The organism is Nonomuraea sp. CX421 (assembly GCF_059358955.1).
In genome coordinates, this window is sequence record NZ_JCADBK010000036.1 from 1 (window position 1) to 56,742 (window position 56,742).

The 56,742-nt window shown below is 71.0% G+C and carries 48 protein-coding genes and 2 rRNA genes (1 of these 50 only partly in view); 26 read left to right on the plus strand and 24 right to left on the minus strand.

Going from position 1 to position 56,742, the window contains the following annotated elements; all coding sequences use genetic code 11:
- Positions 1-79 (plus strand): 23S ribosomal RNA (locus tag AC5L3X_RS36735); the annotation flags it as partial.
- Positions 80-155: 76 nt separating this feature from the next.
- Positions 156-272, plus strand: a 5S ribosomal RNA gene (gene rrf / locus AC5L3X_RS36740).
- A gap of 343 nt (positions 273-615) precedes the next feature.
- Here rrf and AC5L3X_RS36745 read toward each other — a convergent pair.
- From AC5L3X_RS36745 to AC5L3X_RS36760, 4 genes are all read right to left on the minus strand, one after another.
- Positions 616-2,091: a phosphodiester glycosidase family protein gene (locus AC5L3X_RS36745; RefSeq protein WP_189127083.1), complete on the minus strand. Its 1,476-nt coding sequence runs from the start codon at positions 2,089-2,091 to the stop codon at positions 616-618.
- Positions 2,092-2,291: 200 nt separating this feature from the next.
- On the minus strand, positions 2,292-3,908 hold the full coding sequence (locus tag AC5L3X_RS36750; RefSeq protein WP_494863229.1) for a PucR family transcriptional regulator: 1,617 nt from the start codon (positions 3,906-3,908) through the stop codon (positions 2,292-2,294).
- Between the two features lie 64 nt (positions 3,909-3,972).
- The gene (locus AC5L3X_RS36755) at positions 3,973-5,592 is read right to left on the minus strand and encodes an AMP-binding protein (protein ID WP_494863231.1); all 1,620 of its coding nucleotides are present in this window, start codon (positions 5,590-5,592) and stop codon (positions 3,973-3,975) included.
- Between the two features lie 13 nt (positions 5,593-5,605).
- Positions 5,606-6,304 carry a TetR/AcrR family transcriptional regulator gene (locus tag AC5L3X_RS36760; protein ID WP_494863233.1) on the minus strand — a complete coding sequence of 233 codons (699 nt, stop codon included), beginning with the start codon at positions 6,302-6,304 and terminating at the stop codon, positions 5,606-5,608.
- A 55-nt stretch (positions 6,305-6,359) separates the two neighbouring features.
- Here AC5L3X_RS36760 and AC5L3X_RS36765 point away from each other — a divergent pair, with 55 nt between their 5' ends.
- Entirely contained in the window at positions 6,360-7,805 is a 1,446-nt protein-coding gene (locus AC5L3X_RS36765; RefSeq protein WP_494863235.1) for an MFS transporter, read from the plus strand.
- Here the strand turns inward: AC5L3X_RS36765 and AC5L3X_RS36770 are convergent.
- The gene (locus tag AC5L3X_RS36770; RefSeq protein ID WP_494863237.1) at positions 7,802-8,524 is read right to left on the minus strand and encodes an alternative oxidase; all 723 of its coding nucleotides are present in this window, start codon (positions 8,522-8,524) and stop codon (positions 7,802-7,804) included. The two genes, AC5L3X_RS36765 and AC5L3X_RS36770, sit on opposite strands and share 4 nt — an antisense overlap.
- Positions 8,525-8,838: 314 nt before the next feature.
- Between AC5L3X_RS36770 and AC5L3X_RS36775 the strand changes: the two genes are divergently transcribed.
- The 4 genes from AC5L3X_RS36775 to AC5L3X_RS36790 all read left to right on the plus strand — a co-directional run bounded on the left by AC5L3X_RS36775 (position 8,839) and on the right by AC5L3X_RS36790 (position 14,228).
- Positions 8,839-10,116: an aspartate aminotransferase family protein gene (locus AC5L3X_RS36775; RefSeq protein WP_189127089.1), complete on the plus strand. Its 1,278-nt coding sequence runs from the start codon at positions 8,839-8,841 to the stop codon at positions 10,114-10,116.
- Positions 10,113-11,618 (plus strand): CoA-acylating methylmalonate-semialdehyde dehydrogenase, encoded by a 1,506-nt coding sequence (locus tag AC5L3X_RS36780; RefSeq protein ID WP_494863239.1) that lies wholly within the window; start codon positions 10,113-10,115, stop codon positions 11,616-11,618. The genes AC5L3X_RS36775 and AC5L3X_RS36780 overlap by 4 nt, the downstream gene beginning before the upstream one ends.
- Before the next feature lie 92 nt (positions 11,619-11,710).
- The gene (locus AC5L3X_RS36785) at positions 11,711-12,832 is read left to right on the plus strand and encodes an extracellular solute-binding protein (protein ID WP_189127091.1); all 1,122 of its coding nucleotides are present in this window, start codon (positions 11,711-11,713) and stop codon (positions 12,830-12,832) included.
- Positions 12,833-13,013: 181 nt separating this feature from the next.
- On the plus strand, positions 13,014-14,228 hold the full coding sequence (locus AC5L3X_RS36790; protein WP_494863241.1) for a saccharopine dehydrogenase family protein: 1,215 nt from the start codon (positions 13,014-13,016) through the stop codon (positions 14,226-14,228).
- Here AC5L3X_RS36790 and AC5L3X_RS36795 read toward each other — a convergent pair.
- Together AC5L3X_RS36795 and gabT are read right to left on the minus strand one after the other, a co-directional pair.
- On the minus strand, positions 14,225-14,458 hold the full coding sequence (locus AC5L3X_RS36795; RefSeq protein WP_225263868.1) for a hypothetical protein: 234 nt from the start codon (positions 14,456-14,458) through the stop codon (positions 14,225-14,227). The two genes, AC5L3X_RS36790 and AC5L3X_RS36795, sit on opposite strands and share 4 nt — an antisense overlap.
- A 174-nt stretch (positions 14,459-14,632) precedes the next feature.
- A complete protein-coding gene (gene gabT / locus AC5L3X_RS36800; RefSeq protein ID WP_494863243.1) occupies positions 14,633-15,961 on the minus strand; it encodes a 4-aminobutyrate--2-oxoglutarate transaminase in 1,329 nt (442 codons plus the stop codon).
- Between the two features lie 94 nt (positions 15,962-16,055).
- On the opposite strand from gabT, the gene AC5L3X_RS36805 reads away from it, so the two are divergent.
- Positions 16,056-17,624 (plus strand): PucR family transcriptional regulator, encoded by a 1,569-nt coding sequence (locus tag AC5L3X_RS36805; RefSeq protein WP_494863245.1) that lies wholly within the window; start codon positions 16,056-16,058, stop codon positions 17,622-17,624.
- Here AC5L3X_RS36805 and AC5L3X_RS36810 read toward each other — a convergent pair.
- Positions 17,584-18,207, minus strand: a complete 624-nt coding sequence (locus AC5L3X_RS36810; protein WP_494863247.1) for a TetR/AcrR family transcriptional regulator — start codon at positions 18,205-18,207, stop codon at positions 17,584-17,586. The genes AC5L3X_RS36805 and AC5L3X_RS36810 overlap by 41 nt on opposite strands.
- 230 nt (positions 18,208-18,437) lie before the next feature.
- On the opposite strand from AC5L3X_RS36810, the gene AC5L3X_RS36815 reads away from it, so the two are divergent.
- Complete coding sequence (locus tag AC5L3X_RS36815) at positions 18,438-19,865, plus strand: aldehyde dehydrogenase family protein (RefSeq protein ID WP_494863249.1); 1,428 nt, start codon at positions 18,438-18,440, stop codon at positions 19,863-19,865.
- Positions 19,866-19,880: 15 nt separating this feature from the next.
- On the opposite strand, the gene AC5L3X_RS36820 is transcribed toward AC5L3X_RS36815, so the two are convergent.
- The gene (locus AC5L3X_RS36820) at positions 19,881-20,936 is read right to left on the minus strand and encodes a trypsin-like serine peptidase (RefSeq protein ID WP_494863251.1); all 1,056 of its coding nucleotides are present in this window, start codon (positions 20,934-20,936) and stop codon (positions 19,881-19,883) included.
- Positions 20,937-21,010: 74 nt separating this feature from the next.
- A complete protein-coding gene (locus AC5L3X_RS36825) occupies positions 21,011-22,006 on the minus strand; it encodes a trypsin-like serine peptidase (protein ID WP_494863253.1) in 996 nt (331 codons plus the stop codon).
- A gap of 197 nt (positions 22,007-22,203) precedes the next feature.
- Between AC5L3X_RS36825 and dxr the strand changes: the two genes are divergently transcribed.
- From dxr to AC5L3X_RS36845, 4 genes are all read left to right on the plus strand, one after another.
- A complete protein-coding gene (gene dxr, locus AC5L3X_RS36830) occupies positions 22,204-23,403 on the plus strand; it encodes a 1-deoxy-D-xylulose-5-phosphate reductoisomerase (RefSeq protein WP_494863255.1) in 1,200 nt (399 codons plus the stop codon).
- A gap of 42 nt (positions 23,404-23,445) precedes the next feature.
- Positions 23,446-24,612: a flavodoxin-dependent (E)-4-hydroxy-3-methylbut-2-enyl-diphosphate synthase gene (gene ispG / locus AC5L3X_RS36835; protein ID WP_189127100.1), complete on the plus strand. Its 1,167-nt coding sequence runs from the start codon at positions 23,446-23,448 to the stop codon at positions 24,610-24,612.
- Between the two features lie 127 nt (positions 24,613-24,739).
- Positions 24,740-26,317 (plus strand): alpha/beta hydrolase, encoded by a 1,578-nt coding sequence (locus tag AC5L3X_RS36840; protein ID WP_494863257.1) that lies wholly within the window; start codon positions 24,740-24,742, stop codon positions 26,315-26,317.
- A gap of 36 nt (positions 26,318-26,353) precedes the next feature.
- A complete protein-coding gene (locus tag AC5L3X_RS36845; protein WP_189127197.1) occupies positions 26,354-27,196 on the plus strand; it encodes a GNAT family N-acetyltransferase in 843 nt (280 codons plus the stop codon).
- A gap of 23 nt (positions 27,197-27,219) precedes the next feature.
- On the opposite strand, the gene AC5L3X_RS36850 is transcribed toward AC5L3X_RS36845, so the two are convergent.
- Both AC5L3X_RS36850 and AC5L3X_RS36855 read right to left on the minus strand, forming a co-directional pair.
- Entirely contained in the window at positions 27,220-27,597 is a 378-nt protein-coding gene (locus AC5L3X_RS36850; protein ID WP_189127102.1) for a DUF3037 domain-containing protein, read from the minus strand.
- Complete coding sequence (locus tag AC5L3X_RS36855; protein ID WP_494863258.1) at positions 27,594-28,403, minus strand: HipA family kinase; 810 nt, start codon at positions 28,401-28,403, stop codon at positions 27,594-27,596. Before AC5L3X_RS36855 ends, AC5L3X_RS36850 begins: the two co-directional genes overlap by 4 nt.
- Before the next feature lie 203 nt (positions 28,404-28,606).
- On the opposite strand from AC5L3X_RS36855, the gene AC5L3X_RS36860 reads away from it, so the two are divergent.
- The 4 genes from AC5L3X_RS36860 (at position 28,607) to AC5L3X_RS36875 (ending at position 32,464) form a co-directional block, all read left to right on the plus strand.
- Positions 28,607-29,416 carry an LLM class F420-dependent oxidoreductase gene (locus AC5L3X_RS36860; protein ID WP_494863260.1) on the plus strand — a complete coding sequence of 270 codons (810 nt, stop codon included), beginning with the start codon at positions 28,607-28,609 and terminating at the stop codon, positions 29,414-29,416.
- A gap of 11 nt (positions 29,417-29,427) precedes the next feature.
- The gene (locus AC5L3X_RS36865; protein WP_189127105.1) at positions 29,428-29,847 is read left to right on the plus strand and encodes a hypothetical protein; all 420 of its coding nucleotides are present in this window, start codon (positions 29,428-29,430) and stop codon (positions 29,845-29,847) included.
- A 108-nt stretch (positions 29,848-29,955) separates the two neighbouring features.
- A complete protein-coding gene (locus AC5L3X_RS36870) occupies positions 29,956-31,983 on the plus strand; it encodes a serine/threonine-protein kinase (protein WP_494863262.1) in 2,028 nt (675 codons plus the stop codon).
- 76 nt (positions 31,984-32,059) lie between these two features.
- Positions 32,060-32,464 carry an SgcJ/EcaC family oxidoreductase gene (locus AC5L3X_RS36875; RefSeq protein WP_494863264.1) on the plus strand — a complete coding sequence of 135 codons (405 nt, stop codon included), beginning with the start codon at positions 32,060-32,062 and terminating at the stop codon, positions 32,462-32,464.
- A 97-nt stretch (positions 32,465-32,561) separates the two neighbouring features.
- Here AC5L3X_RS36875 and AC5L3X_RS36880 read toward each other — a convergent pair whose 3' ends face one another.
- Positions 32,562-33,083 carry a TetR/AcrR family transcriptional regulator gene (locus AC5L3X_RS36880; RefSeq protein WP_189127107.1) on the minus strand — a complete coding sequence of 174 codons (522 nt, stop codon included), beginning with the start codon at positions 33,081-33,083 and terminating at the stop codon, positions 32,562-32,564.
- Positions 33,084-33,180: 97 nt separating this feature from the next.
- Here AC5L3X_RS36880 and AC5L3X_RS36885 point away from each other — a divergent pair, with 97 nt between their 5' ends.
- Both AC5L3X_RS36885 and AC5L3X_RS36890 read left to right on the plus strand, forming a co-directional pair.
- Positions 33,181-35,394, plus strand: a complete 2,214-nt coding sequence (locus AC5L3X_RS36885) for an MMPL family transporter (protein WP_494863266.1) — start codon at positions 33,181-33,183, stop codon at positions 35,392-35,394.
- A gap of 174 nt (positions 35,395-35,568) precedes the next feature.
- Complete coding sequence (locus AC5L3X_RS36890; RefSeq protein WP_494863268.1) at positions 35,569-37,386, plus strand: hypothetical protein; 1,818 nt, start codon at positions 35,569-35,571, stop codon at positions 37,384-37,386.
- Positions 37,387-37,488: 102 nt separating this feature from the next.
- On the opposite strand, the gene AC5L3X_RS36895 is transcribed toward AC5L3X_RS36890, so the two are convergent.
- Positions 37,489-38,484, minus strand: coding sequence for a CU044_5270 family protein (locus AC5L3X_RS36895; RefSeq protein WP_494863270.1), 996 nt, complete (start codon positions 38,482-38,484; stop codon positions 37,489-37,491).
- Positions 38,477-39,046, minus strand: a complete 570-nt coding sequence (locus tag AC5L3X_RS36900; protein ID WP_494863271.1) for an RNA polymerase sigma factor — start codon at positions 39,044-39,046, stop codon at positions 38,477-38,479. Before AC5L3X_RS36900 ends, AC5L3X_RS36895 begins: the two co-directional genes overlap by 8 nt.
- A gap of 250 nt (positions 39,047-39,296) precedes the next feature.
- On the opposite strand from AC5L3X_RS36900, the gene AC5L3X_RS36905 reads away from it, so the two are divergent.
- Complete coding sequence (locus AC5L3X_RS36905) at positions 39,297-40,049, plus strand: ImmA/IrrE family metallo-endopeptidase (protein ID WP_494863272.1); 753 nt, start codon at positions 39,297-39,299, stop codon at positions 40,047-40,049.
- 314 nt (positions 40,050-40,363) lie between these two features.
- On the opposite strand, the gene AC5L3X_RS36910 is transcribed toward AC5L3X_RS36905, so the two are convergent.
- A complete protein-coding gene (locus tag AC5L3X_RS36910) occupies positions 40,364-40,993 on the minus strand; it encodes a DUF4328 domain-containing protein (RefSeq protein WP_494863273.1) in 630 nt (209 codons plus the stop codon).
- Positions 40,994-41,269: 276 nt separating this feature from the next.
- Here AC5L3X_RS36910 and AC5L3X_RS36915 point away from each other — a divergent pair, with 276 nt between their 5' ends.
- The 3 genes from AC5L3X_RS36915 to AC5L3X_RS36925 are packed head-to-tail and all read left to right on the plus strand — an operon-like array spanning position 41,270 to position 44,054.
- Positions 41,270-42,313, plus strand: a complete 1,044-nt coding sequence (locus tag AC5L3X_RS36915; protein WP_494863274.1) for an AraC family transcriptional regulator — start codon at positions 41,270-41,272, stop codon at positions 42,311-42,313.
- A gap of 32 nt (positions 42,314-42,345) precedes the next feature.
- A complete protein-coding gene (locus tag AC5L3X_RS36920; RefSeq protein WP_494863276.1) occupies positions 42,346-43,563 on the plus strand; it encodes a styrene monooxygenase/indole monooxygenase family protein in 1,218 nt (405 codons plus the stop codon).
- Positions 43,560-44,054 carry a flavin reductase family protein gene (locus AC5L3X_RS36925; RefSeq protein WP_494863277.1) on the plus strand — a complete coding sequence of 165 codons (495 nt, stop codon included), beginning with the start codon at positions 43,560-43,562 and terminating at the stop codon, positions 44,052-44,054. The genes AC5L3X_RS36920 and AC5L3X_RS36925 overlap by 4 nt, the downstream gene beginning before the upstream one ends.
- Positions 44,055-44,065: 11 nt before the next feature.
- Here the strand turns inward: AC5L3X_RS36925 and AC5L3X_RS36930 are convergent, their stop codons facing one another.
- From AC5L3X_RS36930 to AC5L3X_RS36945, 4 genes are all read right to left on the minus strand, one after another.
- Positions 44,066-44,713 carry an ArsR/SmtB family transcription factor gene (locus tag AC5L3X_RS36930; protein WP_494863279.1) on the minus strand — a complete coding sequence of 216 codons (648 nt, stop codon included), beginning with the start codon at positions 44,711-44,713 and terminating at the stop codon, positions 44,066-44,068.
- Positions 44,713-45,228, minus strand: coding sequence for a cupin domain-containing protein (locus AC5L3X_RS36935; RefSeq protein WP_189127115.1), 516 nt, complete (start codon positions 45,226-45,228; stop codon positions 44,713-44,715). Before AC5L3X_RS36935 ends, AC5L3X_RS36930 begins: the two co-directional genes overlap by 1 nt.
- Positions 45,229-45,324: 96 nt before the next feature.
- A complete protein-coding gene (locus AC5L3X_RS36940; protein ID WP_494863281.1) occupies positions 45,325-46,668 on the minus strand; it encodes a family 16 glycosylhydrolase in 1,344 nt (447 codons plus the stop codon).
- 293 nt (positions 46,669-46,961) lie between these two features.
- Entirely contained in the window at positions 46,962-47,567 is a 606-nt protein-coding gene (locus AC5L3X_RS36945) for a VOC family protein (protein WP_189127117.1), read from the minus strand.
- Between the two features lie 147 nt (positions 47,568-47,714).
- On the opposite strand from AC5L3X_RS36945, the gene AC5L3X_RS36950 reads away from it, so the two are divergent.
- Positions 47,715-48,680, plus strand: a complete 966-nt coding sequence (locus AC5L3X_RS36950) for an alpha/beta hydrolase (RefSeq protein WP_494863283.1) — start codon at positions 47,715-47,717, stop codon at positions 48,678-48,680.
- Positions 48,681-48,695: 15 nt separating this feature from the next.
- Here AC5L3X_RS36950 and AC5L3X_RS36955 read toward each other — a convergent pair whose 3' ends face one another.
- Entirely contained in the window at positions 48,696-50,861 is a 2,166-nt protein-coding gene (locus tag AC5L3X_RS36955) for a CHAP domain-containing protein (protein ID WP_494863285.1), read from the minus strand.
- A gap of 298 nt (positions 50,862-51,159) precedes the next feature.
- On the opposite strand from AC5L3X_RS36955, the gene AC5L3X_RS36960 reads away from it, so the two are divergent.
- The gene (locus AC5L3X_RS36960) at positions 51,160-51,846 is read left to right on the plus strand and encodes a PaaI family thioesterase (protein WP_494863287.1); all 687 of its coding nucleotides are present in this window, start codon (positions 51,160-51,162) and stop codon (positions 51,844-51,846) included.
- 21 nt (positions 51,847-51,867) lie between these two features.
- On the opposite strand, the gene AC5L3X_RS36965 is transcribed toward AC5L3X_RS36960, so the two are convergent.
- Positions 51,868-52,617, minus strand: coding sequence for a glucose 1-dehydrogenase (locus AC5L3X_RS36965; protein ID WP_494863289.1), 750 nt, complete (start codon positions 52,615-52,617; stop codon positions 51,868-51,870).
- A gap of 130 nt (positions 52,618-52,747) precedes the next feature.
- Entirely contained in the window at positions 52,748-54,583 is a 1,836-nt protein-coding gene (locus AC5L3X_RS36970) for a serine/threonine-protein kinase (RefSeq protein WP_494863291.1), read from the minus strand.
- 233 nt (positions 54,584-54,816) lie between these two features.
- Between AC5L3X_RS36970 and AC5L3X_RS36975 the strand changes: the two genes are divergently transcribed.
- A complete protein-coding gene (locus AC5L3X_RS36975) occupies positions 54,817-55,554 on the plus strand; it encodes an SDR family NAD(P)-dependent oxidoreductase (protein WP_494863293.1) in 738 nt (245 codons plus the stop codon).
- Positions 55,555-55,565: 11 nt separating this feature from the next.
- Here the strand turns inward: AC5L3X_RS36975 and AC5L3X_RS36980 are convergent, their stop codons facing one another.
- Positions 55,566-56,742 carry the 3' portion of a serine hydrolase domain-containing protein gene (locus AC5L3X_RS36980; RefSeq protein WP_494863295.1) on the minus strand. It continues 59 nt past the right edge of the window, so 1,177 of the gene's 1,236 nt are visible here — the last part of the coding sequence; its start codon lies off the right edge, out of view; the stop codon is at positions 55,566-55,568.

Here is a 56,742-nt window from a genome sequence, read left to right on the forward strand (position 1 = left end):
GACCGGGTTGATAGGCCGGAGGTGGAAGCATGGTAACGTGTGGAGCTGACCGGTACTAATAGGCCGAGGACTTGACCACAAAGCTTTCTTGCTCGCGTCCACTAGGCAATTCTGAGACTGCAAACAGCGTTTGTTGTTTGTGTGTTTCATGGGGTTACGGCGGTTATGGCGGGAAGGAAACACCCGGTTACATTCCGAACCCGGAAGTTAAGCTTCCCAGCGCCGATGGTACTGCACTCGGGAGGGTGTGGGAGAGTAGGTCACCGCCGGACAATTGTTTGAGAAGGGCTCCACCGTTGGGTGGGGCCCTTCTCGCGTTTATGGGGGTTTTTCGCGTTCATCGGAGGTGCAGTCATGCGCTCCGATGAACGCGACATCGTGGCCAGGTGGCCCATGGAGCGGCAGGTCGCCGGGGCGCCGGAGCTCGGTGGAGGCCCACCTGAGGTTCGGGTCCCGACTTCCTGCCGCATGTCGTCGTGGCCGATCTGGGCGGCCTAACGAGCGGTTCTACGCGGTGGCGTGGTCCGGGCTGCCGGCCCGACTGACCTCGTATCTCGTGATGAACGTGGTCGAATCTGACACAGGCCCGGCCCATCGGCCGCCGTGCATGCTGGGTTACTTGGGCAGCACGAGCAGCGCGTCTCCGACGCTGCGCTCCCCGCCGTCCGACGGGCGGTTGACGACCTTGCCGCCCACGACCATCGCGGTGGAGCCGCCGCCGTCCAGGTTGATCGCCTGGGTGGCGCCGAGCCAGCGCATGAACCGCGCCGCCTCGACGAAGTTGGCCCCCACCGTCACGCCGGGCTGCCGGCCGTCGATGGTGGCGAGGATGAGGCTGCCGTTGCGGGTGGTGCCCAGCAGGGTGCGCGGGTGGCGGCGGAGGATCATGTTCATCGAGTCGTGGCCGTCGCGCTTGGCGGTGATCTTGGTGCGGCCGTTGCGGACGAGGCCCACGCCGCCGGCGATGACGTGCAGGTCGGGCGTGAGCTTGAGCGCCCTGCGCTTACGCAGGTCGACGACCTTGGTGTCGACCTTGACCGTCCAGCCCGCCCAGGCGTGTTCGTTCAGCCAGTCGGAGGCGGTGCCCGAGCCGTGCAGCACGCGCATCCCGCGAGGCACCGCGGCGCCCGCTGTACGCACGGTGACGACCTTGCCGGCTGGGTCGAGCACCACGTCGGTGCCGCCGTCGGCGGGCGTCTTGGCGCCGAACTCCTCGGTGTAAAGGAGCAGCTCGTCGGCCACGCCGGCCCGATTGACGCCGTTGACCTGGAGTTTGCCGCCGTCCTGCGAGATCGCGGTGACGGTGGTCGTGAGCTCGGTGATGCGGGCCGTACGGCCGCGGAGCACGACGGCGGAGCGGCCGGGGACGGCCTCGCTGAGCAGCTTGCCGGCGACCACGGAGGCGCCGACCGGCTCGCCCTGCAGGGCCTTGGCCGTGTGGATGTTGAAGAAGCCGCCGTTGACCGCGGCCAGCGCCTTGCCGGGCTTGGCCATCGAGGAGACCGTCTCGCGCTTGGCGACGCTGGTGCCGAGGGAGGCCGCGTAGGAGCCGCGGAACGTCCTGGCGTCGATCATCACGACTCTGGCGTCCCAGGGGCCGGTCGTCTCCAGGCCGTCGTCGCCCAGGTAGTCGACCTTGACCTTCAGGCCGGCCTCCTTGAGCTTCTTGGCCGTCTTCTCGGCCTCCTTCTTGTCCTCGAGCTTCCACAGGCCCACCCGGACCATGTAGACGGTCTGCGCGGGGGCGTCGGCGACCTGCGGGCGGACGACCTTCTGCACGCCGGCGACCTCGCCCGCGGCCTCTACCTCGGCGGCCTTCGCCTCCGCGGTCGCCTGCTGGCCGTAGTCGCGGCCGCTCGGCATCAGGACCGTCACGGTGTAGCCGTCGGTGGACTTGCCGGCCCGCACGTTGTAGAGGTCGACCCCGTACGCCACGCTCGTCACCGAGGTGGTGGCGGCGGAGGGCACGCCCAGCGGGAACTTGGCCGACGGGAACTTCACCGACAGTTGCTCCGCGGCGGCGACGGGCACGGTGGTGACCGTGAGAACGACGGCCACGGACAGGCCTGCGGCGAGGGTGCGTCGAGACATGAATACTCCAGAGGGCGGACAGCAATCCGCACCATCCTGGCGAGATCATGGTCAGGAAGTGAGTGAAACACGCCAAACGGTTGGCGAGGTTACAAGATTGACATCGAGCAGGACTGGCAAGTTTGATCAACCATCGACAATGGGTTCATGACCCGTGCCGGTATGTGGCGGCGACCGTGACCCCGACGGGGTGCGGGGCCTTACCGGGTTTCTCTGCGGAAGGACTCCAGGGCCAGCAGTGCAACGTGCAGCGACATGCACGACTCGACGTCGTCGAGGTCTGTCTCGAGGATGCGTTCGAGGCGGCGGAGCCGGTCGTAGAAGGCGGGTCTCGACAGGTGAGCCTTCTGGGCGGCCACGGCCTTGTTGCGGCCCGCGTCGAGGTAGACGCGCAGGATCCGGGTGAGGTCGCCGCCGCGCTGGGCGTCGTGCGCGAGCAGCGGCCCGAGCTCGCGTTCGGCGAACGTCTGCAGCCGGGCGTCGTCGCGCAGAAGGTGGAGCAGGCCGCGCAGGCGCAGGTCGGGGAGCCGGTAGAAGGGCCGGCCGTCGGGCTGGCGGACGGCGACGTCGGCCACCTGCTCGGCTTCGAGGAAGCTGCGCCGTACGTCCTTGATGGATTCGACTACCGAGCCCGCGGCCAGCACGAACGCGGCGCCGTGCTTCCACAGGGCGCGGAGGCGTTCGGCGAGGGTGGTCAGCGCGGGCTCGGCGTCCGTGCGGGGCGGCAGGGGCAGCAGGACCCCGACGCGGTCCTGGTCGAGCGCGCCGACGAGGGCGGGAAGCCGGGCGTCGCGGCAGGCGGCGGCGGTGGCCTCGGCCAGCTCGCCGAGCTGGGCCTGCCCGTCGAGGGCCTGCTCGATCGGGTCGGTGGGGCGGATCACCACGCTGACCAGCTTGCGGCCGGTGAGCGGCACGCCCACCGCGCGGGCGCGGGCGGCGGCCTCGTCGGGGTCGGCGTAGGCATGGGTGAGGATGCCGGTGATGATCGTGCCGTGCGCCTGGCGTTCGAGTGACTCCTGGTGGCGTTCGAGCAGGCGGCCGAGGGCGAGCGTGGTGGCCGCGCGCTCGGCCAGCACGAGGTCGCGTGGTGAGGGAGGCACGTCACAGAGCAGGATCAACCGGCCCCAGTCCTGGCCACGCGCGCCGACCGTGGTGACCAGCCAGCCCGAGGCGGCGTCGTACGCGGTGCGCTCGGCCGGGGCGACCGCCCTCGACCGGGTCTCCCAGCCGGCCAGCAGCGCGCCCGTGTCGCGCCCGGCGGACTCGCAGGCCAGCACCTGGTGGGCGAGGTTCTCCAGCAGGACGGGGCGGTTGGACAGCCGGGTCACCTGGGTGAGGACCTCGCCAGGGGAGGCGCCCTCGACCGACAGCTCGGTGAACACCTCGTGCAGCTGCTCCGAGGCTCGCAGCTCCTCCAGCTGGATGTCGATGATCCTGGCGTGGACCGACTCGGTGATCTGCACGAACGGCGTCTCGCGGCCGAGCACGATGAGCGGCAGCCCGTGCTCCTCGGCGCTCCTGACGACGGCTCGGGGCAGCTCGGTGACGAACCTGCGCCCCAGCTCGACGATCAGCCCGGAGGCTCCTACGGAAGAGAGCTCGGCGATGTAGGCGACCAGCTTCTCGGGGTCCTCGGGCAGCGCCACGCCGGTGGTCAGCACCAGCTCGCCGCCCCGGAGCAGGTGGGCGATGTCGACGATCTCGCCCACGTGCACCCACCGCACCTTGCTGTCCAGCCGGTCGGCGCCCGCGACCACACGGGGATTGCCCCGGCGGACGGTCTCCAGGGCGAGGACATCGGCGATGGTGGGGAGCACGGGCAGAGCCTATCCGATCAGCCTGTAAGATCGGTTATGTGCTGGTTTACACATTGAAGTCAAATCACTGGTAGAGATCCTCTTCGCGATACTCCCGCGCCGCCTCCTGCTCGCGTAGCTCCACCCGCCGGATCTTGCCGGAGATCGTCTTGGGCAACTCGCCGAACTCCAGCCGGCGCACCCTCTTGTACGGGGCCAGATGCCGCCGGGAGTACTCGAAGATCGACCGTGCGATCTCCTCGCCCGGCTCGAATCCGGGCGCCAGCGTCACGAAGGCCTTCGGCACGGCCAGCCGCAACGGGTCGGGGGCGGGCACCACGGCCGCCTCGGCGACGGCCGCGTGCTCCAGCAGCACGCTCTCCAGCTCGAACGGTGAGATGCGGTAGTCGGAGGCCTTGAAGACGTCGTCGGTCCGGCCCACGTAGGTGATGTAGCCGTCGGCGTCACGGGTGGCGACGTCGCCGGTGTGGTAGTGACCGTCTCGCATGGCCTCGCCTGATCCACCGACGTATCCGGTCATGAGGCCCATGGGACGGTCGCGCAGCGGCAGGCAGATCTCCCCGTCGTCGCCGGGCTCGCCGGTGACCGGGTCGAGCAGCACGATGTCGTAGCCGGGCAGCGGCCGGCCCATCGATCCGGGCTTGACCGGCTCGCCCGGGACGTTGCCGATCTGGGCGGTCGTCTCGGTCTGGCCGTAGCCGTCGCGGATCGTGATGCCCCACGCCTTGCCGACCTGGTCGATGATCTCCGGGTTGAGCGGCTCTCCGGCGGCGACGGCCGTACGAAGGGGGAGCCGCCAGGCCGTCAGGTCCTCCTGGATGAGCATCCGCCACACGGTCGGCGGCGCGCAGAACGTCGTGACGTGCTCGTCGCGCAGCACCTCCAGCAGGGCGCGCGCGGAGAAGCGCTGGTAGTCGTGGATCAGCACGGTCGCGCCCGCGTTCCAGGGGGCGAACACGTTGCTCCAGGCGTGCTTGGCCCAGCCAGGGGACGAGACGTTGAGATGCACGTCGCCGGGCCGCAGGCCGATCCAGAACATGGTCGACAGGTGTCCCACGGGGTAGGACGCGTGCGAGTGCTCGACCAGCTTGGGCTGGGAGGTCGTGCCGGAGGTGAAGTAGAGCAGCAGAGGGTCGCCGGCCCGCGTCGGCCCGTCGGGGACGAATCGCTCGGACGCCTGGTAGGCCTCGTGGTAGGGGAGCCAGCCGTAGGCGTCGCCCACGGAGATCTTGGTGTGTTCGCCGGCGCCGAACTTGCCGGCGTCGGAGGCGTTGGCGATGACGTGCGCGACCCCGCCGCGTTCGATGCGCTCGGCGATGTCCTGGGCGGTCAGCAGGGTGGTGGCCGGGATGACGACCGCGCCCAGCTTGATCGCGGCGAGCAGCGCCTCCCACAGCTCGGCCTGGTTGCCCAGCATGAGCAGGATCCGGTCGCCGCGTCGCACGCCCTGCTCGTGCAGCCAGTGGGCCACCCGGTTGGAGCGGGCGGACAGCTCGGCGAACGTGTAGGCGACCTTGCCGGTGATCTTGAGAGCGACCGCGTCGGGGGTCTCGGCGGCCAGCACGCCGTCGAACCAGTCGAGTGCCCAGTTGAACTCCGCCGGCTCCGGCCAGCGGAACTCCCGGCGGGCGGTCTCGTGGTCGGCCTCAAGCAGGAAGTCACGCGCCGCGCGGAAATCGCTCATGAACCGGATCCTGCTACGTGACCAGCCTGGCCTCAAGGCCATCGAGGATGGACACCAGCCCGAAGTCGAACGCCACCTCGCGCATCACCTGGGGATCCTCGGGTTGTTCGACGGCGAAGTCGGCCGCGAGGTCGGGGAAGTCTCGCGCGGCTCGCGCCGCGATATCGTGCATGGCCGGGATGTCGTAGCCCTCGCCCATCGAGGACTTCCAGGCGACCTCCGGGATCGTGAAGCCGTAGACGAAAGCGGTGAGCGTGGCGGTGGCGTAGTCGACGTCCGCGCCGCGGAATCCGGCGGTTTTCAGGATCCGGCGCATCCGGTCGGTGAGCGAGAGCGCACTGGGGCCGAGCGCGGGCAGCCGGCCGATCAGGTCGGCGGACCAGGGATGGCGGAGGATCACCTGCCGCATGCTGTGGGCCATGACGGAGGCGAACTCACGCCAGTGCGCGGTCTCCGACTCGGGCAGGCGCACCTCGGCCCACACCTCGTCGTAGACCAGCTCCAGCAGCTCGTCCTTGTTGGCGACGTACCAGTAGAGGCTGGTCGCGCCCGTGACCAGTTTGGCGCCGAGCTTGCGCATGCTCAGGCCGGGGAGGCCCTCGGCGTCGAGCAGCTCCATCGCGGCGCGCACGATCTCCTCGCGACTGCGGCCAGGAGTGGAGGTCTTGCGAGGTTCGCGGAGCCAGACGGAGGGGAACTGCTTGCCGGTCATCTTCCCAGGATAAAACCACTCGCACACTGTACGAGTTTTATCGTACGGTGTGCGAGTGAACTCGAACACTGTACGAGACCCCCGGCGGTGGTGGATTCTCGTCGTCCTCTGTCTCTCGTTGCTGGTCCTGGTGGTGGACAACACCGTCCTCATCCTGGCGATCCCGTCGCTGATCACGGACCTGGGCGCGAGTCCCGCCGACATCCAGTGGATCATCGACGCCTACGTGCTGGCCTTCGCCGGACTGCTGATCACCGCGGGGAGCCTGTCCGACAGGTACGGCCGCAGGCTGTTCCTGATCGTCGGCCTGGCCTTCTTCGGCGGCGCGTCGCTGCTGGCCGTGCTGGCCTCCGAGCCGTGGCAGGTGATCGGCGCGCGGGCGCTGATGGGCGTCGGCGGGGCGATCATGATGCCCTCGACGCTGTCGATCCTGATGACCGTCTTCGACGACTCCGAACGGCGCAAGGCCATGGCCGCCTGGAGCGCGGTCGCCGTGGTCGGCATGATCTCCGGCCCGACGCTGGGCGGGTTCCTGCTGGAGCACTACTGGTGGGGCTCGGTCTTCCTGCTGAACATCCCCATCGCGGCGGTCGCGATCGTGGCGGCCGTGGTGCTGATGCCGGAGACCCGCAGCGCCGGCCGGCGGATCGACCCCGTCGGGGTGGTGCTCTCCATCGTCGGCCTGACCTCGGCGGTGTACGTCATCATCGAGCGGGAGTGGAACGTGGCCGGCATCGCGCTGGCCGTCGTGGCCCTCACCGCGTTCGTGATCTGGGAGCGCCGCTCGCCGCACCCGATGCTGCCGCTGCACCTGTTCGCCGACCGTAACTTCAGCGGGGCGTCGTTCTCGATCCTGCTGATGTCCTTCGGGGCGGGCGCCGTGATGCTGATGCTGACCCAGTACCTGCAGTTCGTGCTGGGCTACGGCGAGATGCGGGCGGGGCTGGCGCTGCTGCCCTACGCCGTGGCCGCGGCCGTCTTCAACGGGGTCGGCGCCGCGCTCGGCCAGAAGGTGAGCAACCGGGTGCTGGTCGGGGTGGGCCTGCTGGTCATGGCGGGCGGCTTCGTGGTCATGGCGACCACCACCGGCTACGCGCCGCTGGCCACCGGCCTGGTGATCATGGGGATGGGGGCCGGGGTCGCCGGTCCCTCGGCCTACGCCTCGCTGATGGGCGCGATCCCGATCGAGCACGCGGGTGTCGGCTCGGCCCTCAACGACACCGTGCAGCAGGTCGGCATGGCCCTGAGCATCGCCGTCCTGGGCAGCGTCCTGGCCGGGGTCTTCACCTCGCGGATGCCGGCGGGCGCGCCCGGCGCGGCCCGGGAGTCGATCGGCGCCGCGCACGCCGTCGGCCTGCAGGGCCCCGCGAACGAGGCCTTCACCGTCGCCATGCACGTCGGCTCCTGGGTGGGCGCCGTGTTCTGTGTGGCCGCCGCGCTGCTCGCGGTGAGCGTGCTGCGCCCGGCCGCGCCCGTCGCCCGGGAGCCGGTGGAGGTCTAGCCGTCCTGCGGTCGGACAGCCTGGTGGAGGCGCGGCTCACGCATGTTCCGCAGGCTGTCCAGCTTGTGTGTCCGCTCGTCGTGGCCCACCTGTCTGAGCAGGTCGGCCACCGAGCGGTAGTGGCCGTACTCGGCGGCGTAGGTGCCCGGGTCGGGGACGCGGTCCAGGCCGGGGTTCTCGGCCACGAACGTCATGTACTCGTGCTCGGCGTGGTCCTCGAACTCCGCGTTGAGCCGGTAGCTCCAGTCGGGCCGGACCAGGAACAACATCCACGAGACGTGGTAGTAGAAGAACGAGATCAGCCAGGGCGCCGCCTTGTGCAGCAGCCAGGTCTGCCGGTGGCCGTGACGCTGCACGAGGTCCTGCATGATCAGTAGGTGCCACTGCTCGTTGTCCTGGTCGGCGCGGGCCTCCACGATGCGCTCGAAGACCCTGCGGGCCAGCGCCGAGCGGCCCGCGTGACGCTGGACGGCCCAGTAGCCCATCCGCTCCCACGCCTGGTAGGGGACGCGGGCGATGGTCTCCAGCATGGCGAACTTGGTGTAGGAGCCCTGCTTGCCGTACAGGAGGTCCACGGGCTTGAACATCATCCTGGCCAGCAGGCCGTACCTCATGCGGGGGGTGTCCAGGGTCTGCTGCTGGGCCAGGAGCAGTTGGTCGCGGTCGAGCTTCGGCGGGCCGGCGTGGGCCTCGGGCCGGTGGGTGACGGTGACGGTCATGGCCGTTTCTCCTCGGATCGGTCTCTTCGGTGATGACCTGATCGTGCTCGACCGGACCCCCTCCGGTCGTCGGCCCGTGGTGGGCTTCCGAGGTGCCTCTCGCGGGGTAGCGGCCCCCGGAGGCGTACGCCGGCAGACGGACGGGAGATCCCCTAGGGGATGCGGCGCGCCCCTGCGCATTGCGGAGGATTATCACCTAATGTCTAGACATAAGGTCATTAGGGAGCGGTATGGTACAAGCTGTAAGGTGAATTGTCCGTATTGCGACATATTGATGGTTAGGAGCACCGGCTGACAGCCGGGATACTCAAGACATGTCGGACCTCCTCGCGCGCCACCGGGCAGTCATCCCCAACTGGGTGGCCCTCAACTACAACGAGCCCATCGAGATCGTCAGCGGCAAGGGCAACCGTGTCGTCGACGCCGACGGCAAGAGCTATCTGGACTTCTTCGCCGGCATCCTGACCAACATGATCGGGTATGACGTGCCCGAGGTGCGCGAGGCGGTCGAGCGGCAGATCGCCACCGGCGTCGTGCACACCAGCACGGTCTACCTCCTGCGCGGTCAGGTCGAGCTGGCCGAGAAGATCGCCAGGCTGTCCGGCATCCCCGACGCCAAGGTCTTCTTCACCAACTCCGGCACCGAGGCGAACGAGACCGCGCTCCTGCTCGCCACCTACGCCCGTAAGAGCGACCAGGTGCTGGCCATGCGGCAGAGCTACCACGGCCGCAGCTTCGGCGCGATCAGCGTCACCTCCAACCGGTCCTGGAAGAACAACTCGCTCTCCCCGCTGAACGTGCACTTCCTGCACGGCGCCGACCGGCAGCTGGCCCAGTTCAGGGGACTGTCGGACGCTGACTACATCAAGGTGTGCGTCGACGACCTGCGCCACCTGCTGGCCACCGCCGTGTCGAACGACGTGGCGGCGCTGATCGCCGAGCCGATCCAGGGGGTGGGCGGGTTCACGATGGCCCCCGACGGGTTGTTCGCCGCCTACAAGGAGGTCCTCGACGAGCAGGGCATCCTGTTCGTCTCCGACGAGGTGCAGACCGGCTGGGGCCGCACGGGCAGCGCGTTCTTCGGCATCCAGAACCATGGCGTGACGCCCGACATGATGACGTTCGCCAAGGGCCTCGGCAACGGGTTCGCCGTCGGCGGCGTCGTGGCGCGCGGCGACCTGATGGACGCCCTGCCCGCCGCCGGCCTGGCCACGTTCGGCGGCAACCCGGTCTCCATGGCCGCCGCCAACGCGACCCTCGACTACGTGCTCGACCACGACCTGCAGGCCAACGCCGCCAGGACCGGCAAGATCATCATCGACGGCCTGCGCGAGGCGGCCCAGCGGCTCCCGATCGTCCAGGACGTCCGTGGCAAGGGCCTGATGTTCGCCGTCGAGCTGGAGAGCCCCGCCCAGGCGGCGCGCTTCATGGAGGAGACCAAGAAGGCCGGTCTGCTCGCGGGCAAGGGCGGTCTGTACGGCACGGCCATCCGGATGGCCCCGCCGCTCACCCTCACGGTGGACGAGGCCGCCGAGGGCCTCGGCATCATCGTCAACGCACTCGAAGTCATCAACGCAGAGGCAGCGCAGTGAAGTCAGTCAAGCACTGGATCAACGGGACCCTCGTCGACGGCGGCGGCCGCGCCGGTGAGATCTTCGACCCGGCGACCGGCGAGGTCAGCGGGCATGTCGCGCTGGCCTCGGTGGCCGACGTGGACGCGGCCGTGGCCGCCGCCGCGGCGGCCTTCCCCGCCTGGCGCGACGCGTCGCTGGTCAAGCGGGCGCAGGTGCTGTTCCGCTTCCGCGAGCTCATGTACGCCCACCGCGACGAGCTGGCCGCGCTGATCTCCTCCGAGCACGGCAAGGTGCACTCCGACGCGCTCGGCGAGGTGGCCCGCGGCCTGGAGGTCGTGGAGTTCGCCTGCGGTATCCCGCACCTGCTCAAGGGCGGTTTCTCCGAGGGCGTCTCGACCCGGGTCGACTCCTACTCGATCCGCCAGCCGCTCGGTGTCGTGGCCGGCATCACGCCGTTCAACTTCCCGGCCATGGTGCCGATGTGGATGTATCCGATCGCGATCGCCTGCGGCAACACGTTCATCCTCAAGCCGTCGGAGAAGGACCCGTCGGCGTCGCTGCTCATGGCGCGGCTCTGGCAGGAGGCGGGGCTGCCCGACGGCGTGTTCAACGTCGTGCAGGGTGACAAGGTGGCCGTCGACCGGCTGCTGGAGCACCCCGGCGTGAGCGGCGTCTCCTTCGTCGGCTCCACCCCCATCGCGAGGTACGTCTACGAGACCGGCACCGCCCACGGCAAGCGGGTGCAGGCGCTCGGCGGCGCCAAGAACCACATGCTCGTGCTGCCCGACGCCGACCTCGACCTGGTCGCCGACTCGGCCGTGTCGGCGGGCTTCGGCTCGGCCGGTGAGCGCTGCATGGCCATCTCGGTCGTGCTGGCGGTCGGCCCGATCGGCGACGAGCTGGTCGAGAAGATCGTCGAGCGGGTCGGCAAGCTGGTGATCGGCCCCGGCGACGATCCGAAGTCGGAGATGGGACCGCTCGTCACCGGCCCCCACCGCGACAAGGTGGCCTCCTATCTCGACCTCGGCGTCGAGGAGGGCGCCAAGCTGGTCCTCGACGGCCGCGAGAGCGCCGTGCTGGGCGGCGGCACGGCGGCCGACCGGCCCGGCTTCTGGCTCGGCCCGAGCGTGCTCGACCACGTGCCGCCGCGCTCGCGGGTGCACACGGAGGAGATCTTCGGCCCCGTCCTGTCGATCGTCCGCGTCGGCTCGTACGAGGAGGGGGTGGAGCTCATCAACGGCGGCGAGTACGGCAACGGCACGGCGATCTTCACCAACGACGGCGGCGCCGCGCGGCGCTTCCAGAACGAGGTGGAGGTCGGCATGGTCGGGATCAACGTGCCGATCCCGGTGCCGATGGCGTTCTACAGCTTCGGCGGCTGGAAGGCGTCGCTCTTCGGTGACACGCACCTGCACGGCACCGAGGGCGTCCACTTCTACACCCGGGGCAAGGTCGTCACGTCCCGCTGGCTCGACCCGTCGCACGGCGGCGTGAACCTCGGATTCCCCACCAACAAGTAGCCCGTGTGGCGGAGGGCGCGTGGTCCGGCCGCGCGTCCCTCCGCCGTGGCGCCCCCCGGTAAGCTCCTGGGCATCGGGCAAGGGGGACATCGTTGGATCGCCGAATTCCGGTCGTGGCGCTCGCCGTGACGACTCTGATCGCGGGCATGGGCGCGGCCGGTCCGTCGCCCACGCCCACGTCGCCGCCTTCGGCCACGCCTTCCCCTTCGGCCTCGGCTTCGGCCGTTCCGGCGCAGAGCGACGGCACGCTGCAGATCCTCACCTACCGCGGCTACGCCGACTACTCCAGCACCACCACGGAGTTCGAGCGGGTCACCGGCTGCCGCATCGCGCGCTTCGACACCGTGCAGACCGCCGACGAGATGGCCGCCAGGGTCACCGAGCGCCCCTATGACGTGATCTCGGCGGGCCCCGTCCTGGCGGCGTCGTTGATCGAGGGCAAGCAGGTGCAGCCGATCGACCCGGCCAGAGTGTCCGGCTACGGCGACCTCACCAAGCGGTTCCGCGAGATGACCAGCCAGTCGGGCAAGGTCTACGGGGTGCCCTATCTGTGGGGCCACCACGAGTTCCTCTACGACTCGGCCAAGGTCAAGAAGGGCGGCGACCTGCGGCGGGTGTTCACCTCCGACGACGTGGCGCTCCAGGACAGCCCGCTGACCATCGCCGACGCCGCGCTCGCCGTCGGCGGGGTCGACGACCCCTACGAGCTGACCACCGAGGAGCTCGACCGGGTCATGCGGCTGCTGCGCGAGCGCCCTGGGCGCACCTACTGGAAGAACCCCCTCGACCTGCTCAAGGGCTTCGCCACCGGGTCCCTCGACTACGCGCAGGCCACGCCCTACTATCGCCTGTTGCTGCAGAAGGCCGGCAAGCCGGTCAAGGCGGTCGACGCCCGTAAGACCACCGGCTGGGTCGACTCCTGGATGCTCGGCGCCGGGCTGCCCAACACCGACTGCGCCTACCGCTGGCTCAGCTACACCGCCTCGCCCGCGGTCCAGCGCAACGCGGCGGCCTGGGTCGGGCTGGCTCCGGCCAACCCCAAGGCGTGCACCTCGAAGGCCAAGCGCATCTGCGACGTCTACGGGGCCGACAAGCCCGGCCGGCTCGACCGCATCGTCTTCGCCGTCCGTCCTCCGGGGGGTTGCTCCGCCGGTGAGGGGGAATGCACTGATTACGCCGCCTGGACCGCTCGGTGGCGCTCACTCGTCGGCTGAGCGTGGGACAGCCGGCTCGCCTGCAGCACCATGCCGCGGGCGCACCCGTCCCCCCGCGGGGTGCGACCTGCTGAGACGCCCCGGGCCTTCCCCCGCCCCGGGGCGTCTCGCTGTTCACGGTCCGGGAAGTGTCCGGCCCGGAAATTCGACTGAATGACCAGTCAGTGAGTAGGCTGGGGGCATGAGAATCCTCCTGGTCGGGGCCGGCGGAGTCGGTTCCGCCGTTGTCCCCATTGCCGCACGCCGAGATTTCTACGAACACATCGTGGTGGCCGACTCCCAACAGGACCGGGCGGCCCAGGCCGTCGCCGCCGTCGACGACCCGCGCTTCAGCGCCATCCGGCTCGACGCCTCCGACCGGACGCAGGTCGAGGCCGCGCTCCGCGAGCACCGGTGCGACGTGCTGTTCAACGCCGTCGATCCGAGATTCACCATGCCGCTGTTCGAGGCCGCGCTGGCGGCCGGGGCCCACTACCTCGACATGGCGATGTCGCTGTCCCGGCCGCACCCGCGCGAGCCGTACGAGAAGACGGGGGTGAAGCTCGGCGACGAGCAGTTCGCGCGCGACGGTGAGTGGCGGGACGCGGGACGCCTCGCGCTGGTCGGGATGGGGGTCGAGCCGGGGCTGGCCGACGTGTTCGCCCGCTACGCCGCCGACCACCTGTTCGCCGACATCGACGAGATCGGCATCAGGGACGGCTCCAACCTGGTCGTCGAGGGGTACGACTTCGCGCCGACGTTCTCCATCTGGACCACCATCGAGGAGTGCCTCAACCCGCCGGTCGTCTGGGAGGACGGGGGGTGGCGCACCACCGAGCCGTTCAGTGAGCCGGAGGTGTTCGACTTCCCGGCCGGCATCGGGCCCGTGGAGTGCGTGAACGTCGAGCACGAGGAGGTGCTGCTGGTCCCCAGGTGGATCCAGGCGCGCCGGGTGACCTTCAAGTACGGGATCGGCGAGGAGTTCATCGGCGTCCTGAAGACCCTGCGCAAGCTGGGCCTGGACAGCACCGACAAGATCCGGGTGGGCGGCGCCGAGGTGGCGCCGCGCGACCTGGTGGCCGCGAGCCTGCCCGACCCGGCCACACTCGGCGACAGGATGTCGGGCAAGACGTGCGCGGGCACCTGGGTCAAGGGCACCGGCAAGGACGGCTCGCCGCGCGAGGTCTACCTCTATCACGTGGTGGACAACGCCTGGTCGATGGCGGAGTACGGTTCGCAGGCCGTGGTGTGGCAGACCGCCGTCCATCCCGTCGTGGCGCTGGAGCTGGTCGCGAACGGTGTCTGGAAGGGGGAGGGCGTGCTCGGCCCGGAGGCGTTCGACGCGGTGCCGTTCCTGAACCTGCTGGACGCGTACGGCTCGCCGTGGGCGATGCGTGAGGCGCGTGAGGCCGCCTAACGAGCGGGGAAGGCCACCACGGTCGCGAGTGGCGCGGGCGTCAGGGCCTCGGCGCAGTCGCCGCAGGCCAGCACGGCCGAGTGGTCGGGCAGGCGGCCCACGCGGACGCGCGGCCGGGGCCACCTCTTGTGGCAGACGACGCAGGCCTCGCCCTCGCGCTGCGCCTGGCTGAGATCATCAGGGTCGAACGTCACCATGTCCTGTGCCGTTCGTGTGGGGCTCCAGTTCATCACGCTCCCTGTGGTGATCGCTCACCCGTTTACCGGATCCGTTATAACCCGGACCGTCCCCCTGATCGTCTAGCTGCACGTCAAGCCAGGGTGAATTCTCTACCCGGTCAGCACGCCTTACACCACAAAATCGGGCATCCAGCAACAAGCTGGATGCCCGATTCGTATGGTTTTCTACAGGGCGGCGAGGGCCTTCTCCAGGATGCCGAGGCCCTCTTCGAGGAGGTTCTCGGGGATCACCAGCGGCGGCAGGAAGCGGAGCACGTTGCCGTAGGTGCCCGCGGTGAGCACGAGCAGCCCCTCCGCGTGGCAGCGCCTGGCGACCTCGGCCACGGCGGCCGCGTCGGGCTCCGTGGTGCCGGGCTTGACCAGCTCGATCGCGATCATCGCGCCGCGTCCGCGCACGTCGCCGATCACGTCGAAGCGCTCGCGCATCGACTCGAGCCGGGGCAGCATGATCTCGCCGATCCGGCGGGCCCTGGCGACCAGGTCGTCCTCGGCGATGGTCTCCAGCACGCCCAGAGCGGCCTCGCAGGCCAGCGGGTTGCCGCCGTAGGTGCCACCGAGACCGCCCACGTGCACCTTGTCCATGAGCTCGGCGCGGCCCGTCACCGCGGCCAGTGGCAGGCCGCCCGCGATGCCCTTGGCGGTGCAGATGATGTCGGGCACCACGCCCTCGTCCTCGCAGGCGAACAGGTCGCCGGTGCGGGCGAACCCGGTCTGCACCTCGTCGGCGACGAACACGATGCCGTTCTCGCGGCAGAACTCGGCGATGCGCGGCAGGAACCCCTTGGCCGGCTCGATGAAGCCGCCCTCGCCCGCGATCGGCTCGATCACCACGGCGGCCACGTTCTCGGCGCCGATCTGCTTGGTGATCATGCTGATGGCCTCGGCCGCGGCCTCCTCGGCGCAGTTCTCGGGCCCGGTCGGCCAGCGGAACGGGTAGGCCAGCGGCACCCGGTAGACCTCGGGGGCGAACGGGCCGAAGCGGTGCTTGTACGGCATGTTCTTGGCCGTCAGCGTCATCGTCAGCAGCGTGCGGCCGTGGTAGCCGTGGTCGAACACCACCACCGCCTGGCGCCCGGTGGCGTGCCTGGCGACCTTGACCGCGTTCTCCACGGCCTCGGCGCCGCTGTTGACGAGGAAGGTGCGCTTGTCATGGTCGCCGGGGGTCAGCTCGTTGAGCTTCTCGCAGACCCGCACGTACGACTCGTAGGGGGTGACCATGAAACACGTGTGGGTGAACTCGGCGACCTGGCGCTGGACCCGCTCCACGACCTTGGGCGCCGCGTTGCCGACGTTGGTGACGGCGATCCCGGAGCCGAAGTCGATCAGCGAGTTGCCGTCGGCGTCCTGGACGACGCCGCCTCCGGCGCGCGTCACGAAGACCGGCAGGGTGGTGCCGATGCCCGTGGGGACGGCCGCCTGCTTGCGGGCCAGCAGCTCCTGCGACTTCGGGCCGGGAATCGCGGTGACGAGACGACGCTCCTGGGGAATGCTCATGGGTCCGACGGTACGACCCGTCGTGAACTGCGCCGATATGTCGATATGGCACACTGGTGGTGCTGCCCTTCGCCAGAATGGACAACTTTCGCGTATGGCGCCTTCACTGCGGGTCGTGGTGCGCCGGATGGGGCTGCGGCCCCTTGCCGGGACACTCGACTCGACCGTCCGCTGGGTGGCGGTGAGCGAGCTCGCGGACCCCACTCCCTTCCTCGAAGGGGACGAGCTGCTGCTGACCACGGGGATGCGGTTGGAGCATGACTTTTCCGGTTATGTCGCCCGCCTGGTGGAGCGGGGCGTGGCCGGGCTGGGCTTCGGCGTCGGGCTGTCCCACGAGCACGTCCCCGCCGAGCTGGTGGCGGCCGCGTCCCAGGCGGGGCTGCCGCTGCTGGAGGTCCCGCGTGAGACGCCGTTCATCGCCATCGGCAAGGTGGTCAGCGAGCTGCTCGCCGCCGAGCAGTACGACGAGATCGCGCGGGCCTTCACGGCGCAGGGCCGGCTGACCCGGGCGGCGCTGCGGCCCGAGGGCATGCACGCGGTCGTCGACCGGCTGGCCAAGGAGGTCGGCGGCTGGGCGGCGCTGCTCGACGAGGCGGGCGAGGCGCGTCACGTCACCCCCGGAGCCCGCGTCGCGGCGGTCACCGCCGAGCTGAGCCGCCTGCGTGGCGGCCACACCGCCGGCGAGTCCGGTCCCGGCGAGCGGGCGGGGGCGCGCCGCATCAGCCGGGCTCCGGCTGATGCGGGCAGAGGTGGCCAGGTGTCCGCGGTACGGCCGCCGGCCAGTCTGGCGATCTCCGGGCCCGAGGGGCACATCGTCGTGCAGCCGCTCGGCGGCGGGGCGCGGCCGCGGGGGTTCTTCGCCGTCGGGGCGGCGCACGCCTTCTCGCCGGTCAGCCATACGGTGATCAACGCCGCCGGCTCGCTCCTCACGCTGGCGCTGGAGCAGGGCGGCGCCCAGCGCGAAGGCGAACGCCGGGTCCGTTCCGCCGTGCTGGAGCTGCTGCTCGGCGGCGACATCGAGCGGGCCCGCGAGGTGCTGGGCCCGCTCGGCGCGCGGCCGCCCGACGAGCCGCTGGTCGTGCTGGCGGCCGGCGGTGAGGCGCTCGACGCGCTGGAGCCGGTCGCGTTCGCCGCCCGCCTCGGCGAGGAGGGCCTGGCCGTCGCGCTGGTGGGCGAGGAGACGGCCGAGAAGGTGGCCGCGCAGACCGGCGGGTCCGTGGGGATGAGCGCGCCGTGTGCCTACACCGACCTGCGGGCCGGGCTCGACCAGGCGCGACGCGCGCTGAGGGCCGCTCGCGGCGGAGTCGTGCGGTTCGCCGAGCTGGCCGGGCAGGGAGTGCTGAAGCTGCTCGACCCCGCCGCGGCGCAGGCGTTCGCCTCGGCGCTGCTCGCCCCGCTCGTGCGTTACGGCTCGCGCGCCGACCTGGTCGACTCGCTCCGGGCCTACCTCGACAGCAACGGCCACTGGGACGCCGCGGCTCAGCGGCTCGGCATCCACCGCCACACCCTGCGCTATCGGATGAGGCGGGTGGCCGAGCTGCTGGGGCGTGATCTCGACGATCCCGGTGTGCGGGCGGAGTTGTGGATCGCGCTGGCGGCGACCGCTCCTTCCGCTACTTCCGCTACTTCTGCACCAGAAAGCAGCAGATCGTCGCCGTCGTGACCGCCTCGTAGGTGCGGCCGTCGCGCAGGTGGCCGCCGCGTTCCAGGCTGATCGCCCCCTGTGCCGCGGCCCACAGCGCGTCGGCGATCTTGCGGGGCTGGGTGGCGATGAGGTAGCCGGCCGAGATGCAGTCGGCGATGGCCCGGTCGAGGAGGTTGAGCGCCGCGCGGGCGAGGGTCCGGGCGCGCTCGCTCGGCTCGAAACCGGGGATCGCCCGCTCGAACATCAGGCTGTAGTAGCCGGGCTCGGCCAGGCAGGCGTGGCGGTAGGCGGGGCCGAGCGCGGTGAGGTATTCGAGAGGGTCGCCGCGGTGCGGCACCGCCTCCAGGAAGCGCCGGAACCGCTCGAACCCCTCCAGGTAGAGAGCCTCGGCGAGACCCTCGCGGTTGCCGAACATCGTGTAGATGACGGTCGTGGTGCAGCCGGCCTCGGTTGCGATCCGGCGCATGGTCAGGCTTTCGGGGCCGTCGGTGACCAGGAGATTCACCGCGACGTCGAGCAACCGGGAACGCAGCTCGTCATGGCCGGCCCGTTCGCCCAACAGGTAGGCGCCTTGAAGCCCTAGCGGCGCCGAGGAGGTCATGGGCCCACGCCTTTCTGCTCGTGGGCCCACCGCGCTGGGGAACCCGCACCCGAGACTTAGCCATGGCGGAGATTTTTCAAACCGCCTCGCATGGTAAACATCCCTAATTACGTCTACTTCTGTTACATAGCGGGTATACCAGAGGGCTTGTACTTATCGGTGAGCGCTGTGGGGGCACTTGTGCAACGTGGTGTAAGTCCCCGCTCCGCGTCGTCGCATAACGTCGTCGCATGGACGTGCGCACCTTCTGGCTAGCAGGACACCCCGCCACCGGGGACACCGAGCTCACCGTGACCAACCCCCACGACGGTCGCGAGGTCGGCCGCTACTCCGTGCCCACCGAGGCCCAGGTCGAGGAGGCCGTCGCGGCCGCCCACCAGGTCACCCGGCAGGCCGCCGCGCTGCCCGTGCACGTGCGCGCCGAGGCGCTCGCCCACGTGGCGCGGCGGCTGGCGGAGCGGGCCGACGAGATCGCCCGGCTGATCTCCGCCGAGAACGGCAAGCCGATCTTCTGGGCGCGGGGCGAGGTCGGCCGGGCCGTCGCCACCTTCCGCTTCGCCGCCGAGGAGACCCGTCGCTGGTCGGGCGACGTGCAGCGGCTCGACACCGAGCCCGCCGCGGCCGGCCGCCTGGCCTACGTCTCGCGCGTGCCCCACGGGCCGGTGCTGGCGATCACGCCGTTCAACTTCCCGCTCAACCTGGTGGCCCACAAGGTCGCCCCCGCCATCGCCGTCGGCGCTCCCGTCGTCGTCAAGCCCGCCCCGGCCACGCCGCTCTCCGCGCTCGTCCTCGGCGAGATCCTGGCCGAGACCGACCTGCCCGCCGGGATGTTCTCGGTGCTGCCGGTCGAGAACGAGCGCGCCGCCGGACTGGTCCAGGACCCCCGGCTGCCCATCGTCTCCTTCACCGGCTCCGCGCCCGTCGGCTACGCCATCAGCGACCAGGTGCCGCGCAAGCACGTGACCCTGGAGCTCGGCGGCAACGCCGCGGCGGTCGTCCTGGCCGACGCCGACCTCGACTGGGCCGCGGCCCGCGTCGCGCTGTTCTCCAACTACCAGGCCGGCCAGAGCTGCATCGCCGTCCAGCGGGTGATCGTCGAGCAGCCGGTCTACGACGCGTTCGTCGAGCGGCTGCTGCCCGCCGTCGACGCGCTCGTCACCGGTGACCCGGCCGACGAGAAGACCCAGGTCGGCCCGCTGGTGTCGGTCGCCGCCGCTGAGCGGGTGGAGCAGTGGATCAAGGAGGCCGTCGCCGGCGGCGGCCGCCTGCTCGCCGGAGGCACCCGCGAGGGCGCCACGGTCGCTCCCACCGTCCTCAGCGATGTGCCCGCCGACGCCACGCTCTCCTGCGAGGAGGTCTTCGGCCCCGTCATGGTCCTCCAGCGGGCGGCGTCGATCGACGAGGCGTACGCCATGGTCAACGACTCGAAGTATGGGCTGCAGGCGGGGGTGTTCACCCGGTCGCTGGACGCCGCCTTCCGGGCCAACCGGGAGCTGGAGGTGGGCGGCGTGATCATCGGCGACGTGCCCTCCTACCGGGCCGACCAGATGCCGTACGGCGGGGTCAAGGACTCGGGCGTGGGACGCGAGGGCGTGCAGTCGGCCATGCGCGACTACACGTACGAGAAGGTCATGGTGTTGACGGGGCTGATGCTCTGATCGGCCCGCCCGGGGTCAGGCGCGCTCGGCCGCGGTGAACAGGGCCTTGGCCGAGCCGCTGAAGTAGGGGCCGTACATCGTACGGCGGTCGTCGCTGTACTTGAAGCTGCTCACCGAGGTGACCGTGCCCCGGCCGGTGCCGAGATCGAAGCCGGACAGCCACGGGCCGCCGCTGGAGCCGGCCGTCATGTCGCAGCCGAGGCCCTGGTCGTGGGTCTCGCCGTGGGGGTCGTCGCGCAGCGGGCCGGCGCAGTAGACCAGGTGCTCGCCGTTGTAGGGCGGGTCGGCGGGATAGCCGAAGCCGAAGGCCTGGCCGCCGCGCGGCGCGTCGAAGGAGATCTCCTGGGCGCCCACCACGTCGGCCACGTGCCTGCCGCCGGAGGTGGCCAGCGCCACCATGCCCACGTCGTAGCTGTCGTCGGCGGCCCGCGACCATGGCGCTGCGACGAACATGCGGCGGGCGGGATACTGGCCGTAGGGCTGGCCGCCGCCCTCGCGGTAGCCGGGCACGAACGTCCAGTTGTCGGCCCACTGGCCGGTGCCGTCCTTGACGCAGTGGCCGGCGGTGACCACCACGTCGCGGTTGGCGCTGCGGACCGTGCTCGCGGAGCAGACGAAGTCGGTCCCGGCGACGGTGAGGAAGACCCGCCCGGTGGTCCTGGTCACCGCGCCGCCGGTCGTCCACCGGGAGCCGGCGGTCTGCTGCTGCGGCCGCGACGACTGGTGCCGGCGGGAGGGCGCGACCTTCGTGGTCGCGCCCGAGAGGTCCGGGGCGACGCCCAGCCCCGCCTTGCCGGTCAGCCCGCTCACCAGGCCGCCGCCGTCGGTGACGATGTCGAGCATGTCGATCGGCAGGGCCGCGGCCATCCGCTGGGGTGTCCAGTAGTCGAGCACGCGCCGGTGGTCGGCGGAACCGCGCGCGGCCACGTGCTCGACGACCTCGGATCGCGCCGCGCGCGGGTGCGTGGCGGCCGCGGGACGGTCTGGCTGCCGCTCCCGCTGGTGTGTGGGAGTGGCGCCCACGAGAGCCGGGCCCATCAGTCCCGCGACGAGCGGAACGGCTGCAAGCATGGGGGTGCTCAAGGTCATGGCACCCGAGTTTGCACTACGCGATGTTCCGTCGCCGCTACTTTCGGTAAAGAGCGTTAGAGGGTGCCGGCGCTCTGCGCGGCCTGGTAGACGGCTTGTGCCTCATTTCCGAAATATGGGCCGAACATCCAGTTCGGGGCGAAGTTGTATTTGAAGCTGTTGACGGAGTTCAGCGTGCCCAGCCCGGTGGACTCGTTGAAATTCCGGAACCACGGGCCGCCACTGGAACCACCGGTCATGTCACAGGTCAGGCCGTGATCCCGGGACATCAGGAAGTCGTCGAACGCGCGTCCGGCGCAGTAGATCAGCTTCGACCCGTCGTACGGCGCCGCCGCCGGGTAGCCGAACGCGTACATCTGCTGCCGCCTGGCCTGGTTGAACGCCACGCCCTGTCCGCCCACCGCGTCGACCAGCGTCCTGCCCTCCAATGGCGCCACCACGGCGGCGGCGATGTCGAAGTCGATGTCCTCGCTCGCGTTCCACTGCGGGGTGGTCAGCAGCCTGCTGGCCACCCAGGTGCCGTGGGGACGGCTGCCGTTGTCGTAGCCCGGCACGAACACCCAGTTCGTGTGGAACGCGCCGCCCAGCTTCACGCAGTGCCCCGCGGTCATCACCACGCTCTTGTTGGCGCTGGTCACAGCCGAGCCGGAGCAGGAGGAGTTGCGTCCCTGATAGGTGAAGAAGACCCGTCCGGTGGTGCGGGTGACCGTGCCGCCGCCGGTCCACGGGGCGCCGGGGCTGTTGGCGGCCTGCGCCCGCGCGGAGGCCGGCGCGGCGCCCTGGGTGGTCCACGGGACCCCCGTGGTCGGCTCGTCGGCGAGGCCGGACTCCGTCCTGGCGCCCTGCCTGGGCGAGGGGGCGGCGAGCGGCTGTGCCGCCTCCATCTTCCGCGGAGTCCAGTACCGCAGGACGGTCTTCTGCTCCGCGGGGGAGTCGGCGGCGGCCTTGGCGGCGGGCCTGGGCGCCGCCTGTGCCTGGGCCGCTCCCACCGGAAGCAGGGCACCCCCGAGGGCGAGGGTGACGACGGAGAGCAGAGCGACTCTGCGGTGCATTACGTACCTCCCGAAACCGGAATCAGGGGTTGGAAGGTAGCGGGAGAAATATTCGTATTTCTCGACATTCGCGAATACGGATATGGCGGTATTCCGGCATTAATCGGCTCAGATATCTGCCGTCACATGGGTCGCCGATTTTCGGGTGCCGGCGAACCCCGTGTCTGGGCGCCACGCGGAGCGGGGACAATGGACGGGTGCATGCAGACACCCAGCGCTCCGTGGTCGTCCTCGGCTCCACCGGCTCGATCGGCACCCAGGCCCTCGACGTCATCGCCGCCAACCCGGGCGGCTTCCGCGTCGCGGCGCTCGCGGCCGGTGGGGGCAGGGTCGGGCTGCTGGCCAGGCAGGCGGCCGAGTTCCGCGCCGAGGCGGTGGCGGTCGCCGACCCCGCGACGGTCCCGGCGCTGCGCGAGGCGCTGGCCGAGCACGGCGCCGACCCCACCGTGCTCGCCGGGCCCGACGGCGTCGCGGAGGTGGCCGCCTGGCAGGCCGACGTGGTGCTCAACGGCATCACCGGCGCGCTCGGGCTGACCTCCACGCTGGTCGCCCTGGAAGCGGGCCGCACCCTAGCGCTGGCCAACAAGGAGTCGCTGATCATCGGCGGGCCCCTGGTCAAGCGGCTGGCCAAGCCGGGCCAGATCCTTCCCGTCGACTCCGAGCACTCGGCCGTCCAGCAGTGCCTGTGGGCCTCCGGGCCCGACGGCCATGACCCCGACGCCGTCAGGCGGCTCGTGATCACGGCGAGCGGCGGGCCGTTCAGGGGCAGGAAGCGGGCCGAGATGGCCGATGTGACGCCCGAGATGGCGCTCGCACACCCCACCTGGTCCATGGGCCCGGTGATCACCGTCAACTCCGCCACCCTGGTCAACAAGGGGCTGGAGGTGATCGAGGCGCACCTGCTCTTCGACATCGGCTTCGACCGGATCACGGTCGTGGTGCACCCGCAGTCGATCATCCACTCCATGGTCGAGTACATCGACGGCTCCACCATCGCGCAGGCCAGCCCGCCCGACATGCGGCTGCCCATCGCGCTGGCGCTCGGCCACCCGGGCCGCCTGGCGGGCGCGTCCCGGCCCGTCGACTGGACCACCGCGCACACCTGGACCTTCGAGCCGCTCGACGACGAGGCGTTCCCCGCCGTCGCGCTGGCCAGGCACGTCGGCGCCGAGGGCGGCACCGCGCCCGCCGTCTACAACGCGGCCAACGAGGCGGGCGTCGACGCTTTCCTGCGTGGCGAGCTGCCGTTCCCGGCGATCGTCGACACCGTGGCCAAGGTCGTCGCCGAGCACCAGGTCACCCCGGCCGACACGGTCGAGGAGGTGCTCGCCGCCGACGCCTGGGCCCGCGCCCGGGCGGCGGAGCTCGCGGAGCTCGCGGCCGGGCAGTCCCGATAGCTACCTAGACTGGACAACGTCGTCGACACCCAAGAGGGAGAAATGTCTTCTGTAGCACTCGGCATCCCGACGGTCCGCACGAAGCCGCTCGCCGAACGCCGACACTCCCGTCAGATCATGGTCGGCGACGTCCCCGTGGGCGGTGACGCGCCGGTCTCCGTGCAGTCGATGACCACCACGGTCACCGCCGACGTCAACGCCACCCTGCAGCAGATCGCCGAGCTCACCGCCTCGGGCTGCCAGATCGTCCGCGTGGCCGTGCCGTCCCAGGACGACGCCGAGGCGCTGCCGACGATCGCCAGGAAGTCGCAGATCCCGGTGATCGCCGACATCCACTTCCAGCCCAAGTACGTCTTCGCCGCGATCGAGGCGGGCTGCGCGGCGGTGCGGGTCAACCCCGGCAACATCAAGAAGTTCGACGACAAGGTGGGCGAGATCGCCAGGGCGGCGGCCGACCACGGCGTGCCCATCCGCATCGGCGTCAACGCGGGCTCGCTCGACCCGCGCCTGCTGGAGAAGTACGGCAAGGCCACGCCCGAGGCGCTGGTCGAGTCGGCCCTGTGGGAGTGCTCGCTGTTCGAGGAGCACGGCTTCCGCGACATCAAGATCTCGGTCAAGCACAACGACCCGGTCGTCATGATCAACGCCTACCGGCTGCTGGCCGCCAGGTGCGACTACCCGTTGCACCTGGGCGTCACCGAGGCCGGCCCGGCCTTCCAGGGCACGATCAAGTCGGCCGTAGCCTTCGGCGCGCTGCTCGCCGAGGGCATCGGCGACACGATCAGGGTGTCGCTCTCGGCGCCTCCCGTCGAGGAGGTCAAGGTCGGCGCCCAGATCCTCGAGTCGCTCGGGCTGCGCGAGCGCGGCCTGGAGATCGTGTCCTGCCCGTCCTGTGGCCGCGCCCAGGTCGACGTCTACACGCTGGCCGAGCAGGTGCAGGCCGGGCTTGAGGGCCTGACGGTGCCGCTGCGGGTCGCCGTCATGGGCTGCGTCGTCAACGGGCCCGGCGAGGCGCGCGAGGCCGACCTCGGGGTGGCCTCCGGCAACGGCAAGGGGCAGATCTTCGTCAAGGGCGAGGTCATCAAGACGGTGCCCGAGTCGCAGATCGTGGAGACGCTGATCGAGGAGGCCCTGCGCATCGCCGAGGAGATGGGCGTGGAGGTCGACCTCGACGACGACGCCCCGGGCCCGCAGGTGACCGTGGGCTGACCTTCCCCACCCTTCCGTTACGGCGTGCAATCGTCTGATTACACGTTGGCAAGCTTTCCTCCATACCCTGCGTCACCGGCCCGTCACCCCGCGAGCATCTCTCCCTATGAGATGGGGGAGCGGTCAGGTGAAGCGGTTCGTACGAGTGGTCGCGGCCTTGGGCATGCTGGTCGGCGGGGTGGTGGGCGTCCAGGGGAGCGCCACCGCGCGGAGCCGGCCCGTCGACGCGATCGTGTGGGGGGCGTGCCCGCAGAGCAAGGACACGCCGCCGGGCGGCACCCCGGGGGTGGAGTGCGCGACGGTGCGCGTGCCGCTCGACCACCGCGAGCCGTGGGGACAGTCGATCACCCTGGCCGTCAACCGGATCCGGGGCAAGGTCTCGCGCGACGCCAACCACCTGGGCACGCTGCTCGTCAACCCCGGCGGTCCGGGCGCGTCCGGCCTCCGGCTGGCCGAGTTCGTGGCCGCCACGCTGCCCGCCGAGGTGGCCGCGCGCTACGACGTGGTCGGCTTCGACCCCCGCGGGGTCGGCAGCAGCCGGCCCGCGCTGCGGTGCGTCGACGCCTCGTCCTACTACGCGCCGCCGCGGCTCGACGCGGTGCCGGCCACCAGGCGCGACGAACGGGCCCTGCTCGACCGGGCCGGTGACTACGCCGCCCGCTGCGGCAACCTGTGGGCCTGGCTGCTGCCCCACATGACCACCGAGAACGTCGCGAGGGACGTCGACACGATCCGGGCCGCCCTGGGCGAGCGGCAGATCAGCTACCTCGGCTACTCCTACGGCACCTACATCGGCGGGGTCTACGCGACGCTCTTCCCCGACCGGGTCAAGCGGCTCGTCATGGACAGCTCGGTCAGCCCCGACGACGTCTGGTACCAGTCCAACCTGGACCAGGATCCCGCGTTCGACCGCAGGCACCGCGACTTCCTCGACTGGACCGCGCGGCACAACTCGGTCTACAAGCTGGGCGGCACCGCCAAGGAGACCGGGTTCGCCTGGTACGCCATGCGCTCCCGGCTGCGCGACCGGCCGGCCGGCGGCGTCGTCGGCCCGAGCGAGCTCGACGACCTGTTCACCCTCGGCGGCTACACCGACCGCATCTGGCCGGAGCTGGCCCGGGTCTGGTCGGCGTACGTGCGCGCGGGCGACGTCAAGGGGCTGGTCGAGGCGCACAACCGGTTCGGCGGCCAGGACGCCGAGGACGAGAACGGCTACGCCGTCTACCTGAGCGTGCAGTGCCGTGACGCCGCCTGGCCGCGCTCGTGGGACACCTGGCGGCAGGACACGACGCGGATGCACCGCCGGGCGCCGTTCATGGCCTGGCAGAACGCCTGGTTCAACGCTCCGTGCGCGTTCTGGCCGGTCAGCGGGGGCAGGCCGATCGACGTCCACGGGTCGCCGAAGCTGCCGCCCATCCTCATGCTCCAGTCGCGCGGTGACGCGGCCACGCCGTACCAGGGAGCGCTGCGCATGCTCCGGCACTTCCCGACCGCGCGGATGGTCGTGGAGGAGGGCGGCAACCACGGCGTCTCGCTGGCCGGCAACCGGTGCGTCGACCGGCACCTGGCCGCGTACCTGACGGACGGCACGATCCCGAGGCGCACGACCACCTGCGCCGCCCTTCCGGAGCCCCGGCCGGTCGTGCGGATGGCGGCCGGTGGGGGCTTGGGTCACGATCGGCTCACCGACGTGCTGTCCAGATAAGCCAATCCGTAGTCGTTCGCGTAGTCTGACCATGTGATGCTGCGTACATCGGCGTCGCGCGTGCTCGACGACAGCGACCGGGACGAGGCACTCGCCTTGCTCGACAACGACCCGGTCGCCAACGTCTTCGTCGCCTCCCGGGTGCGGACCGTCGGACTCAATCCGGCGCGGCTGGGTGGGCAGATGTGGGGGTTCGGGCCGCGCGGCGGTCTCGTCTCGCTCTGCTACGCCGGAGCCAATCTGGTGCCGGTCGGCGCCGGTCCGGAGGCCGCGCACGCGTTCTCCGACCGGGCCCGCAAGCAGGGACGCCGCTGTTCGTCGATCGTGGGGCCGGTCGACGCGGTCTCGTTGATGTGGGAGCGGCTGGAGCCCTACTGGGGCAGGGCGCGCGCGATCAGATGGGCGCAGCCGGTCATGGCGACCTCGCGGAAGCCGCTCGTCGCGGCCGACCCGCTGGTGCGGCGGGTCCGGCCGGAGGAGTTCGACATCCTGCTGCCCGCCTGCGTGGCGATGTTCACCGAGGAGGTCGGCGTCTCGCCCAATCTCGGCGACGGCGGCGCCCTCTACCGCACCCGCGTCGCCGAGCTGATCCGCATCGGCAGGTCCTACGCCCGCATCGACGACGGGCGGGTGGTGTTCAAGGCGGAGATCGGCGCGGTCACGCCGTCCGCCAGCCAGATCCAGGGCGTCTGGGTCGATCCCGAGCTGCGCGGCCGGGGACACGCGGTGGCGGGCATGGCGGCCGTCGTGGAGGCGGCCCTCGCCTGCTTCGCCCCGGTGGTCACGTTGTACGTCAACGACTTCAACACCTCGGCACGGGCTGTCTACCGCAAGGTGGGCTTCCACGAGGTCGACACCTTCATGTCGGTCCTGTTCTAGGTCCGTTCCAGGTTCGTGCCAGGTCACAGGCGTACGAGGACGTCGAAGAGCCGGGTCAGCTCGGCGCCGGGATCGGCGGTGAGGCCGGCGTGCACCGGACCGGTCTGGACGATCGTGCTGCGTGGCGCGGTCAGCCAGCGGAACCTGCCGCCCAGCGGCTCGCCGGTCAGCGGACCGGCCTGCTCGCCGCAGGCCAGCTCGTAGGCGCCGAGGGCCCGGCGGACGCTCTCGGCGTCGGCGTCGGGGTCGAGGGCGCGCAGCCGTACGGCGTCGAGCTCGACCCGCGCGCAGAGGTAGCCGCGGGGCTGGCAGTAGAGGAGCACGCCGGCGTTGATCTGCTCGCCGCGCTCGATCCGGGGCACCACGCGGATCACCGCGTACTCGTACACGTCTCTGCTCATCGGCGGCCTCCGCGCCAGAACTCGCCGACGGACCCCGGCCCCGGCCGGGAGGTCTTCGGCTCGCCGCGAGTGAGCCACGCTCGCGGTCCGTGGGCGCGCCGCAGCAGGTGGTCGACGTAGGCGTCGCGGACGGCCTGCGCCGAGTCGAACCCCGGCTCGCCGTCGAGCCAGGCGTCGGGCACCAGGGCGGTCACCTTCGTCAGGAGCTCCGGCGTGATCCGCGCGGAGAGCTCCTCGGCGGCGGCGGCGATGTCGGTCGCGAACGGGGCCAGCACGTGGTCGCCCGCGTCGAACGGGCGCTGGGGGTCGGCCGTCCGCCAGTTGTGGTGGAACCAGAGCGCGGCACCGTGGTCGATCAGCCAGACGTCCTGGTGCCAGACGAGCAGGTTGGGGTTGCGCCAGCTGCGGTCGATGTTGTGGATCAGCGCGTCGAACCAGAGCAGCCGGGAGGCGAACGCTGGGTCGGGTGTCCAGGTGAGCGGCTCGAAGCCCAGGGCGCCGGGCAGGAAGTCGATCGCCAGGTTGACGCCGGTGCTGGCCTTGAGCAGGTCCTGGACCTCCTCGTCGGGCTCGCGGACGCCGAGCTGGGGGTCGAGGTCGATCAGCCTGAGGTCGGGGGTGCGCAGGTCGAGCCGCCGGGCGAGCTCGGCGCAGATGATCTCGGCGACGAGGACGCGACGGCCCTGCCCGGCTTCGCGAAATTTCACGACATAGGTGCCGAGGTCATCGGCTTCGACCACACCCGGCAGCGAGCCGCCCTCGCGCAGCGGCGTCACGTAACGCGTCGCCGCGATCCTCTCCAGCACGTCCCGAGGCTATCGCGCCGCGGGCCGGTGCCCGGCCGGGGCGTTCATCCACGGCTTCCGGTCGCCACGGTCACACCCGGGCCGCAGTTCCGCGGACCGGGGAAGGTGGAAGACTTCGCCGAAGACCTCTTCCATGGAGCGCCGCTCCGCGGCAAGGTACTCTGCCTAACAATCGCTTGTTTGACGGTCAAGGACGGTGCGGCATGAGGATCGGCGTCACGATGTTCACCACGGATCTGGCCATGCCGGTCCCCGATCTCGCCAGAGCGGCCGAGGAACGCGGCTTCGCCTCGTTGTACGTGCCCGAGCACACCCACATCCCGATCTCGCGCCGCACCCCACCTCCGGCCGGGCAGGCCGAGCTGCCCGAGGAGTACAAACGCACCCTCGACCCGCTGGTCGCGCTCTCGTTCGCCGCCGCGGTGACCGAGCGACTGCTGGTCGGCACCGGCATCCTGCTCGTCGCCCAGCGCGACCCCATCGTCACCGCCAAGGCGATCGCCACGCTCGACCGCCTGTCGGGCGGGCGCGCGGTGATCGGGATCGGCTTCGGCTGGAACGTGGAGGAGATCGAGAACCACGGCGTGCCGTACGGTTCGCGGCGCGCGGTCACGCGTGACCACATGCTGGCGATGCGGGCGTTGTGGCGTGACGAGGTCGCCTCCTTCGACGGGTTCGAGGCGTCCTGGTCCTGGCCGAAGCCGATCTCCGCGCCGCCCGTCTACGTGGGCGGCGCCGCGGGGCCCAAGCTGTTCGCGCACGTCGCCGAGTACGCCGACGGCTGGATGCCGATCGGCGGCAAGGGCATCAAGGCCGCGCTGCCGGCCCTGCGCGAGGCGTGCGAGAAGGTCGGCCGGCCGATGGCCAAGGTGATCCCGTTCGGCACGCTGCTGACGAGGGAGAAGCTCGACTACTACGCGGGGCTGGGCGTCGAGGAGGTCGTGGCCGCCCTGCCCAGCGCGTCGTCCGGCGAGGTGCTGGCCAAGCTCGACGAGTACGCCCGGCTCATCTGAGCGCCGCCGGCGTGAGCGCGCGCGAGCGGCGACCGGCGCGGCTGTGGCAGGCCGGAGTGGCGGCGGCCGGGGTGGCGATGGCCGCCGCCGGCTTCGTGTTCTGGCTGCGCGGCGCCCAGGGGCCGGGGTTGGAGGGCACGTGGACCGGGTCGGCCGGTCGGCCGGGCGCCGGGCGGGTGTTTCCGGTGGAGATCCGGCTGGCCGGGGCCGGGGCGACCATGCGATGGGAGGCCGGGCTGCGCTGTTCCGGACGGCTCGGCCGCACCGGCAGCGGGTTCGTGTTCACGCTGGACCGGGTCCAGGGCGACCGCTGTGATGGGGGCACGCTGCGGATGTTCCCTGGCCGGGACCTCGACCGGCTGGTCATCAAGGTGACGCGCCAGGGTGACGAGGATGTGACGTATTCGGGTCATCTATCCCGCCCTTCTTGACCGTTTTTGTCTCGTTCGGGTGGCGATTGTCGTGGTCACCGTTGACTCCCGGCCGCCGGTTGCCTTCAGTGGGAAGGGAAGAAGGCGGCGAGGGGAGGGGCCGTGCCCATGGCACAGCCGCTCAGAACGGGGGATCCGAGGCGGCTCGGGGCGTACGAGTTGTCCGGGCGCCTGGGCGAGGGCGGTCAGGGCGTGGTGTACCTCGGGACGAGGGGTGAGGAGCACTACGCGGTCAAACTGCTGCACGGACCCGTCGGGGACGAGCGGGTGGCGTTCCTGCGGGAGGTGGAGCTGGCCAAGCACGTCGCCCGGTTCTGCACCGCCCAGGTGATCGAGGCGGGGTTCGACGACGGCCGGCCGTACATCGTGAGCGAGTACGTCGACGGGCCGTCGCTGCAGCGGCACGTCGCGCTCACCGGGCCGCCGGCCGGTGGCGCGCTGGAGCGGATCGCGGTCGGCACCGCAACGGCGCTCGCGGCGATCCATCGGGCGGGCATCGTGCACCGCGACTTCAAGCCGCAGAACGTGCTGCTCGGCGCGGACGGACCGCGGGTGATCGACTTCGGGCTGGCGCGGGCGCTGGACGCGGCGGCGACGGTGAGCGGCAGGGGAGTGGGCACGCCCGCCTACATGGCGCCGGAGCAGATCACCGCGTCGGTCGTCACCGGGGCCGCCGACGTGTTCTCCTGGGGCGCCACGATGTGCTTCGCGGCCAACGCCTCGGCGCCGTTCGGGCAGGACTCCGTGGCGCCGGTGCTGCACCGCATCCTGACCGCCGAGCCCGAGCTCGGCCGGCTGGACGGCCGGTTACGGGAGCTCGTCGAGGCGTGCCTGGACAAGGACCCGCGCAACCGGCCCGCCAGCCGCGAACTGCTGCTTGACCTGCTGGGCGACCCGGAAGCCGTTCCGGCGGAGGTGCTGCGCTCGCCGCCGCCGCACATCCTGCGGGTGCCGCCCATGAACGCCTTCGCACCGCCGGACTCCGGGCCCGACTCCGGGGCGGACCATGGGCCGGTCGCACAGCCGGAGGTGACCGGCACGCCCGGCGGCTATCGCCTCGCCGGCGCGGCCGGGTCCGCCGGCCACCCGGCTCCGGGATCCGTCGAGGGCGGCCGCCCGGCCCCGGGAGCTACCGGGCACGGTCATCCGGCTCCGGTATTCGCCGAGGGACCGGTACCGGGGACCGGGCAGGGGTTCGCCGATGCGCGGGAGACGCGGCGGACTGGTCGGGCGTTCAACCGGGCGGGGCTCGCGGTGTCCGCCGCGCTGCTGGTCAGCGCGGCCGTGCTGGTCACCGTGGTGGTGCCGGCGTTCCGGCCGGACGGCCCGCCGCAAGCCGCCGGACGGCCCACCGACCTCACGACCGCACCGGCCGCGTCGGCCGGCACGCCGCCCTCGCCCGGCCAGACCGTGAAGACGAGCACGCCTGCCCGGGAGCCGAATGTCCCGGCGTCCGACCCGCCGAACCGGCTCCCCACTGGGGTGCGGGTGCCCGCGCTGGCCGGGCGGGACCAGGCCGCCGCGATCAGGGCGCTCAAGCGGGCGGGGCTGGTCGCCGGGACCGTCACGCGGGTCGACTCCGGTCGCGAGATCGGGCGGGTCCTGAGCACCCGGCCCGGTGCCGGGGTCCTTATGTCCAGGGGAAGCGCGGTCGGGCTGCGCGTGTCGGCCGGGCTGGCCGTTCCCACGGTCGCCGGGCTCCAGCGTGAGCCCGCCGAGGCCGCTCTGACCGGCGCCGGGCTCGCTATGGGCCAGGTGACCACTTCCTGCTCCACGCAGCCGAACGGGCAGGTGCTGTCGAGCGAGCCGGAGGCGGGCAGCCGGGTCGCGGGCGGCGCCCGGGTGTCGCTGGTCGTGTCCCGCCAGGGCGTGCCGGTCCCCTCGGTCACCGGCCAGGCGCCCGCCGCCGCGCGGGCCGAACTGCGCGCCGCCGGGTTCGCGGTACGGCGGCAGAACCAGCAGGTGACCGACCAGGCTCAGGTGGGCACCGTGCTGGCGCAGAGTGTCGCGGCCGGCGGCTGCGCCGGGGCGGGCGGCGTGGTGGTCATCACCGTCGGCGTCGCGGCGCAGACCGGCCCCGATCCCACCGAACCTTCAGACCCGCCGTCCAGCCCGCCTCCGGAGCCGCCCGCCTAGAGAGGATCGACTCCAAGGAGTCAGTGGTCGATCACCTCTTGACCTCTACCATGCTTGAGGTAGCACCGTGGGGCACATGAAAACGGAATCCACGGCGTACGCCGCAGACATTCAAGCCATCGAACAGGTCGTAGCCGCCGTAGAGCACTCCCAGCAGCACAAGGACCCCGATGAGTTCCTCGCGCTCTTCCACCCCGACGCGGTCTGGACGACGGGCGGCGGCAAGGTCCTCATAGGCCTCGACGCGATCTCGGAGTTCACCCGCAAGGTCCTCCCCGCGTCGGACTGGGACGGCAAGGTCACCTACGAGGTGGTCCACGTGTTCTTCATCCGTCCGGATGTCGCGGCGGTCAAGGTCCGTCAGCTCTACCTGACCCCAGGTGATGAGAGCGAGGGTGCTCCGCTGTACGTGATGTCCAAGCAGGACGACGGTCGCTGGTTGCTGACCGCCTGTCAGAACACGGGGGTCGTCGCCGACTGATCGATTCCGAGGGATCGGCTGCACGCGTGGGGCGAGGGCGTCCAACCCGGCTCCTGGTGACCGACATGTCCGTCCAGAGCGACGACGTGTGGATCGCCTAGATCGCCTGGACCGCTCGGGTGAGCACCTTCTCCACCTGCTCCGCCGGCAGGTCCACGGTCTGTACGACGCCCCACTGCAGCGCGCCGAGCACCGCCCAGCCGCGCAGCCTGCTCTCGGGGCCGGGCTCGGGGCCCGCCAGGCGGGTGAAGATCTCGTCCCGGAAGGTCCTGAAGGCCTCTCCCGGCGAGCCTGGCGGGGCGTCGTCGGCCCCGTTGACGTCCTCCATGACCAGCCGGATCACCGCCCGATGCCGCACCATGAAGCGGACCAGCGCGTCGAGGAACGCCGCCCGGCCGTCGAAGTCGGTGCCCAGCAGCGCGAGCATGTCATCGGCGGCGGGGGCGAGCAGTTCGGCGGCCAGCCGATCCTTGGGGTGGAAGTGGTAGGCGACGGCCGTCTTGGTGAGACCGACGGCCGCCGCGATGTCGGCCAGCGACGTGTTGGAGTAGCCGCGCTCGGCGAACAGCTCCTGGGCGGCCGCCAGGATCCTGGTTCGGGTGTCGTCGGCTGTGGTCATCGTCTCATTTCCGTACATGCACCGGCGTAGCGGATAATTGGCGTTCTAACGTAGTCCTGTACGACCGTACAGGACGGCCGTCGAGGGGGATTCTGCGATGACGCGTTTTCTGGGACGGCTGGGCGGCTGGTGCGCACGACACGGGCGGATCGTCCTGGCGTTATGGGTGATCGCGGCGGCGGGCCTGCTGGGCGGCAGCCTGGTGCTCGGCAGCCCGGTCAGCACCGACATGACGATCCCCGGCACCAGCGCGCAGCGCGCCCACGACCTGATGCGCTCCGGGTTCGGCCCCGGCTACGCGCCAGGTGGCACCGTCCAGCTCGTGCTCTACTCCGAGCAGGGACCGCTGACCGACGAGCCCCGCAAGGAGGCCGTCGAACGGACCATCGACCGCCTCGGCGACATGCCGCACGTCGTGAAGGTGGAGACGCCGTACCGGAGGGGTGGGATCGCGTCCAACCTGCGCATCGGCGTCATCACCGTGCGCATGGAGGGACACGACCACGCCAAGCTGGCCGAGACCACGCAGGCCCTGTCGAAGGCGGCCGACCCCGCGCGTGCCGCCGGGCTGGAGGTCGTGCCCGCCGACAGCTCGACGCCGGCCGACAAGGAGATCAAGACCGGCCCCAGCGAGATCATCGGAGTGACGTGCGCGCTGGTGGTGCTGGTGTTCGCGTTCGGGACGCTCGCGGCGGCGCTGGTGCCGATCTTCACCGCGCTGGTCAGCGTCGCCACCGGGCTCGGCGTCATCGGACTGCTCGGACATGTCGTGGACGTGCCCAAACAGGCCGGCATCATGGCCACGATGATCGGGCTCGGCGTGGGCATCGACTACGCCCTGTTCCTGCTGTCGCGACACCGTGGCCTGCTCGCCTCCGGCGTCTCCGTCGGCGAGTCGGTGCGCCGGACCGTGGCCAGCTCGGGCGGGGCCGTGGTGTTCGCGGGCGGCACGGTCATCATCGCGCTGAGCGCGCTCATGCTCGGTGGCTTCCCGTTGCTGCGGACGCTCGGCTGGATCACCGGCATCTCCGTGGTGACCGCCGTGCTCACCTCGATCACGCTGGTGCCGGCGCTGCTCGGGCTGCTCGGGCACCGGATCAACGCCCTCAAGGTGCCGTTCCTCGGCCGGCGTCCCGAAGCGTCCGGCTGGGCCGGGCTCGGCGCCTGGGTCGCCCGCCGGCCGTGGCGGGTGCTCCTCGGCAGCGTGCTCGTGCTCGCCGCGCTGGCCGCGCCCGCGCTGGCGCTGAAGCTCGGGCCGCTCGACGACGGCTACGGCACGAAGGGCTCGGACGCCCGGCGGTCATACGAGCTGATGGAGGTCGGCTTCGGCCCCGGCATCAACGGGCCGCTCGCCGTCGTCGCCGAGCTGCCGTCACGGGTCGCGGACACCGACGAGCCCGCCCCGATCGTCGAGCGGATCACCCGCGAGATCGAGGCCGTCGACGGCGTCGCGCACGTCGCGCCCGCGCAGGTCAACGACTCGGGCAGGTCCGTGCTGGTCCAGGTCGTGCCCGAGTACGCCCCCAGCGACGCCCGGGCCGCCGAGGTGGTGCGGGACGTCCGCGCGATCTCCGTGCCCGGCGTCACACTGCACGTCGGAGGGGAGGTCGCCGCCCTGGCCGACGCCTCCGACCGGATGGCCGAACGGACCCCGCTGGTCATCGCGGTCGTCGTGCTGCTCAGCGCGCTGCTGTTGCTGCTGGCCTTCCGCGCGCCGGTCATCGCCGTCAAGGCGGCGCTGATGAACCTCATCTCGCTGGGTGCCGCCTTCGGGGCGCTGGCCCTGGTGTTCTCGATCGGGCTGGGCAGCGGGCTCGTCGGCATGGACGCGCCGGCCAGCGCCTCCTACCTGGAGACGCTCTTCTTCACGGTGCCGATCGAGAGCTACACGCCGCTCATCCTGTTCGCGGTGCTGTTCGGGCTGTCCATGGACTACGAGGTGTTCCTGCTGACCGCCGTGCGCCAGGCGTACCAGCGGCACGGCGACAACTCGCGGGCGGTGGCGGAGGGACTCGGCACGACCGGCCGGGTCATCACCTCGGCCGCGCTCATCATGGTGGCCGTCTTCGTGGCCTTCATCGCCTATCCGGACCCGCTGGTCAAGACGTTCGGCGTGGGCCTGGCGGTGGCCGTCGCGGTGGACGCCACGATCATCCGCGGCTTCCTGGTGCCCGCCACCATGGTGCTGCTCGGCCGGCTCAACTGGTGGTGCCCGGCCTGGCTGGACCGCCTGCTGCCCAACCTGTCGGTCGAGGGCCACGACGAGGACCCGGCCCCCGCGCCGCCCGCCAAGGAACTCGTCCGCACCTGACCGGTACGGGCGCGGTCTCGTCGCCGCCTTCGTGGGCCTGTCCGGTCCGCGAGGGCGGCCAGGCCTCCTCGGCGGGGGGCCGGCGGAGCGGACGCGCGTGGCCGCTTGTGCGCCGGTCATCCGTGGTGGGATGGTGTCGCCTATGACCAAGAGAATCGAGACCTCTTCCCAGCGGTGAACGTGGCCGACGAGCGCTGGGCGCTCGACCACCCACCTGCCCTGTTCGATCACGCCTCCCGGCTCCATGCGTCGGCGCCCGACCTGCCGCTTCCCGACGGCGGCTGCCGCTGTCCGAACCAGGACGACGAGCCTGTCGAGTGGGGGCCCGACTCCACGTCCTCCTCGCTCAGGAGGCTCATCGCCAGGCTGGAAGCGTTCGCCACCGACCCGGACCGCTCCCTCGCCTCGCTCCACGACGACATCCGTGACCTGCGAGCCCCCCTGTGGATGCTCGACCATCTGAAACCGGACGACCTGTCCTGGCTTTCCGGTGATCTCGCGCACGAGACGGGGATCTGGCTGGTGCGCCACGGCACCCACCACCTCCCCACCCGTGTGGGCCTCCACCTGCTGGCCGGCAGAGCCACCCCGCAGGACGCCGAGCTCATCCGGACCATCGGCCTGCTGTCCTGCCTCGGGCCAACGGCGGTGAACGTCCTGGAGACGATCCCCGAGGTGACGGCCGACCTGATCTGGCTGGCCGATCGGGCCTCACCCCTCACTCGCGCCCGGGCCATAGCGGCGATGTGCCGCATCGGTGACCTGATCGCCCTCGGCTGGCTGCTCCGCCACGCAGCCGACGGCCATCATCCGACGGGGAGCGAGGCCGTACGGATCGCCGAAGCGGTGTCCTTGGCGGACGTCCTGGAGGAGGGCCCCACGATCGACAACGAGATCGTCCTCACCGCCGCCCGGCTTCTGCAGGGACTGTGCTCCGCCGACGGCTATCCGGCGCGGCCGGATGAGTACCACGACGCTTGCCGGGCGATCGCGGCCTTCGCGGTACACGCCGCCGGGGCAAGACCGGAGCCGGACCTGCTGGCCGCGCTCATCACTCTCGCCGAGGAACTGCGCTCCGGCCCTGCCGCTCTCCTGCCCTGGCCGACCGGAGAGCCCGCCGCCACGCTCACCCAGCTGGACCGTCTGATCGCCTCGCCGCGCTGGGTGCCGGTCCTGGCGGAAGCGCGGCGTTCCGCCGATCGGACGACGCGGTGGCGGGCGGGCTGGGCGGCCCGTGCCATCTCCAGACCGTTCCCCTACCTGGCGTCGCCGGACGACGCGCACGACCGGCTGGCCATCCGGGTCGCCGTCCCTGATCCCGTAAGGGGTGGTCGGGTCGAGACCCGGCTGCTGGTGAACCGCCGGCCGGTGATCGCGGCAGCGTTCCGCAAGGGCCCGCCGTACGAGCCGGAGCAGATGCTCGGCGCTCTGGAGGCCACCGACCGACCCCATGAGACACGGATGGCTACGGCGTACTGCGCCGAGGGTTGCTGCGGAGCCCTGTACGTCACCATCGTGCGCGACGGCGACACCGTGATCTGGCGAAGCTGGCGCGATCCCGACGGAACGGTCACGCTGCCGCCGTTCCGCTTCCAGGCGGCGCAGTACGCCGAGACGATCGCCCAGGCCGTACGCGACCATGGGTGGGAGTGGCAGGCCCGCAGCCTGGCGCGCCGGCTCGACCGGCGGCTGCGTGACGAGCCGGAGCCGCTGACGGCCTGGCAGTGTGATCTCGGTGGCGTGTTCGCGGGGACCGAGGAGCAGGACACGGTCAGGATGACCTTCTGGTATCCGGGCCATCCTTCGTCGCGGGGTGACGACGATCCGTGGCTTCAGTTCCAGTGGGTCATCCCGGTCGACGACACCGACCTCGACGCACAGGTCGCTCAGCTGGCCGACCGCCTCCACCGCACCGACCCCAAAACCTATGCCAAGGTCGTCGGCGGCTCGCCAGAGTACGCCCACCGCCTCGGCTTCCCTTGGCCACCCTGACCAGTCGACTCCTGGGCCGGTCCGGTGTCAGTCCCCTCGTACGTGGACAAGCCCACCTACCCGAACGAACTGTGCCGGGTGTCGCGACCCCCGCTCCTCACGTCACCGGCGTTGCCCTACTTCGTCGACCACGGCGAAGCCGAGGATCGCCTCGATATCGTCTCCCAGGTAGCGGTAGGTCTGGGGATCCAACACGATGGTCTGCGGGCTGCCCGGCCTGCTGCCGCGGTCGAAGACCACCCCGATGCCGCGCCGTCCGGCGAAGTCGGTGGCGTCGCTGACCACCCGTACGCCAGGGATCTTCGCCAGGGCTCGGTACAGTGCGGCATTCGTCTTGGCCGGGATGAGCGGGTTTTGCCGGAAGAACATGGCGATCACTCCGAAGGTGGTCACGTCCCTGCCGTTGTCGCGGTAATCCTTCCTGATCCGCGCGAGCAGGGCGTCCGGGTCGGTGGGCAATCCGGCGGCGTAGTCATACAACTTGTTCGGAGTCTGGTTCACCACGCCGGGACCGCCGATGGCACCTCCGTTGAACCGCGGGTCGAGGCGGCGGGGCTTTTCTCCTAGGGCCAGAATGCGCTTCCTGTAGAGCTGTCCGTTCTGGACGGACTGCGCCATCTGCTTACCGTCGAACTTCCACCATTCCTCCACCTTCACCTTCCCTCTCAGCATCGTTCCCCCGTCGGGCTGGAGGGCGAAGGCGGTTATCCGCTGGGTGTAGACCCACTGGTCGGGGCTGGGCCGGGCTGGCGCGGGCTGGCGCGCGACGGTGGCCGCGGCCAGTTCGAGAGTCCGCAGGGTCGTGTCCGTACCGGGTTGTGGTGTGGCGGTGGGGAGCGTGGCGTTCGGAGTGGATCGTGGGATGTCGGCGGGGAGCAGGCCGAGTTTCGTCACGACGACGATCATGGCGGCACTGGTTCCCAGCACGCCGGTGATCGCCACCAGGCGGCCGGCGCGCACTCGCAGGGTACGGCGCCACGTGGGGGCGGAGTCGAACTCGCGTCGCAGGCGAGTCCACGCCCGAGCCTTCGCCGCGGGATCGTGCGGCGGGTCCGCCGGGCGGAACCGCCGGATGAGGGCGATGTCCTCGTCATTCATGTATCCACCTCCGGGGATCACTGGGGTTGATGTCGCCGAATGTCCGACGGAGCTTCTTACGAATCCGGTGCAACCGTGACCCGACGGTGCCCGGTGGCACTTGGAGGGCCTGCGCGGCCTCCTCGTAGGTCAGGTCGGCCCAGGCGATGAGGAGGAGCAGGTCGCGTTCGGCGGGCGAGAGCCGTGCCAGCGCCGACGCGATGCGAGGAGCGAGCTGCTGAGCGGTCATCCGTTCGTCGCTGGCCCGGTCGAAGGACTCACTGAACCATTCGGTGTCGGCCCGGGCGAGCAGTTGGTGACGGCGGCGTTCCATCCGCCGGTGCTGGCGGATGAGGTTGGTGGCGATGCCGTATAACCACGGTCGAGCGTCCGCCCGCGTCCGGTCGTAACGACGCCGGCTGCGGAAGGCGGCGGCGAAGGTCTCCGCACCGACGTCCTCGGCCAGGTCAGGCCCCAGCCGCAAGGCGATGTAACGGTAGATCTCGTCCCAGTGCCGCTGGAAGATCGTGGCGAACCTCTCCGGATCGGTGAAGGACGCGCCGATCGCCTCACCGTCGGTCACTCCTCCGGTATCCGGAGGCCCTGTCATCGCCACCAACCTGCACTCCTCTGATGCGCCGTCTCTGTCATCCAGTACTTGGCGCCACACGCGCCTCCTCTTCCACTTCTCTCGCGGGAATCGTGTCGTCGAGCCCAACCGAGGAGGCAATACGGAGGCGGAGACGCTCGCTCAGCTACGGGCTGACTTGTCCTACCTTGGCTTCTCGCGCGACGTCGTAGCGCTCGGGCCGGTGCCAAGGTCGGGCCTCTGCGTGGAGCAAGGGCGCAGGCTTGCGGAGAAGGCGCGTGATCATGCTCGGCGATCGGGTTTCGATCCCTGGGAGAAACGGGATCTGGCGGATCCGCTGGAGGAAGCCTTTGGGGTGGATGTCCGCATCGTGCGCCTGCCCGAAGGGTTCGACGGGCTCAGCTGGGCGGATGACCACTGCCGGCTCATGGTGGTGAACACCTCCAGGGCTCCCGCTCGCCAGCGCTTCCCCATCGCCCACGAGTTGGGCCACCTGCTGGCTGGAGACGACCAGGGCCTCCACCTGGATGCCAACCTGCATGACGCCGGCCACAGGAAGCGACCCACAGAGATGCGAGCCAACGCCTTCGCGGCCGAGTTTCTCCTGCCCGAAGACCTGTTGCGAGCGGAAGCCGCCCGGCTCACCTGGTCAGAGGAGTCGTTCGCCCGCCTGGCGTGCCGCCTGTGGGTGACGCCGGGCAACCTCGCGTGGCGGCTGCTGGGGCTTGAGTTGATCGATCGCCGGCAGTTCGACGTTCTTGGGCGGATGATCGCGGCGTCCGCTGCTCGGCTGGCTGGGGCGATGAGTGCGTTCGCGGAGTGGATCGCCTCCGCCTCCCGGCCGCGCGTCCCAACCTCCCTCGTACGCACCACGTACCAGGCGTACGCCGATGGCAAGGCGACGTTGCGGCCTTTCGCCAACCTCCTTGGCGTTGACACCGCCACCCTTCGCCAGGCCATCAGCGAACCGAGAGAGGACTTTCCTTTCTCGCCATGACCTACTCCTGGTTCCCCGACAACACGGTGCTGTGTAACTTCGCGGCGGTTTCCGAGTTGCCTCTCCTGGAGAAGATCCTCCGCGGCCGTGGGCGATGGGTTGAAGCGATCGCGACGAGGGCTTCAAGCTGCTTCACCAGATGCGGGAAGCCGGCAGGCACGTACGCGTACCAGTTCATCCGTCGCATTTGTGATGGCAGCCCTTGCGGCACGGAGGTGGAGCCGTGGCCGGAGCTGCGCCGTGTTCGTGCTCGGCCGAGAGCGCGCGGGCGGCCGGGTGGTCCGAACACGCGGCCTCATGGCCCCCACGCGAGGTCAGTAGGCGGGCGCGGCGGTAGGAGCCAGCCGCCGCGCTTCCTGCGTGCTGGTGATGCGCGAGATCACCATGGCCGCCGGTGCCGCCGCGATGAGCCACAGCGCGATGCTCACGATGTCGTACTGGGCGGCGAGGGCCATGCCTTCCAGGTCGTCGGCCCTGAACATGCGGCCGACCACGTTGGACACCAAGGACGCGATCAGCAAGCTCGCCCACCAGACGGTGACCAGTCGGGAGCGGGGTGACGGGTCGGCGCCGGCTCGATGGGAGGCACGCCAGATGTCGTCGACGATCTGCTTGGGATACCAGAAGGCGATGATCGGCACTATCCACCCGAAGACCAGCCAGGGCTTGCCGTGCCGGTGCTCGCCGGGCGCGAGCACCTCCGCGTTCGCCCTGACCCGGAAGAGCCAGATCAGGAACATCACGGCGGTCACGACGAAGACCGCTGCCTCCGCGATGGCCGACGCGGCGTAGATGGCGTCGCTCGTCGCGATCTCCGTCTCGCTGACGGAGTCGGGGGTGTCGATCATCCGGTTGATGATCGCGATTTCCTGCACGTCGATCACGGCGGCGGCGAGGCCCACGAGGCAGTCGAGCGCCAGCGCGCCGAGTGCCAGGTTGGCCAAGCCGCGTACCGGGCGTAACGGTGGTGTCGGTGGCGAGTACAACGGTGGTGTCGGTGGTGAGTACATGGCGCGTGCCTTCGCAACTGAGGTCCGATTGGTCGGTCCGCCAGTGTTATCAAGCCCGCGACGCGCTGGGCAGGAGTCTCCGACCTGGCGCACTTTCGTGATCAACCTGGGATCTTGCGAGCCGGTTGTGTGCACTTCTACCTGGAACGCCCCCTCCTACTTCGACGATGATCATGTGTCACCCGGATACGTGCGAAGGCAGGGCGCTCGATGGGGCACAGGGTTTTGCTGGACAACACGCCGCTGTTCGCCGGCTCGGATCCGGACGAGGTCCGCGAAGAGGTGGGGCGGGTGTTCTGCGCGCACCGGCTGGACCTGACCGGCGATCCCGCCCTGCTGGCGGCGCGGTTCAACTCCGCGCAGCTCGGCTCCGTACGAGTGAGCTACCTCGACTACGGCACCGACGTCCGCATCGAGCCGGGGGAGCTGGAGTCGTTCTTCCTGGTGCAGGTGCCGCTGGCCGGGCACAGCCTGATCCGCTGCGGCGGGCAGGAGATCGTCTCCACCCCTTCGCTGGCCTCGCTGCCGTCGCCCACGGAGCATCTCGACATGCGCTGGGCCGCGCAGTGCCCGCAGCTGATCGTCAAGTTCGACCGCGTGATCGTCGAGCAGACACTGGAGCAGATGCTCGGTGAGCGGCTCGACCGGCCGCTCGTCTTCGACCTGGGCGTGGACATGACCAGCGGCTGGGCGCGGAGCTGGCGGGCGATGGCCGACCTGATCGTCCACGCGGCCGAGGACGGCGGCGGGCTGGCCGCGCAGTCGCTGGCCCTCGCCCACCTGGAGAACGCGCTGCTGTCCAGCCTGCTCACCATGCAGCCGTCCAACTACTGGCCGCAGCTGGCCGCGCCGCGGCGGCCGGCCGTGCCGAAGGTGGTGCGGCGGGCGATGGGGTTCATCGAGGAGCACGCCCACCTGCCGATCAACACGGCCGACGTGGCGGGGGCCGTGGCGGTCAGCACCCGCTCGCTGCAGGAGGGCTTCCGCACGCACCTGGGACTGACCCCGATGGCACACCTGCGCGATGTGCGGCTGGCCAGGGTGCACGAGGAGCTGCTGGCCGCCGACCCGGCGCGGGTCACGGTCACCGCCGTCGCCGCACGCTGGGGTTTCCCGCACCAGGGCCGCTTCGCCGCGGCCTACCGGGAAAGGTACGGCCAAGCTCCGTCGGCGACGCTGCGAAACTCCGCGTCAACTGGACGGAACCCGCGCTCAGCGGATGGATGGCGTACGGCACCGAAACGTACCTTCTGAGCATCCACTCCAGCTCACCGAAGGAACCCACCATGCGCGAGATCCTCATCGTCGGCGCCGGGCAGGCCGGGCTGCACCTGGCGCTCGGCCTGCTGCGCAACGGCTACGGCGTCACCGTCGTCTCCAACCGGACCCCCGACGACATCCGGGACGGCCGGGTCACGTCGAGCCAGGCCATGTTCGGCACCGCCCTCGGCCACGAGCGCGCCCTCGGCCTCGACCAGTGGCCGGACTGCCCGCCGATCGACGGGATCCAGCTCGCCGTCCCCGGGCCCGACGGTGGCAAGGCCATCGGCTGGGCGGCCCGGCTGGACGAGCCGGCCCGCTCGGTCGACCAGCGGCTGAAGATGCCCGCCTGGCTCGCCGAGGTGGAGAGGCTGGGCGGGAAGGTCGTCATCCACGACGCGACACCCGGCGACCTGGAGGAGTACGCGGCCCGGTACGACCTGGTCCTGGTGGCGGCGGGCAAGGGGAAGATCGCCTCGCTGTTCGAGCGGGACGCCGCCCGTTCGCCGTACGACGTCCCGCAGCGCGCACTGGCCCTCACCTACGTCAACGGGCTCACGCCCCGGCCCGGCCACTCCGCGGTCTGCTTCAACCTGATCCCCGGCGTCGGCGAGTACTTCGTCTTTCCCGCGCTCACCGTCACCGGGCCGTGCGAGATCATGGTGTTCGAGGGAATCCCCGGTGGGCCGATGGACTGCTGGGGCGACGTCTTCACCCCCGCCGAGCATCTGGCCAGGAGCCGCTCGATCCTGGAGACGTACCTGCCGTGGGAGGCCGCCCGCTGCGCCGGCGTCGAGCTCACCGATGAGCGCGGCACCCTCGCCGGCCGGTTCGCGCCCACGGTCCGCCGGCCCGTCGCCGTCCTGCCCACGGGCGCCCCGGTGCTCGGCGTCGCCGACGTGGTGGTGCTCAACGATCCCATCACCGGCCAGGGCGCCAACAACGCCGCCAAGTGCGCCTCCACCTACCTCGCCGCCATCCTGGAGCGCGGCGACCAGCCGTTCGACCAGGCGTGGATGGAGGACACCTTCGAGCGCTACTGGGCGGGCGCCCGGCATGCCACCGCGTGGACCAACGCGCTGCTCGCCCCTCCGCCGCCGCACGTGCTCGAGATCCTCGGCGCTGCCGGCTCCCTGCCCGCGGTGGCCTCCCGCTTCGTCAACGGGTTCGACGACCCGGCCGACTTCGCCGAGTGGTTCATGGACCCGGCCTCGGCCCGCGACTACCTCGCGAGCGCGTCATGAGGTCCCTGCGTGACGCGCTCGGCCGCTACGCCACCGGGGTGGCGGTGGTCACCACCTGCGCGCCGGGCGGGGAGCGGATCGGGGTGACCGTGAACTCCTTCGCCTCCGTCTCGCTCGACCCCGCCCTGGTGCTGTGGTGCCTGTCCAGGCGCGCGCCGAGCACCCAGGCGTTCCTGCGGGCCGGGCGGTTCGCCGTCAACGTCCTGGCCTGCGGGCAGGAGCACCTGTCGCAGCGGTTCGCCAGACCGGCGCCGGACAAGTTCGCCGGAGTGGAGACCCGTCTCACGCCGAGCGGGCTGCCGGCTCTCGCCGGCGCCCTGGCCTTCTTCGCCTGCCGTACGGTGACCGCGTACGAGGCCGGGGACCATCGCATCTTCGTCGGCGAGGTCGAGCACTTCCAGTGGCACGAAGGCGAGCCGCTGGTCTTCCACGCGGGCCGCTACCGCGAGCTGGGGGTCATGGACCCGTCCATGGACCGGATCGGAGCCTGAGCCGCCGCCGCTCAGGGGGTGGAGGGGTGGCCGGAGCGGCGCCAGGCCGTGAAGCCGCCGTCCAGGGGGCGGGCGGTGTGGCCGTGGGCGCGCAGGAGGCGGACCGCCTTCGGGGAGACGACGCAGTAGGGGCCGCCGCAGTAGGCGACGATCTCGGCGTCGTGGGGGAGGTCGTCGAGGTGGTCCTGGAGGGTCGCCAGGGGCAGCGAGATGGCGCCGGGGACGTGGCCTTCGGCGTAGGCCGCCGCGGACCGTACGTCGATGACGACCGTGTCGGGGTCGGTGAGGCGGGCGGCCAGCTCGTCGGCCGTGACGCCCTCCAGCGCCCCGAGGTGCTCGGCGACCGCGTCGCGCAGGTCGGCCAGGCGCCCGTGGGCGAAGCCCTGCAGCTCGCCCAGGAAGCGCGACACCCGCTCGTCGGCCAGCCGGTAGCGCACCCGGGTGCCGTCCTTACGGCTGGTCACCAGGTGGGCGGCCCTGAGGTGCTGGAGCTGGGCCGAGGTGTTCTTCAGCGGGACGCCGGCCTCCTCGGCCAGCTCCTCGACCGTGCGCTCGCGCTGGTCGAGGACGTCGAGCAGGCGCAGCCGCACCGGGTTGGACAGGGCCTTGCCGATGCGGGCGAGCTGCGCGTAGATCGGTTCCTCAGGGAAGCCGGACATCAGACCATGTACTGGTCGTGGCGGAGGTAGACGTCGGTCCACTCCTCGGGGGTGAGCTGCCGGCCGGTGGTGGCGATGTCGGCCAGCTCCTCGAAGTAGGCCTCTCGCGGGGCGCCGGGGGTGAACAGGATGAGCATCGAGGCGGGCTCGCCCGACTGGTTGCAGAAGGCGTGGATGCCGCCCTCGGGCACGTACAGGAAGTCGCCCGGCCTGCCGTCCACCCACCGCTCGCCGTTGTAGAGCCTGATGGTGCCGTCGAGGACGTAGAACGACTCGGTGATCGTGCGGTGGAAGTGGGGGCTCGGCCCGCTCTTGCGCGGGCCCATCTCCCACCGGTAGAGGCCGAAGGCGCCGCCGGTCGAGGCGCCGGTGCCGAGGTAGTGGACCTCGGTGGGCCTCTCGGCCGGGTCGTCGGTCTTGGGGCCCATCGTCAGGTCCGGCGGCAGGTCGGCGGACCGGAAGACACCGCTGGCGGCACCGTGCTCGTCGAGGTAGCGGGGTTCGGGGTAGGACACGTCCGTCTCCTTCGAAAGTTCTAAGGATCTTTAGAATAGTAGGCAGTGCTGTCCCTGTAAAGAGCCGCGGGCGTTGCGTTGGGCTTGGCTCCGGGGTCAGCGCTGCCAGACCCGGACGTGGTCGACCACGAAGTCGGCCGGGAAGACGGTGGCGGCGTCGGGGTCGCCCAGCCAGCCGCCGACCTGGAAGTTCAGCCGCAGGTGGAACTTGCGCTTGTAGGTGTCGTCGGCGCCGAAGGTCTCCTCCAGCCACGACGTCGTGTCGCCGGTCCGGCGCCAGATCTCGCGACCGTCCACGTACCAGCGGATCACGCCTGGCTCCCACTCGGTGGTGTAGGTGTGGAAGCCGTCCCCAGGGTGACCCGTGGGGAAGGTGTAGCGAAAGTCGTTCTTGGTGGGCTTGTAGTCGCGGAAGATGGCCGCCGTCGCCGCCTTGTAGTAACTCGCGCCGCCGGGAAGCTCGGTCACGTCGATCTCGCCGTTGAGCCCGTCATCGGGCCGCATCCAGAAGGCGGGCCACAGGCCGCGCGAGTTCGCCGGTCCGTTGGGCGACTTGATCCGCGCCTCGAACCGGCCGTAGGTGAACGACGCCTTGCCTATGGTGTCGACGTAGCCGGTGGTGTAGGGCCGCGTGGCGCCGCCGCAGGTGTAGTTCTCCTTCTGCGCCCGGATGGTCAGCGAACCGTTCGCGACGAAGATGTTCTTCGCCCGGCTGGTGATGCAGGCGCGGTCATAGTCGACGTACGAGTCCCGCGCGCGCCACTTGGCCGTGTTCAGCGCGGTGCCGTCGAACTCGTCGGACCACACGAGCCGCCAGCCGGGGCCGGGGGAGGGCGTCGGGGTCGGAGTTGGCGTGGGACTGGGCGCCGTGTAGGAGATGACCAGCCGTGGCCGCGCGGCGGTGTTGGTGTTCTCCTTGGACGCCCAGTAAACCCGGGTGTTTCGGGTGGACTGGCGAACGGCGAAGGTCACCGCGCCGTTGCCTTTCACCGCCGACGAGACGTTCCAGGCGTTGTAGCCCGCCGTCACCGCGGTGCTGGTGTCGAGCGCGGCGCCGAGGGTCGGCTTGCTCGCCCAGGTCCCGGCGCCGCCCGCGCCGCCGCTCGCCTGGTGAACGGCGGTCGTGGTGCTCGCGAAGGCGGTCCATGTATACAGTTCGAGTCGCGCCGTGATGTTCGAGGCGCCGGCGGGCAGCCCCGCCACCGTGAACCCGACCACGGCCATGCGCTCACCGCTGGGGTTTCCGTCGCACAGTGAAGGACAGGTCGCCAAGGTGGTCCTGGCGCTGTTGTCGCCGTCCTGAACCACCTGTGTGTACGTGGTGTCAGCTGACGCGTTGACCGTCGCGGAGGCCGCTGCGGAGGCGGTCGCGGAGGCGACGCCCGTGATGCTGACGAGTAAGGCGCTCGCGGCGGTGGCCACCACAGTGGCGCGTCCCACGGAACCTAAAGCCCTTTTCATCATTTCCTCTCCGGATAAGCCCGCACGCATTCGTCCGGCGTGCGGGCTAATAACGCAAGGAGAGCCGGCCAGGGCGGCAATCCGGACTCGGATCGCCGACGAGAGAATTCCCATGGGCATCGGCATCGAATGGCGGTGATCAACTTACGCATGGACGGACCGGTGCGCAAGCTCATCTTCGAACGACGGAGAGCATGATTCACGCACAACGGCGCCCGTCCTCAGGTGATGAGGACAGGCGCCGTTCCGGTCGTGTCATCGGAGACTCGGGGTCACGGCTCCAAGGTGATTCCTTCGCGCCGGAGGTCCTCGATGATGCCGTCCACCAGCCGGGTGCTTACGGTGTGGGCCAGCTCGCCGGTCTCGCGCAGCTCACGTACGGCCGGCACCGGATCGGGGTCGGAGAACAGCCGCTCGTCCGCGTGGTCCACCGGCCGGCCGGTCGGGTCGATGGTCCACCAGGAGGCTTCGAGGGCGATGCCGTTGGGGTCGCTGAAGTAGATGGAGCGCAGGAAACCGTGGTCGATGACGTCGGTGACCTCGCATCCGTGTGCCTTGAGCCGGTCGCGCATCCTGATGAGGGCGTCCTCGTCGGGGAGGTGCAGCGACAGGTGGTCGAACTGGGCGGCGCGGGCGTAGGGGACGCCGGCCGGCTTGGCGAAGCTGTCGAGCTCCTGGTCGGTGTATTCGAAGAAGGCGATCGTGTTGCCCGGGCCCACCTCGAAGAAGTAGTGCCTGAACGCGGGGATGGCGAGGGTGGTGACCAGCCGGGCGTCGAGCACACCGTGCCAGAACCGCACGGTCGCGTCCATGTCGGCGGTCACCAGGGCGAGGTGATGCACTCCCCGCCAGTGCATCGTTTCTGGGGTTGCGGCCATGCGTTAACCGTACGCCTTTCAACTATTCCCGTGGAGCCAGTACCTGGTTTCGTCACGTTCGGGTAGGCGAAAAAGACGGAACGGCGGTTGCCCCCGAAACGCGCCGATCACCAAGAAGTGCGGCAAGTGGCCCGTGGAAGGAAACCGATGGTGTCCCATCCCAATCTCGACCCCGAGCTCCGTGCGGGGCTGGAAGAACTGCTCGTCCCGGTGTTCGACGCGTCCACCGCGACCATGGAGAGCATCGCCGGGCACCGGGCCGGGCTCCAGGTGATGCTGGCGGGCATTCCGGCGCCCGAGAGCGACGTCGTCATCGAGAACCGTCACGTGCCGCACCCCGACGGCGGGCCCGGCCTGCGGCTGCGCGTCTACCAGCCGGCCGGGTCCGGCACCGGGCGGCCCTGCTTCTACTGGGTGCATGGCGGCGGGATGATCCTCGGCGCCCCCGAGATGGACGACCACACCCTCGTCGGCTACGTCGAACGGCTCGGCTGCGTCGTCGTCTCGGTCGACTACCGGCTCGCCCCCGAGCACCCCCACCCCGTGCCCGTCGAGGACTGCTACGCGGGGCTGGTGTGGACCGCCGAGCACGCCACCGAGCTGGGCATCGACCTCGAACGGCTGGCCGTGGGCGGGATGAGCGCGGGTGGCGGGCTGGCCGCCGCGACCGTGCTGCTCGCCCGTGACAGGGGCGGCCCCGCCGTGGCCTTCCAACTGCTGCTGTCCCCCATGCTCGACGACCGCAACGCCACGCCGTCCAGCCACGAGTTCACCGAGTCCGCGTTCTGGAACCGCGAGGCCAACCTCTTCGGCTGGACCGCCCTGCTCGGCGACCGGATGGGCGGCGACGACGTCTCCCCGTACGCCGCGCCGGCCCGGGCCGAGGATCTGTCAGGGCTGCCTCCGGCGTTCATCGACGTGGCGGAGCTGGAGGTGTTCAGGGACGAGGACCTCGACTACGCCCGGCGGCTCGTCCAGGCCGGGGTCTCGACCGAGTTCCACCTGTATCCGGGCGGTTTCCACGGCTTCGACGCGCTGATCCCGGCCACCGAGCTGAGCCGCAGGGCCGTGGAGACCAGGTTCGCCGCGCTCTCCCGCGCCTTCCAGCGCTGACCGCCGGGGGACGGGTCAGGCGCGGTGGCGGCCTCGGCGGGAGGCCTTGTCCTTGCCTGGACCGGTCGCGGACACCAGGGCGGGGGTGGCGGCGGCATGGGACGTGACGCGGTGGCGGCGTCCGCGTGGCGTGGCCGCTCGCGTGAGCGGTTCGTCCGCATACGCGTCCGCGCCGACGTACGCGTATTCCGCGCCGGCGTAGGTGTCCGCGCTGGCGTAGGTGTCCGCCCCGGCGTACGCGTCCGCGCCGACGTAGGTATCGACGTACGCGTCCGCCACGCGGTCACGTCGTCCGTGCGATACGGCCTGCGGGCGCTCAATCACCCAGGGATCGCTGCCCCGGCCGCCGTCGACGCCCGAGGGGATCGGCCACAGGGCGTCCGCCCAATAGGCGTCGGTGCGCGGCTGGTCCGTACGGAGTGGATCGGCCCGGTGTGGATCGGATCGGTGTGGATCGGATCGGTATGGCTCGGCCCGGTGTGGGTCGGCCCGGTGGGAGTCGAGTCGGCGGGGCGAGGGCCAAGGGGACAGATCGGCGCGGCGGGGGTCCGAGAAGCGGGGGTCGGACCAGCGCTGGTCGGCGCGGGGAGGCTCAGAGCGGTGGATGTCGGTGCGGTGCGGCTCGATTCGGTGGACGTCGGCGCGATGCGCGTCGGAGGTGCGGTGGCGGCGGCCGCGCAGCGGGGCGTCGGGCGTGAAGGCCGCGGGCTCCTCGACCGGGTGGCCGCTGCGACGGCGACGGCCGTAGTAGCCGCTGTCCCTCCGATGGGCGTGCGACGGCCGCGACAGACTGTCCAGCTCCTGCCAGGCGTCGTCCAGGGCAGCGAAGGGGCGGCGGGTGCGGATAGGGCTCTCGAAGGGGCGCCGGATCGGAGCCGGCGAGGGGACGGCCGCGACGGGCCGGAGTTCGCGGGTGGCGCGCTGAGGCGCCGCGAACGGCGTGAACGCGTCGAAGGCGCTGACCGCTTCGGGAATGTCCGGAACGACGACCGGGGCGAACGGCAGGGCGACCCCGACGGGAACGAGCGGCGCCGGGATGACGGGCTCGGCGATGAGCGGCGTGGCGGGCTCGACGGCTGCCGGCGCGGGGGCGGCCAGGATCGCGGTGGCCCGGATGGCGGTGCGGGGCTTGCGGCGGTGGTGACCGCGCCGGGCGGGCGCCACCGGTGACGGGACGGCGAGCACGGGCCGTACGCGGAGCTGCTTCGTCTTGGCGACGGCGAGCACGGCGAGGGCGGCCACCAGGGCGGAGCCGATCAGGGCGGGGGAGCCGAGCGCCGGAGCCGGATGGGAGGCGGAGGCGTCGACGAGGACGGGAAGGGGCTCGGTGGTCACCGCGTTGGTGTCGGCGGTGGCGGGTTTGGCGTGCTTGCCCTTCTTGACCGTCTGCCCGGTGCCGGTGCCGGTGCCGGTGGAGGGCTTGGCGGCGCTCGTGCGGGAGGTGTCGGACGACTGGGGCTTGGCGGCCTGGGCCTGAGGGGCGGCCGGGGCGCTGGCGCCCGCCTGCGGGACCTCGTCGCGGCGCTTCTGGGAGGGCTTGGTCTGGGCGCTCAAGCCGGCCTGGGGCTCCTGCTGGACCTCGGAGTAGGGGATCAGCGAGCTGAGTGGACCGTTCTGCAGCCGGCTGAGGTCCGGGGAGTTCTCGGTGGTGGGCTGGTTCGCCCGGTCGCGGGAGGCGTTCTCCCTGGCCTGCTGCTCGACCAGCCGCTGGTCGAGGCGTTCTTTGATCCGCGCCGGGTAGCCGTAGCCCACGACTTTGCTGGTGTCACGTTCCTTGCGCTTGAGCACGCCGCCGTCGATGTTGCCCTCGATGGTGTGGATCGTGTTGCCCTCGACCCTGGTCACGACGCCTACGTGGTCGATCGCGCCGATCGAGTTGGAGCCGCCCCAGTCGAAGAAGACGAAGGCGCCGGGCTCGGGCTTGCGGCCCCAGGCGTCGTTCTTCTTGAACCATCTGGCGTGTCCGACGGTCCAGGCGAACTGGCCCATCCACTCCTCGTAGCCGAGCTTGTGCGCGGCCCACGAGAGCAGCATGTCGCACCAGGGTGCGGAGCTGTAGTCGGCGTCGAACTCGACGTTCTTGCCGTACCAGTCGCCGAACTTGGTGTAGGCGCCGGACTTCTCCGAGTAGCCGAGCTGGCTCTCGAGAAGGTCGATGAACTTCTTCGTCTCTGGCGTCATGGACGTGCGGGGGAACCTTCCGGGCAAGACCGGGTTTACCACCCCAATCCTGGGTAAAGCGGGTATCCCGGGACAGGTGTGACAATCCGGAGGCCTGTACTCTTCCGTGATGAAGGAGGCTACCGTGACAAAACGGCAGGTCAAGCACGCGTCATGAGAGGGTAAAACTCTCAAGGTGGGTGAAGGTGCAGGTCAAGAGCTTGCCAGAAATGTCCCCGCAAAGTCGGTTTATGCGTAAAAGATCTACCATGTTCTCTCGGTGAACGAGATTCGGTAGAACGTGTTCTAGGATGGGCTCATGACGACCGAGGTGACCACCGGGGAGAGCGGGCTCGCAGCGCTGTGCGTGCTCGCGCAGCAGACCCGCGAGTTGATGGACGCGGTGGCGGTCACCGATGTCGGCGAGGACGAGCTGGTGGCCGTCACCGCCGAGCTGACGGCGCTGACCGAGCGACTCAACGTCGTCCGCCGCGGCACCCCGCAGCCCTTCGAGATCGGGCCCGGCGGAACGGTCCGGCACCTGGGCAACGCCGTCACCGGCGCCGCCAACCCGTACGCCCCGCCGGTGGTGATCGAGGCGTCGCCCGAGGGCGGGGTGCGAGCCGAGATCACCTTCCGGCCGCTGCACGAGGGGCCTCCCGGCCTGGTGCACGGCGGGATCAGCGCCATGGTGCTCGACCACCTGCTCGGCCAGGCGGTGGCCGTCGCCGGGTTCGCGAGCATGACCGGCACGCTCACCATCCGTTACCGCGCCCCCGTGCCGTACGGCCGGCCGCTCGTGGCGACGGCCGAATACACCCGCGCGGAGGGCCGCAAGACCTGGGCCGACGGCCGCATCGCGCTGCCTGACGGCACGCCGCTGGTGGAGGCGACGGGCCTGTTCATCGTCCCGTCCGCCTGGCTCGGCCGAGACCCGACGGACCCCGCCCAGCTCACCCCCGGCGACGCGGGCTGGCCGCCGCCGGTCACCGGACAGGACGGTTGACGGCGGCGCGGGGTGGGGGCCTCAGTAGCCGGCGCCGGTGAGCAGGCCCCCGTCCACGGTGAACTCACTGCCCGTGCAGTAGCTGGACCGCTCGGAGGCCAGGAACGCCACCACGTGTGACACCTCGACCGGTTTGGCGAAGCGCTTGATGACCATGGACTTGACGAACGCGTCGGCGTCCACGGCCTCCATGATCTCCGGGTTCGTTACCATCGAGGTGTTGATCGCCCCTGGATGGACGGAGTTGACGCGGATCTTGAACTGCGCGAGCTCGCGGGCGGCGGACTTGGTCACCCCGCGCACGCCGAACTTGGAGGCCGCGTAGGCCGACAGGCCCTCGGCGCCGACGAAGCCCTCGATCGACGAGATGTTCACGATCGAGCCGCGGCCGGCGGCCTTCATCGGCTCGATGACCGACTTGACGCCGAGCCAGGTGCCCCTGAGGTTGACGCCGATCACCCGGTCGAAGTCGTCGAGCGTCATCTCGCTGATCCGCCGGAACTTCAGGATCCCGGCGTTGTTGACCAGCACGTCGAGCTTGCCGTAGGTCGAGACGGCCGTGTCGACGGCCCGCTCCCACTCCGACGGGTTCGTCACGTCATGACGCACGTATGTCGCCCCCGTCTCCGCGGCCAGCGCCTTGCCCTCCTCGTCCAGCACGTCGCCGAACACCACCGACGCGCCCTCCTCCAGGAACAGCCGCACATGGGCCTCGCCCATGCCGCGCGCGCCGCCGGTGATCAACGCCACCTTGCCGTCAAGCAGACCCATGTCGTCCTCCCGCCGCGACGGCCACCGAGGCCGCCTGCATCGATCGGCGGACGGAGACACCGCCGCCGCGATCTTCCGTACCTCGATGCCGGCGTACGGCCCCAGGTGTAGCCGATCATCGCTAGCCAAGCTAGTGAACGCTTGGTCCTCCGGCAAGGTCACCGCCGTCCATGAGCTCGGCGGGGGAGGAGCCGGTGGGCAGGGAGGACGCTTGCTCGGTCACGGGGGAGCCGGTGGGCAGGGAGAGCGGCTCCTCGGTCGGCTCCTCGCCTGGCTTCGTCGAGGCGGTGTGGGCCGCCGAGGTGGCGTCCTGTGACGGCGACGGGCCGGTCGGCTGGGTCGGGGTGGCCGGGCAGGCGGCGCCGCGCACGGCCGCCTCACTGACCTGGGGCCCGTTGCCGGCGGCGGGCTCGGTCAGCACGACGATGCCGAAGTGGGTGGTGACGCCGCACGCCACGCTCCCCGGAGCGCGGGTCACGCCGCTGGTGTAGAGCGTCCGTCCGGTCAGCGTGCGCGCCTCCTCGCCGACGGTCCGGGCCGGGCCGTCGCCCTCGCGCACGGTGTAGGTGATGCGCAGCCGGACCGGCCCCGTGCCGTCGGCGGCGACGCGCACCTCGCCCGCGGAGCCGCTCCACTGGACGATGGCGGCGGCGCGCACGACCGGACGCGCGTTCGCGCTGCGCCGGGCGGTGGGGCCCGGGGCGGTCCCGGTGGCGGTGGGCCCGGTGGTGGGAGGGCCAGTGGGAGGACCGGTGGTGGGCGGCGCGGTGGGAGGGCCGGTGCGGATCGCGGTGGGCGTGGGGACGGCGGGCTGCGAGCCGGCCGGTCGGGAGGCGGTCGGCGCGGGCGCGGAGGAGGTGGGAGGTTCGCTCTCCTCGGTGGAACGCGCGGGGGTCGTGTCGTCGGCCGGGTCGAGCTCGCCGGCCGTCTCGGGCCGCGGCATCAGCACCGTCCCGGGACCGGGAGGCAGCTGGCCGCCCGACAGCATGAGCATCACCAGTACGGCGAGCACGGTCGCGGCCGCGATCCACAGGTGGGGCGGCAGCCGGGGCACCTTCGACAGCCGCTCGCGGACGGTGACCGGTGCCGGGCCGTCTCCGCTGCCGGCCTTGGCCAGCGGGAACCGCAGGGCGAGCAGCGTGGCCAGCTCGGCGAGGTGACGACGGCCGCGCTGCTCCCAGTCGGGGCCGTAGCCGGCCACCGCGTCCTCCTCCAGTTCGGCCGCGAACTGCCGGGCCGAGGCGTACCTGAGCGCCGGATCCTTGGCCAGCCCCCGCCGGAGCAGGTCGCGCAGCGTGTCGGGGACCACTTCCAGCGGCACGGGCTCCGCCAGGTGCAGGTCCCGCAGCCCCGGGACGTCATCGGCGCGGAACGGCGGCCGCCCCTTGACCGCCTCGAACAGCACGCAGGCCGCCGCGTACAGGTCGGCGGGCGGCCCCGCCTGCCCCCGCGTCCACAGCTCGGGCGACATGTACGGCGGGCTGCCCGCGGGCACCCCAGGCTCCTCCGCGTGCACCACCACGCCGAAGTCGCCCAGCTTGGTCGTGCCGTCGGCCTGGACCAGCACGTTCCCGGGCGTGACGTCCCGGTGCGGCACCCCCGTGTCGTGGGCCGCGGCCAGCGCCAGCAGGGTCCCCTTGAGCAGTGCCAGCGCCGCCTCCGGGCTGGTCCGGCCGTGCTCGTCCAGCAGCGTGCGCAGGGACACCCCGTCGACGAGCTCCATGACCACGGCAGCCCTGGTCTGCGTCTCGACGTACTCGTAGAGCTTGACCACGTTCGGATCGTCGATCTCGACCAGGGCGGGGGCGTCCACCCGGAAGCGTTCCATGAACTCGGCGTCCCTGCGCAGCGTCGCGTTCAGGTACTTGATCGCGACGTAGGCGCCGGTGGACTGGTAGGTGGCGAGGAAGACGCGGCCGGTGTGGCCCGCGCCCAGCTGGCGTACTTCGCGGTAACCAGGGACCAAGTCCAACCCCCATCACGCAGCCGTCCTGAGGTTCGACGGTCTCACCCGGGGTTCCGGTTGTCACGATGGCAGATATTTCGCCGTAAGTGGCCGTATATCACCCACTGTTACCGTCTTGTACGGTAATGGGGCGCATGTACGCTTGCCCGAGCAAGCGCTCGGCAGGAGCACAGGCCGCCGGGACTGCGGAAGCCGGGAGCCGCCCCTCCCGGAGCAGGGGGAGGGCTGCCGTGATGGACGGGATGCGACTGGACGGCCGGACGGCCGTGGTGACCGGGGGCGCGGGCGCCATCGGCTCGGCCATCGCCACCGACCTGACGGCGCTGGGCGCCCGGACGGTGATCGCCGACGTTGACCTGCCGGGCGCGGAGAAGGTCGCCGCCGGGCTGGCCGGAGCGGTCCCGATGGCCGTCGACCTCACCTCGCCCGAGTCCGTGGAGCGGTTCTGCCGTGCCTGCGGCGAGGTCGACATCCTCGTGCACAACGCCGGGGTCTCGATCGTCGAGCCGTTCACCGAGAGCGACCCCGCCCACTGGGACCTCATGTGGCAGGTCAACCTGCGCGGTCCGATGCTGATGACCAAGCTGCTGCTGCCCGGGATGACGGCCCGGAGATGGGGCCGGCTGGTGTTCGTCTCGTCCGACGGGGCCCGCGCCGGCTCGGGCGGCGAGGGCGCCTACGCGGCGACCAAGGCGGGCCTGTTCGGCCTGGCCAAGACACTCGCCCGGGAGGCCGCCCGGGCCGAGGTCACCTCCAACGTGGTCTGCCCCGGTCCGACCGACACCCCGATGCTGCGCCGGGTGTCGGCCGCCGAACCCGGACTGGTCGACCGGATCGCCCGGGGCATCCCGCTGCGCCGCCTCGGCGCCCCGGCCGACGTGGCGGGGCTCGTCGCCTTCCTGTGCACCGAACGCGCCGCCTACCTCACCGGGCAGATCCTGTCGGTGAGCGGCGGCGTGACCATGCACTGAGCGCCGTGCGGTCACAGCGCCTGGTAGACGGCCTCCGTGAGGCGGAACGCCCGCAGGCTGCCGGAGACGGCGTCGGCCATCTTGTTCATCACGTAGCCGACGGCCAGCCCCCGCTCCTCGTCACCCAGGCCCAGGAAGCCGCCGAAGCCCGTGTGACCGAACGCCGTCGCCGACGGCACGAAGAACGTCATCGACGGGCGCATGTAGCCGAGGCCGAACGAGCTGTCCACGTACAGCACCCGGTCGGGGCCCTCGACGCGCGGGCGGACGGCGTCGCGCAGGGTCTCGGGACGTAGCACGTCGCCCGCGATCAGCGACCGGTAGAAGCCCGCCAGCCCCTTGGCCGTGGTGACCAGGCCGGCGGCGGGCCAGCCCGCCCGCAGGATGACCGGGTTGTTCGCGCCGCCGTCGAGCGCCTGCATCCGAGGGTTGCCGAGGGCCCGGTTCATCAGGCTCTCCGGGTCCTGCGCGGCCCGCGCCATCCGGGTGAAGACGTCGCCGCGCGCCTCCGTGAGCCCGCTGAGCGCCGCACCGGCGCCACCCGGCGCGCCGCCGTCCGTGCCGCCGCCCGCTTTCGCCGGCCGGGGGCCGGGCACGGCTCCCGCAGGGGAGGCGGAGCGGCGCTCACCGCTGGACAGGCGGGCGGCGCGGGCGATCACCGCGTCGGAGGCGCCCAGGCACATGTCCAGCCCGAGCGGCCCGGCGATCTCCGCCGCGACCAGCTCGCCGACCGACTTGCCGGTCACCCGCCGCACCACCTCGCCCACCAGGAACCCGTACGTGAGCGCGTGGTATCCATGGGCCGTCCCCGGCTCCCACAGCGGCCGCTGCCGGGCCAGGCGGTCCGCGATGGCCGGATGGTCCTCGAACTCCGACACGGGCACCGGCTCCTCCAGCGCCGGGAGCCCGGCCTCGTGGGTGAGCAACTGGCCGACGGTGATCGCCTCCTTGCCCTGCGCCGCGAACTCCGGCCACACCTCCGCCACCGGCGCGTCCACGTCCACCAGCCCCCGCTCCACCAGCCGCAGCAGGACGGTGGCGGTGATCGCCTTGGTGCAGGAGTAGGCGTAGGCGGAGGTGTCCTCCCGCCAGGCGCGCCCGGTGTGCCGGTCGGCGACACCGCCCCACAGGTCCACGACCAGCTCGCCGTCGAGGTAGACCGCGAACGCCGCGCCGAGCTCCTCTCCG

Bases quoted from the DNA above. Each gene is read 5' to 3' on its own strand.
- gabT (WP_494863243.1), bottom strand. From the start codon at position 15,961: ATGAGCATTCCCCAGGAGCGTCGTCTCGTCACCGCGATTCCCGGCCCG.
- AC5L3X_RS36965 (WP_494863289.1), bottom strand. From the start codon at position 52,617: ATGGGTCTGCTTGACGGCAAGGTGGCGTTGATCACCGGCGGCGCGCGC.
- ispG (WP_189127100.1), top strand. From the start codon at position 23,446: ATGTCTTCTGTAGCACTCGGCATCCCGACGGTCCGCACGAAGCCGCTC.
- AC5L3X_RS36880 (WP_189127107.1), bottom strand. From the start codon at position 33,083: ATGACCACAGCCGACGACACCCGAACCAGGATCCTGGCGGCCGCCCAG.
- AC5L3X_RS36885 (WP_494863266.1), top strand. From the start codon at position 33,181: ATGACGCGTTTTCTGGGACGGCTGGGCGGCTGGTGCGCACGACACGGG.
- AC5L3X_RS36760 (WP_494863233.1), bottom strand. From the start codon at position 6,304: ATGACCGGCAAGCAGTTCCCCTCCGTCTGGCTCCGCGAACCTCGCAAG.
- AC5L3X_RS36915 (WP_494863274.1), top strand. From the start codon at position 41,270: ATGGGGCACAGGGTTTTGCTGGACAACACGCCGCTGTTCGCCGGCTCG.
- AC5L3X_RS36745 (WP_189127083.1), bottom strand. From the start codon at position 2,091: ATGTCTCGACGCACCCTCGCCGCAGGCCTGTCCGTGGCCGTCGTTCTC.
- AC5L3X_RS36770 (WP_494863237.1), bottom strand. From the start codon at position 8,524: ATGACCGTCACCGTCACCCACCGGCCCGAGGCCCACGCCGGCCCGCCG.
- AC5L3X_RS36790 (WP_494863241.1), top strand. From the start codon at position 13,014: ATGAGAATCCTCCTGGTCGGGGCCGGCGGAGTCGGTTCCGCCGTTGTC.
- AC5L3X_RS36975 (WP_494863293.1), top strand. From the start codon at position 54,817: ATGGACGGGATGCGACTGGACGGCCGGACGGCCGTGGTGACCGGGGGC.
- AC5L3X_RS36920 (WP_494863276.1), top strand. From the start codon at position 42,346: ATGCGCGAGATCCTCATCGTCGGCGCCGGGCAGGCCGGGCTGCACCTG.
- AC5L3X_RS36925 (WP_494863277.1), top strand. From the start codon at position 43,560: ATGAGGTCCCTGCGTGACGCGCTCGGCCGCTACGCCACCGGGGTGGCG.
- AC5L3X_RS36845 (WP_189127197.1), top strand. From the start codon at position 26,354: ATGCTGCGTACATCGGCGTCGCGCGTGCTCGACGACAGCGACCGGGAC.
- AC5L3X_RS36955 (WP_494863285.1), bottom strand. From the start codon at position 50,861: ATGACGCCAGAGACGAAGAAGTTCATCGACCTTCTCGAGAGCCAGCTC.
- AC5L3X_RS36820 (WP_494863251.1), bottom strand. From the start codon at position 20,936: ATGCTTGCAGCCGTTCCGCTCGTCGCGGGACTGATGGGCCCGGCTCTC.
- AC5L3X_RS36755 (WP_494863231.1), bottom strand. From the start codon at position 5,592: ATGAGCGATTTCCGCGCGGCGCGTGACTTCCTGCTTGAGGCCGACCAC.
- AC5L3X_RS36950 (WP_494863283.1), top strand. From the start codon at position 47,715: ATGGTGTCCCATCCCAATCTCGACCCCGAGCTCCGTGCGGGGCTGGAA.
- AC5L3X_RS36810 (WP_494863247.1), bottom strand. From the start codon at position 18,207: ATGACCTCCTCGGCGCCGCTAGGGCTTCAAGGCGCCTACCTGTTGGGC.
- AC5L3X_RS36875 (WP_494863264.1), top strand. From the start codon at position 32,060: ATGAAAACGGAATCCACGGCGTACGCCGCAGACATTCAAGCCATCGAA.
- AC5L3X_RS36860 (WP_494863260.1), top strand. From the start codon at position 28,607: ATGAGGATCGGCGTCACGATGTTCACCACGGATCTGGCCATGCCGGTC.
- AC5L3X_RS36825 (WP_494863253.1), bottom strand. From the start codon at position 22,006: ATGCACCGCAGAGTCGCTCTGCTCTCCGTCGTCACCCTCGCCCTCGGG.
- AC5L3X_RS36775 (WP_189127089.1), top strand. From the start codon at position 8,839: ATGTCGGACCTCCTCGCGCGCCACCGGGCAGTCATCCCCAACTGGGTG.
- AC5L3X_RS36960 (WP_494863287.1), top strand. From the start codon at position 51,160: ATGACGACCGAGGTGACCACCGGGGAGAGCGGGCTCGCAGCGCTGTGC.
- AC5L3X_RS36850 (WP_189127102.1), bottom strand. From the start codon at position 27,597: ATGAGCAGAGACGTGTACGAGTACGCGGTGATCCGCGTGGTGCCCCGG.
- AC5L3X_RS36930 (WP_494863279.1), bottom strand. From the start codon at position 44,713: ATGTCCGGCTTCCCTGAGGAACCGATCTACGCGCAGCTCGCCCGCATC.
- AC5L3X_RS36895 (WP_494863270.1), bottom strand. From the start codon at position 38,484: ATGAATGACGAGGACATCGCCCTCATCCGGCGGTTCCGCCCGGCGGAC.
- AC5L3X_RS36795 (WP_225263868.1), bottom strand. From the start codon at position 14,458: ATGAACTGGAGCCCCACACGAACGGCACAGGACATGGTGACGTTCGAC.
- AC5L3X_RS36805 (WP_494863245.1), top strand. From the start codon at position 16,056: ATGGCGCCTTCACTGCGGGTCGTGGTGCGCCGGATGGGGCTGCGGCCC.
- AC5L3X_RS36815 (WP_494863249.1), top strand. From the start codon at position 18,438: ATGGACGTGCGCACCTTCTGGCTAGCAGGACACCCCGCCACCGGGGAC.
- AC5L3X_RS36870 (WP_494863262.1), top strand. From the start codon at position 29,956: ATGGCACAGCCGCTCAGAACGGGGGATCCGAGGCGGCTCGGGGCGTAC.
- AC5L3X_RS36945 (WP_189127117.1), bottom strand. From the start codon at position 47,567: ATGGCCGCAACCCCAGAAACGATGCACTGGCGGGGAGTGCATCACCTC.